The following is a 57,671-nucleotide window of genomic DNA, read 5'->3' on the forward strand; positions in this document are numbered from 1 at the left end:
AGATGTGTATAAGAGACAGTCCATAGGTATAAAGACCTGTTTTGTTATTATTATAAAGAAAATTCAGCAAAATTCCCATTATTTTTTGAAGATTGTTCACATGCAAAAATCTAGGTACGTGAAGTGACCTAGATTTTACGTTTATTTAGTATGATGGCAGAAAAAAATTCGACAAGTCCATATACTTGTCGAATTTAGCAGGTGGGGAATTAAAGTCCACCTTCGTATTTTCCATCGTTTTTAGACGCCTTTTCTTTCTTTGCTTTTTTCTTGTGTGCTTTGTTTGCTGCTGCACTACCTAACTCTTTCCCAAATTCGGTATCGGTTACAGCCGAATCGAACCCTTTTTTGTTCTTTTGTTCGGGATCATTCTTTTTATTTCGTTTTGCCATAAGAACGTGCACCCCCTTAGAGATTATCATCCTTATTTTCTTCTCTAAGGGTTTTTCTATACAAGAATCGAACGCTTTATTCCCAAAGCTTGAAGATGGCTTGTGTACCGCTGTTTTCTTCCCCTTTTTCAGCTAATTCGTCGTACATTTGTTTAGCAAGCTCTAGACCTGGTGTTTCCATTCCCATTGCTTTTGCCTCTTCAAGAGCGATTCCCATGTCTTTAATAAAATGCTTAATGAAGAAACCAGGTTCAAAATTACCAGCAATCATGCGAGGAGCAAGGTTGCTCAGGGACCAACTTCCAGCGGCACCTGTTGAAATACTTTTTAATACGGTTTCAGGATCAAGTCCAGATTTTTTCGCATAGACCATTGCTTCTGCAACACCAATCATATTTGATGCAATCGCAATTTGATTACACATCTTCGTATGTTGACCAGAACCAGCTTGTCCTTGGTACACAATGTTTTGTCCCATTATTTCTAGAAGTGGCTTGCATGCTTCAAAAACATCGTGATCGCCACCGACCATAATGGCTAGTCTTGCTTCTTTTGCACCGACATCTCCACCTGAGACGGGGGCATCTAAGGAATACATGCCTTTTTGTTTTGCAGTTTCATAAATTTTGATGGCTAAAGAAGGAGTCGAAGTTGTCATATCAATAAAATAAGTTCCCTCATTTGCATGTGCCAAAATCCCGTTTTCACCTAGGTAGACCTCCTCCACATCATATGGATATCCTACCATTGTAATAACGATATTTGCTTCTTGAGCGACTTCTGCTACTGACTGTTTCCAAACGGCGCCTTGTTCAACGAGCTTAAGTGCTTTTTCCTTCGTACGTGTATAAACGAGAACTTTATGTCCTTTTGAGAGGATATGACCAGCCATGCTTTTCCCCATGACACCTATTCCAACAAATCCAATTACCGCGTTTTGATGTAAGACATTATTATGTACCATTCATGTAACTCCCTCATTTTTTTATTTTCATCATATCATATTTTAAAATAGAGCATGACTAAAAAAATCTAGGAAAATTGGGGATTTGTACCTTACATACTCTGTGCATTTACCATAGGATATAACAAACAGATACATGGAGGTGTTCTAAATGAGTGGTGGAGTAGGATATGGAACAGGTTTTGCTTTGCTTGTCGTATTGTTCATTTTATTGATTATTGTAGGGTCTGCTTATGTAGGATGGTAATTCTTTAAGTAAATTAAAGGTTGATTATAAAATAGAAAGGGAGATGTGTTATGGGATTTGGATACGGATACCCAGGTTTTGGTTACGGTGGATGTGGATACGGATATGGTGGCTACGGATTCCGCGGAGGCTTTGCGTTGATTGTTGTACTATTCATCCTTCTAATCATCGTTGGAGCTGCTTGGTGCTAAGATCACCATTACTAATAAGAAAGCCAGCAACTATTAATGGTTGCTGGCTTTCTTCATGTTATTTCTCTTTAAGTATCTCCTGAAACTTTTTCATTTCATTATCAACTTTTGGTTTTATATGATAAGGATTTTTGGATTGGGCCATGTTTTCGGGGCTCACGTCAGACCTAATCCCGATTTTATTACTAGTCATATCATCATTAATAATCCCCTCATATTTCCCATCAAAATGTGGGTCGCGTGCGTGATAATCTCGATCATTGTCTGGCATAACTAATACCTCCTCATCATTAAATTGGCGTATTTTATCAAAAATATGTACTTTTAATTCAATAATAAGAAACAATAAGAACATCATGAAAGTTTGGAGGCGAGATGATAATGGGTGCAATTGATCGTGAAGGCTATCGGTTTGAAACAGAATTTAGTGTGATTAGTCAAAAAGGTGCTGTTCATGTATATCGTAATGGTGAATTTATCAAGGAATTGACTTTCGCTTTTACAGGAGAACAGCCCGAGCCTACCTTAATTGAAGAAGTAGTAGATGAGTTTTTTGAAACAAACCAAAAATGCGAATAGTTTTCCTTCTCATTACACGATTTGTAACGTACAATGTGTTTTGAGGTGAATAGCATGTTTCGAAAAGAAATGTATGTGTTTGATAAAAACCAACCGAAAAAGTGCGTGATCCGTAATTATCGTGAAACAGATTTTGATACCTTAATTCAAGTTCAACAGGAAAGCTTTCCCCCACCATTCCCTTCTGAATTATGGTGGAATAAAGAACAATTATATAATCATGTCACCTTATTTCCTGAAGGTGCTCTTTGCGTTGAAATCGATGGAACAATTTGCGGGTCTATGACTGGCTTACTAGTTCCATTTGACCCTAGCCATCCTAAGCATACATGGGAAGAGATCACGGATAATGGATATATACGAAATCATAACCCCGGTGGCAACACATTATACATTGTAGATATTTGTGTGAGTCCAGCATACCGAAAATATGGACTAGGTAAATGGCTCATGCAATCGATGTATGAGGTTGTTGTTCATTTAAATCTAGAACGATTATTAGGCGGGGGCCGAATTTCCGGGTACTCAAAGCACGCCACAGAAATGAGTGCGGACAAATACATTGAAAAAGTAATGAGAGGCGAACTAAAAGACCCAGTGATCACCTTTCTCCTCCGTTGTGGACGCACGCCTTTACAGCTAATTGATAACTATCTTGAAGACGAAGAATCCTGTAATTATGGATTATTAATGGAATGGAAAAACCCATTTCATGCAAAAAAACGAGTCTAAGCTAGACTCGTTTCTTCATTAGTTCATATAGTTTGCTTTAATAAACTCAACCACTTCTTCAGTTGTGCTCATAGATAGAATCTTTTCTTTATTACTTGCAATTTCAGCTTTTGAAAGCTTTTTAATTTGAGTACGTGCTGGTAGTATGGATGTTGCACTCATACTAAATTCATCTAATCCAAGGCCTAGAAGGATTGGAATCGCAATGGTGTCACCGGCCATTTCTCCACACATTCCTGCCCACTTGCCTTCTTTATGTGCTGCTTCAATAACCATCGAAACAAGGCGTAGGATTGAAGGTGAATATGGCTGATAAAGGTAAGACACACGCTCATTCATTCGGTCTGCAGCCATTGTGTATTGAATCAAATCATTTGTTCCAATACTAAAGAAATCAACTTCTTTTGCAAACTGATCAGCTAATACTGCAGTAGACGGAATTTCAACCATGATACCAATTTCAATGGAATCAGAAACAGCTGTTCCGCTCGCCACAAGCTTTTCTTTTTCTTCCATTAAAATAGCTTTTGCTTGTCTAAATTCATCAAGTGTAGCGATCATTGGAAACATAATCTTTAGGTTACCAAATGTACTTGCACGAAGCAATGCACGCAGCTGTGTACGGAAAATATCCTGTTCCTCTAAGCAAAGACGAATCGCTCTAAAGCCAAGAAATGGATTAAGTTCTTTTGGTAAATTTAAATATGGAAGTTCTTTGTCTCCGCCAATGTCTAGTGTACGAACGACAACAGGCTTGCCTTCCATTTTTTCAAGAACGGTTTTATACGCATCGAATTGCTCTTCTTCAGTAGGAAGCTGGTCACGACCCATGTATAAGAATTCTGTACGATAAAGTCCGATTGCTTCTCCACCGTTTTCAAGAACACCTTTTACATCTTCTGGAGTTCCAATATTAGCAGCAAGTTCAACATGCTCGCCATCACTTGTAACGGTTTTTTCATTTTTTAATTTTGCCCATTCAGCCTTTTGAGCTTCATATTGTTCTTTCTTTTGACGGTACTGGGCTAAAACCTCTTCAGAAGGATCAACGATAACATCACCATCAAGCCCATCGACAATCACCATAACCCCATTTTGAATAGTTGAGGTAACAGCCTTTGTTCCAACAACAGCTGGAATTTCCATCGATCTTGCCATGATGGCAGAATGAGAGGTACGACCTCCAATATCAGTTGTGAATCCTTTTACATATTTACGATTTAATTGAGCCGTATCTGATGGAGTTAAGTCTTCCGCGATAATGATTACTTCTTCTGAAATCATACTTGGATTCGAGATGGTAACTCCTAACAAATGCGCTAGTACACGTTTTGTGACATCGCGAATATCAGCAGCACGTTCTGCCATATATTCATTATCCATGCCTTCAAACATGGTAATGAACATGTTTGCAACTTCTTGCAAGGCAAATTCAGCATTTACACTTTCAGAACTGATTTTATCTTTAATCGGATTAAGTAGCTCTGGATCACTTAATACGAGAAGGTGAGCAGAAAAGATGGCTGCTTTGTCTTCACCAAGTTCTTCATTTGCACGATTTTTAATTACTTCTAATTCATCTTTTGATTGATTGATTGCTTCCTCAAATCGCTTTATTTCAGCATCTTTATCACTGATTGTTTGTTTTTCAACTGTTAAATCAGGATGCTCCAGACGAAAGCTTTTTGCAATCGCAATTCCAGCAGAAGCAGCAATCCCTTTTATCATACTAGACATTATTCACCAAGTCCTTCATTCGCCATGATTTCTGTTAAAGTAGCGATTGCTTCTGTCTCGTCAGAACCTTCAGCAACGATTTTCACTTCAGCACCTTGACCGATTCCTAGAGACATAACACCCATAATGGATTTTAGGTTAACAGACTTTCCGTTATATTCTAATTGAATATCTGAATTATATTTACTAGCTGCCTGTACTAATACTGTCGCTGGGCGTGCATGAATTCCTGATTCACTTGTTACTTTAAATGTTTTTTCTGCCATGGATTATTTCCCCTTTTCAATTATTTAAGAATCAAAATGATTACTTGTAGTATTTGTTCGTTTTCGATAGATATGTAAAGAAAGAGTCGCATGTATGTGTCCGTTCAAAAAAATAAAAAGGCACGAGAAAGACAATAAAACACTAGAGAGAAGATTTAACCCTTTCCTCCTAGCAATTTCTATTTCTTTACTCATGCCTGATCGAATCAGTAACACGTAAATGCGAAATGTATGTAAAATGTAAATTGAAAATTTGAGTCATTGCACTTTGCTTTACAATCTAACCACTTACAAAAGAAGTATAGCATAGACAATAAATTTTTTTCAACAATTTGCCTCATAATCCGACAACAAGAAAAATTGAGAATCTTTTTCATTTACAAAATATATGATTACTTGTATGATTTTTTACAAAATCAAAATCTTAGGGATACCAGTCCTTAACGATTATCATGTATAATAAGCAAATATTGTATTTTATTTACATACGAAAGTTGGAGGTGTTTTCATTGATCAAACTAATTGTGAGTGACTTAGACGGAACACTATTACAGGAAAATAATACAGTTACATCTGAGGACGCCGAAGCCTTAAAACAGGCATTACAAGAAGGACTTCAAATCAGTATTGCGACTGGAAGAATGGATACTGAAATAAAAGAAGTATTAAAATCGATTGGGCAGAAATTTCATCGAATTAGTCAAAATGGTGCTTTTGCATCGACGATCGATGAGAAATCTATTTTTTCTCGTACTTTTACAACAGAAATAGCTGAACGAATTTATAAAAGAGTATTGGACCCTAAATTCGTTACGATTGTTTGTAGTTTTGATACAAATTTCACACATGAAAGTAATGAGTATGTGAACGATATTCAAAAAAGAATGTTCCACCCCATCATCATTGACCCAGAAATCGGTTCAAAATTTAGCGACGTCAAACCATCAAAGATTACATTAATCGGCTTTGAAAATGAAATTTTCGACATGTATGAAAAGCTTGCAAATGAATTTAAGGAAGAGATTGATTTATTCATTTCGGAAAAACATGTTCTGGATATCATGCCTAAGGAAATCAGTAAAGGTAATGCGATTAAAAAGCTACTAGATGAGATTTCGTTAAAACCTGAAGAAATAGCCTGCATCGGAGATTCTTTTAATGATATCCCCATGTTTCGTTTAACGCCTTATAGCTTTGTAATATCTACAGCACATGATGATGTAAAAAAAGAAGCGACATTCGAGGTTGAATCCGTTGCTGAAGCAGTTGAGATGATTTTAAAAGAAAATAGTAAACAATTTGTTTGACCGAAAAAAGAACCTGAATGGAATGTCAGGTTCCGTTTTGAGGTGCAAACAGACCAATTATCTTATTAAAAACGCGTATGGTCTCTGAGGGCAAATCACAGTAAAAATCAGAGTCAAACGTGTGTCTGAAGTCGTGGCATCTTCGGACAAAGGAAAGCTAAAACAACGCGGTTGTGTCCGAAGTCGAGGCATCTTCGGACAAGGGAAAGCTAAAACAACGCGGTTGTGTCCGAAGTTGAGTAACTCATTTATTATTAGAATCTACTTTATTCAGCAAACACGCTGTTGCATCCTCAACTTTGAACCAAAAAGCAATTCACCGACAATAACACACCTATTTTCAATTGTACCTTCTCACTGTAAACAAGTATTGTCACACCCCCAAAAACAGATGTGAGTTTTAATTATATTTTTTTTATAAAAACTGCATTAAACGTTACAATAACTAGAAAATTAAAGCGTGAATTCGTGTGTGAATTCACGCTAAAAACGTTATTGTGATTTACTGTTTTGCACCCTGAATCGGAACCTTTTAAAATGGAATGTCAGGTTCTTTTTCATTTTTGCTTTTTTACGTCTTTTATTTTTGCTTTTATTTTCTTCGCCATTTCCTCGCAAGATGCGTTTTCATCATCATTCAGTTCTTCATCGCCATACCTTACTCTTTCATAGAGTTCAACTAGGCGTTCATCAAGGAATTTGTTTCGCATTAACCATTCTGTCACACTTTCATGATGATAGCGGCCGAGATTGTTCTGAGCTGAAAGGACCTCTAATTCAAGGATAAGCCTTCTAACCTTTGCCTGTGGGGTTTGTCTTTTCGGCCTTCTCCACTTTGCAGCAGGTACTGAAATCCCTTCAGTTACTGTTGCATATTGATAGGCATCTCCCAAAACAACTGCCTCTTTTACAAATCTCTTTCTAGCTAATAAGAAGAGGATCACCGCTAAAATAAGCACCCCTAAAATCGATAAATAAAACCAAATATCAAAACTACCTAGCATTTCTAAAAACGGATTTTTATTTTCCGTTTCGTCCCAGTTTAAGGAACCAACACTCTCACCACGTGAGCCTCTAAATGATTCAATATCTTCTACCGCATTAAAAAGTGGCTTTGAGACCCAATACAAGCCTGTCCCAATAATCGTGGATACAAAGGACAAGCTCTTCACAAAAAGAATTGGAAAAATGACCGCAACACCAATTGCACCTGCAAACAGACCACTAAATAAACCGACTACAGACCATGAGCCTTTTTTCGTTGCCATGTCTTTCATTACAAGTGAACTCGTACCCACACTGTTTAAAATTTTACCAATCATGAAGAACACCAATTGAGTCACAAGCAAATACAACACAAGATCACTATGGATATACCCTTGAACTTTTGCGGCAAAATACGTAAGTCCACTAAAAAGCAAGCTACCATTTAAGATAAATCCTTCAGTCAGCTTCGGAGTTTTATGAAAATGAACAATCATTCGGTAACAAACGATAGCCGCAAGAACTAGACTCTGACCAAAAGACATTCCGATTTCACTGCTTACAAGAGCGAACAATGGTACAACCGCCATAATAAATACATACGGAGTGTTTGATTTCATCAGTGATAACAAGAACGCAATTACCATTGCTCCAACACCTGTAATAAACAGAAATGGTAGAATGGGTGGCAGCTGCTCCGTGTGAATATATAACAACATGATTAAAATATAGAGAAGGATTACTTCCATTACGTATTGGTAGGATTTAAGTAAAGCTTGACTAAATCGCAAATGAATCCCCCCTCTTCACTGAAGAGGAAGCTTTCTGTAAATAAATCGCATCCTCATTTTCGATAACCTTAAAACAATCGACACCCTTTCTAGCAAAGCTTCGTAAAATCAATGGCTCATTTTCTTCCATTTCTCCTAACACGATCATATAAGGTGATAGTTGCTGTTGTCTTGTAATCGTATGAATCATGTAATGAAACGGAATTGTCACACTATGCTTACTCAGCCTCGCAATCAATTCGAGTGCTTTTGCTAAATGTTCCTTCCCAACTCCAAGTGGGAGATGGATATATGGTGTTTTACCGGCTTTTCTTACATTGACAAAAACCTCAAAAGGGATATTTTTTACGGTTGCTGTTTCGAGCAAATACGTTAACCCACTTAAATATTGCTCCAGTTTTCGTTCCCGAACGTTGATAATAATGGTCCATGAAAACTGAGCCGTTTGATCAAATAGTTTTGTTTGTAATTGATTTGTACGGGCGCTCGCCTTCCAGTGAACTCTATTAAATGGATCAGTAGGTACATAACTCCTCGTCCCGACAATCGCTGTCATGTCTTCAAAAAACGAAGTCCGGATTGGGTACTCCCCTTGATTTTTTGGAACGATTTTTTCAATTCCCCCTACTGTTTCAGGTGAAGAATAAATGATCGTTTCAAAGCTAACCGGCTTCAAAAAGCGAAGATACGCTTCACCAAAGCCAAATAAATGAGGAATTCTCACCTCAAGTGTACGGATTTTCGCAACTCCCCTTTGCCTCCCTTCAAATGGAAGTCTTGTCGTAAACGCCTGTCGTCCGAAAAGAGTAAGGGGTAGAGTTAGTTCAATCTGTTCCGTTTCTAGTACCTTTCTTTCATTCTTAAAACCGACAACATGGTCGATCGTCATCCGGATGTGACCATTAAAGATTGGTAATCGTCCCTCTTGACTTAATGTAAGAGAAAAATCACTTTCTTCACCTTTAAAGAGTTTGACAGTTTCTTTATCAACAGAAACAGTTATTTTATTTCCAACATGCTTTAAATAATATTTGTTTAGAAAGACAAATAAAAGGAATAGTACCCCAACAAACACAAGTAAAAAAACCTGAGAAAGGATCCCCACTACTATAAATATGGAAGAAAGAAACATCATGTACGACATTTCATTTCCAATCGATATTTGCCGTTGCCAGTTCATTACTTAACAGCCCCAGCTTCTACCGGAACAGAAACTGTTGAAAGCAACTCCTGAACGATTTGGCGATTCGTCTTTTTCAATGATCCCTCCATCGTAAGTACAAGACGGTGTGATATCACATACGGAGCCATAAACTTAATATCCTCTGGAGTCACAAACAAACGTCCTTCTAAATACGCCTTACCTTGGGCAGCTTTCATCAACGCTAGAGTGCCCCTCGGGCTTACTCCAACTTCGATATCAGCATGCTTCCTAGTGGCATGAACGATTCGTACTAAATAATCCTCAACTTCATCAGCAAGTCTTACTTGCCCGACTTCAGCTTGCATGGATTGAATCTCTTCTTTTGTAAGAACCTCTAAAATGTCCTCGATCGGGTTGCTTTGCCGATACGTTCTCATGATTTGCCTTTCCTCTTCAAAGCTTGGATAGCCAAGATCAATTTGAACAAAAAAACGGTCCATTTGGGCCTCTGGGAGTGGAAAAGTTCCCTGTTGTGACTCAATTGGGTTTTGTGTAGCAATTACGATAAATGGTGAAGGCAGTTTTAATGTTTCACCATCAATGGTTACCTGGCGTTCTTCCATGACCTCTAGCAAACTAGATTGCGTCCTTGGAGTCGCACGGTTAATCTCATCGGCTAACAGGATATTGGTCATCACCGGACCAGGACGAAGCTGAAATTCTTGCTCCTTCGGGTTAAAAAATTGGATCCCGGTAATATCACTTGGCAGCACATCTGGAGTAAATTGAATGCGCTTAAAATTTCCGCTAATCGATTTTGCAAAACTTTTCGCAAGCATTGTCTTGCCTGTACCAGGAACACTCTCTAGTAAAATATGACCTTTATTAATAAGAGAGTTTAGGACTAACTCAATCACATCATCCTTTCCGATGATCACTTTCCCAATATTCTCTTTGATTTTTAGCACATTCTCTTGTATAGACATAAGCGCCCCCCGTATTTACTAAAATATGTAATTCTATGATAATTTAAATTTATCAAAAATATAGATATATTCCAACATAATTATTCTGCAATGCTTGGAATTAATTAATTCTATTAAAAAAAGAGAGTCATGAACTCTCCTTCATAGAAACGATAAATAAAAACAGACAGACCCACAAAATTGCCTATGGTCTGTCTGTTTATTTTCGTTATCCTTTTGTAATCTCGATGATATTTTCTTCAGAGAGATTAATAGTTCCTTGCTTTTTATAAACGATCTTTTCTCCTTCTGCAAGGTTTGTAAATACAATCGGAGTCATAATTGAGGTTGCATTTTCCTTAATATAATCTAAATCCACTTTTAAAAGCGGTTGGCCTTTTTCGACCTTATCATTTTCACTCACAAATAGTTCAAAACCTTGTCCTTTTAGATTAACTGTATCAATCCCAACATGAATTAGAATTTCACGACCTGAATCAGAAAGAATACCAATCGCATGCTTGGTTGGAAACACGTTGATAATTTTCCCATTTACAGGTGAAGCAATTACACCTTCTGATGGAATAATTGCAAAGCCGTCACCCATCATTTTTCCAGAAAATACAGCATCAGGAACTTCAGTAATTGGTTTTAATTCACCTTTAATTGGTGATACAAAATCATCATCAGCCTGTTGTCCATTTGCCAATATATCTGGTTTTATTTCTTCATTCCGGCTTTTTTCTACTTCACGGGGCTTTTTCCCGGTCATTACATCTTGCATTTGACTTTTAATGATTTCAGATCGTGGGCCAAAGATTGCCTGAATATTATTTCCAACTTCAAGCACACCAGCGGCTCCTAATTTTTTTAACTCATCCTTATCTACATTTTTAATATCATTTACAGAAACACGAAGTCGAGTAATGCACGCATCAAGATGGGCAATATTTTCTTGTCCGCCCATTGCATCTAGGATGTTAAAAGCGAGATCTCCAGCCTTTTCTTCCTTATCCTCTTCCCCTTTTGCTACTTCACGTCCAGGTGTCATGAGATTAAATTTACTAATGGCAAAACGGAAGATCACATAGTAGATAACGGCAAACACAAGACCTACTAATATTGCAATCCACCAAGGCTCTCTACCAGGCAAAATACCAAATAAGAAAAAGTCAATTCCTCCACCTGAGAAGGTATAGCCTATATTAACACTCAAAGCCGTCATTAAAACAAAAGATAATCCATCCAAGATTGCGTGGATTAAGAATAGAATTGGAGACACAAACATAAATGAAAATTCAAGTGGCTCTGTGATACCTGTTAAAAACGATGTTAGGGCACCTGAACCCAATAATCCGGCTACAAGTTTTTTATTTTCTGGACGTGCAGCATGATACATCGCAAGTGCAGCAGCCGGTAGACCAAACATCATAATCGGAAATTCACCAGCCATAAAGTTACCAGACGTAATATCTACTCCATCTCTCAATTGGGCAAAGAAGATTGTCATATCTCCCCTAACAACTTGGCCAGCTTGTGTTGTATAAGAACCGAATTCGTACCAAAACGGCGCATGGAAAATATGATGTAATCCAAACGGAATCAGTAATCTTTTGATTAATCCGAAGAAAAATACAGCAAAATACGAACCTTCTTCGATTAGCCATAGAGAAGCACTATTCATTGCTTCTTGCACTGGTGGCCAAATGATTAATAATAACAGACCTGCTATAAACGAAAATGCGGCTGTTGCAATCGGAACAAATCGTTTACCTGCAAAGAAACCAAGAAATGAAGGCATTTCTATATCATGAAAGCGATTGTAGGCAAAAGCAGCGATGAGACCGACAATGATTCCTCCAAATACACCTGTTTGCAATGTTGGAATTCCTAAAACGGACGCAAATGCGGGGTTGTCAGCAAGCATTTCTGGAGTTACTCCCCGCCATGAACTCATTACCTGATTTAGCACTAAATAACCCACTAAAGCGGCAAGTGCTGCTGCGCCATCACCGGCTAAGCCAATCGCTACCCCAACCGCAAAGATAAGGGCCAAATTACTAAAGACAATTCCACCAGCATCCTCCATCACTGATGCGGCGAGTTGAATCCAATCAGCATCCAGGAACGGAAGATATTGCAGCATTGTTTCTTGTTGCATTGCATTTCCTATCCCCAGTAAAAGACCTGCTGCTGGTAATAGCGCTACAGGTAGCATCAGCGCTTTACCAATCTTTTGCAGGACGCCAAAAAACTGTTTAAACATGTAAAATCCCCCTATATTTTTTCATTCTCATTAAGAGTTTCCAGAAAAATAAAAAAAGACATGAGTAAGGAAGATAATTAAAAGAAGCTGCACGGATCCTATCTCCGAAAAAAGGAAAGTATATCCTGTTACACTTCATTTAATCATTCTCTTTACTCATGCCTGATCGAATCAGTGACACGTTAAAAACAATGTATGCTATTTCATTTTCTTCTGAAGCCTTTGCAGATGCATCGTAATATAGACAGCTTCAGCATCAAAAACGGGCTTCTTTAATGTTTGTTGCATGATCTTAATGAGTTTCCATGAGAGATTATAACATAATGGATATTCTTCTTTCAAGAGAGCCGTGATTATTTCAGGTTCCTCTACCTTCTCACCAGCTTTTACCCGTTCAATTGCAAACCTTAAATGCCGTACAAGTCTCATATAATCAATGCTGTTTTTATCAATCACTATTTTTAACTGTTCTTCCACCGTCTGCACCAATTTTGTCACAAGTTGAGAATGCAGATTTACTTCCGATAATTCTTTATTGGTTATTGCACTGTGGATGTGGAGGGCTATGAACCCTGCTTCTCCCTCAGGTAAGTGTATATTACTTTCCTTGCTAAATAGATGCATTACTTCTTTGGCTATTCCGTATTCCCTAGGATACAATGCTTGCGTTTCTATTAAGAAAGGATTACGGATTTCCATCCCCTGTGAAACCCGTGCGACAGTAAACATCAAGTGGTCGGTCAAGGCCACATGGATATGCTCATTCAATGACGATTCCGTTCTGCTTTTAATTAACTCTATAGCTGAAATAATTACTCTTTGTAAATCATCCTCTAAATATGGTAGGAGCTTAATATAGTTTTTTTGTTCTTTTTCATTCTTTAGGACAAATAGCTTTTCCACATTCGCATCATATAGTACATCATGTTTCTTTCGGTTAAAGCCAATACCCTTCCCGATTATAACGACCTCCCCATAGTCGGAGTGATCTGCAATAATAACATTATTATTTAGAGCTTTAGATATGATAATATCAGACATCATAATTCCCCACTTTTTAGCTTTACATACCCTTCATATCCTATCTGAGCGAGGAGTAGAAATCAATTATTTAAGCTCCATAAGCTCTCCTTTTACGGATGTCTGATGGGTAATTTAATCATTACTTTCGTTCCAAATCCAACCTTACTTTTAATGTGGAATGTCCCCTTATGGTCTTGAATAATCTTATTGCTCATCGTGAGACCAAGTCCCATTCCTTTTTCTTTTAATGTAAAAAATGGCTCTCCTATTTTTTTAAGTCGTTTTTTTGGAATTCCAACGCCAGTGTCGATGACTTCAATTTTTACTTTATCGTTATTGACCTTCGTACGAATTCTTATTTTCCCTCCAGCCGGCATGGCATCAATTGAATTTTTAATGACATTGACAAATACTTGAATAAGTTCGTTTTTATCTCCATAAAGAATCGCTTTAGCAGCATCATTTTCAACTCTTACTTCTACATTATGTAGAATTGCTTCGTGTGAGGTAAGCTTGATCACATAATCAATGAGGTCGCTTACTTTAAATTCTTTTAGAATTTTACTTTGCGGCTTGGAAAAAACAAGTAACTCACTAACAATTTGATTAATCCTGTCAAGCTCCGAAAGGATAATATCTGATATTTGAGTGTTAGACTCGTCTTTTTCCTTTTGCAATTGGACGAAGCCTTTGATTGTCGTAAGAGGATTTCGTATTTCATGAGCAATTCCAGCAGCCAATTCACCTACGACAGAGAGTTTCTCCCTTCTGCGAGCAAGCTCTTCAGCAGCCTTCTCATTTGATACATCCCTTCCTATAGTAACAAGACCCGCTCTCTTTCCCTCTTCAAATAAAGGGACACGAATAACATCGAAGGTTTTAAGTTCTTCACTTGGGATCATGATGGTTTGCTCATAACGAGTCTCCATCCCCTTCATCCATGTTTCTTCATCTAATTGGATATTTTGAAGCAAGTATTCCGCAAAATCTGGATACATCTGTGCAATTTCTAGATCCGTTTTATTTTTATACATTTCTGTTTGGAGGTTGTAGAGATCTTTTGCATACCGATTGACACGAATCCACCGTCCTTGTCCATCTTTAAAACAGACGAAATCGGGCATCGCATTAATTAGTGTCGTCAGTTCTTTTTGCTCTTCCAAAGCCTTTACATAAGCATCATGCTTTTTGATGAAAAGATGCAAGAGAACCGTTGTAATAATAACAAAGACGAGCCCTTTTCCAATTTGAAAATAATTCACATTGACAGATGGAAATTTATCTAGGAGATATTCGGAAAACGTAATCCAAAACAGGCTTGCCAAAAAATAGATGAGCCACAATCGCTTTTTAAAAACTTCTTTAAACATGACAAGCACCTCGTAACCATTTGACAATAAATTCAATTTGCTGTATAGTAGTTATTTGCTCCCTTAAAACTTATAACATAATTATTTATATAAATAAAGATAGTTCGTTTTATCTTTTACTTTTGAGAAAGACTTATTCACACTGGACCGGCTTCGGAGCCGAAAGGACGAAAGAGAGGTAGGGCTTTCGTTGTTTAAGATTTTCAAATCTACCGCGGCAATAAATAATATGATAAAAAGTGTATCTCGCCCAAGACAAGAACCAACCGTAACGTGCGGTTGGTTCTTTTTCATAATTTATAGGTTGCACCGTGTAACTGAATTGTTTTCCCCTTGCTCGGTTCAATTCCAATCCTGTATGGCCGTTCCCCTCTTGGATGATCTTCATTACAAAAATAGACTTCGATTGAATCAAAGTGTACTTTAAAAGCGTACTGTTCAGTACCAGGCAGAACCGTGTCTGAGATAGTCCCTTTGAATAAATCGGACCATTGCTTTGCTGTTATTTCGGGTTCCTTCACCGAGTAGCCAATATACGAAATGCGTTTGCCGTCCGGAATATACAACCCTTTCGTAACAAGGTCTTTTACCCTTACTTCATTCTCTTCTCCCCACTCAATAAAAAAAGGCATAGGATGGGATTCCTCTATAAACAGCATCGACCATTTAAGCAAAGTGCCGTCTGGTCGCTTTCGTGATCCAGGATATGGACCGAGAGTTTTAACACCTTTTTCAGCTAGATGTAGTTGTACCTTTTTAATTGAAGATGTTCGAAACGCAATTTGAGATAGTCCTTCTCCTAGCTGATAGTCTTTGTAAAGATGGCTGCTAAACGGATGATTCCCTTCTCTTGTTACATCTAAGTTGTGGATTCCAATCCATTCAATATAAGCTACCTTTTTAAAATAACATAATGTATTATAAGTCCCCCAATTATCATGGTTTCCTCCTTTAACAGGATGAAAACCCAGCAACTGAAAAGCTGCCATAGGGGCATGTGGGTCTTTCACATAATGAACAACATGGTCAAAACGAATCTCCAACATATCCACTCCAAACCCGGTTTTTATATCATTTTACCATAAAGTGAAACTTCAACAGTGGTGGTTCTACGGTCTGTTCATGCAAAAAAAATAAGACCCTATAAAGGATCTTACTTTTCTTGACATTATGCACCCAGTGATTGAGTAGGGCTTGAATATGTTTCCTTATCAAGTTCATTAGTCATTCTACTTGTAAGGACACCAGCTGTCATACTGCCGCTTACGTTAAGAGCTGTACGCCCCATGTCAATTAATGGTTCAACAGAAATCAATAAACCTGCTAATGCTACAGGCAAATCGAGAGCTGATAAGACAAGGATGGCAGCAAATGTTGCGCCTCCCCCAACACCCGCAACGCCAAATGAGCTAATTGCAACAATCACGACTACTGTTAAAATAAAGGATGGGTCCAATGGATTTATTCCAACCGTTGGAGCAATCATCACAGCAAGCATTGCTGGATATACGCCGGCACAACCATTCTGTCCGATGGAAAGCCCAAACGAACCAGCAAAGTTGGCAATACCTTCGGAAACACCTAAATCATTTGTTTGTGCTTTGATGTTGAGTGGCAATGTCCCTGCACTAGAGCGTGATGAAAACGCAAATGCTAAAACTGGGAATGCCTTTTTCAGATAAGTGATCGGATTTAAACCAGCAAATGTTAGCAACAATAAATGGATTGCGAACACAATCAATAATGCAACATAAGAGGCAACTACAAATTTTCCAAGCTTATAAATCGCCCCATAATCACTGGTAGCTGTCACACGAGTCATAATCGCAAGAACACCATAAGGAGTTAAGCGTAAAATAATCGTTACAACACGCATGATAACGGAGTATAGCGCATCGATCATCTTCGCAAACAGATTTGCATTTTCTGGATCTTTACGACGAACACCAAGGTAAGCCATACCGATAAACGCCGCAAAAATAACAACCGCGATGGTTGAAGTTGGACGAGCGCCTGTAAAATCTAGAAATGGATTGGCTGGTAATAAATCGACAATTTGTTCGGGAAACGTCTTATCTTGAATATCAGCATAACGCTGGTCGAGGGCCTCTCCTCTTGCTGTCTCAGCATCTCCAGCTTCAATTTGGATCGCTTCCAAATCAAATGCAACAGTTGTACCAACCCCAACAAGTGCTGAAAGTGCAGTTGTACCTACTAAAATCGCAAGGATTAGGAAACTAATTTTTCCGATATTATTTGCCAATTTCATTTTCGTAAATGCGGATACGATTGAAATGAAAACAAGAGGCATGACAATCATTTGTAAAAATTTCACATATCCATTCCCAACGATGTTAAACCAACTAATCGACTCAGAAATGATTTCTGATTCCGCCCCATAAATGAGTTGCAGGATGAGACCAAACACAATTCCTAAGCCAAGTGCTGTAAATACTCGTTTTGAAAATGTGACATGCTTTTTTTGCATATAAACTAATAATAATAGCAATAAGACCATAAACACGATATTTACAATACCAAGTAAACTCATACGATTTCCTCCTTTTTATTTATCAACGTATTAAAGCATAATGCAGATAATACGAATCCGTCAAGTATGAAATACGCTTATAAAATCAAATTTATTATAGAAAAAACCGTCTAGAACGACATTGTTCCAGACGGTTTGTCCATGTTATGCCACTTTTATTGCTTTTCCAAATGGAACTTTCGGTAGATAATCATCTGGAATAAGCCAGAATACTTCAGCTTTTACATCCAACTCATCGTAAAAATAGCCTGTCACATCCGTTATATAAAATAAGGTATCAATTTTCTCCTGATCTGCCCACTCCAGCACTTCCGTATAGGAGGACTTACCATGCGTATAATATTTAATAGTAGGATTTTGTATGGAAGTGATGCTTCTTATTTTAAAATCAGCTTGGACAAGCTGTGTTTCCGGAACCATTTCTCCAAAAAACTTTATGATATTGTTTATTAAAATAGATCGCACTTGATTGGTCGAAGTATCTATGGCAAGTGCAATCTTCTTGTCTTTTCGACTTTTAAGTAAATCCATCAGTGATCTTTGCCATCTCACAACAGCACCCACTCCTCATGCTTAATCACCAAAGGAAGAATACCCTGGCTACTCTATTTTGTCTCGTTTTTTAACCAAATATGAACGGTTCAACTAACAATACTTGGATAGCTTATTTGTAACGTCGGTAGGCAAACTATCAAATATTGGGGGAATGAAAATGAATATTTCAAAGCAAGAAATACTCGAAAAACTAGCAGAAAATAATGGAAGTGGGTATGTGGAACTGAGTGGGCTTCTACACGAAATCAAACTTCTAAATGGAAATCAAATTGCTTTTACAGGAGCATGTTGGAAATGGACGCAAACGGAGATGCCTTCCGCCCATGGTGACTACAGTGTGTTGACCGATGTTCTTGTTGAAGAAGACCTGATGATCCCAAGATTTCCTACACAGGATTATTATGAGTTTTACGAATCAGTTCATGATTTTTCATAAGCAACTTAGTGGTATGATTTTCCTTAATCATTTATAGTAAATGCAGGTAATCAATTTTGAGGAGGCATACATAATGACAAACTTAAAGCCATGGTTTGAAAAAGGCATGAACCAATACGACTACATTAACAGCATGAAAGTTCATAAAGAAAATTTACTAAAGGTGTATAATCAGTTTCGTTTAGACGAATCTGATAAAGACCTACTCCAAGCGCTTCAGGAAAAAGAATTAAAAGCCATCATTCTGGCCGCTGATTGGTGTGGGGATGCAATGGTCAACCTTCCTATCCTCATGAGAATTGCAGATGAGGCTTTGCTCGAAACTCGATATTTGATTCGCGATGAAAATTTAGAGCTAATGGATCAATACTTGACAAACGGAAAGTCTCGTTCCATTCCAATTATTATTTTCGTGAATAAGGACTTTGAAGAGGTTGGTAAATGGGGACCAAGAGCACCTGAAGCTCAAGTGATTGCAGATGAATTAAAGGCACAGGTTCCTGATAAGGAGTCACCTGAATATGATGCTGCATTTAAGGCATTTATTAAATCGTTTACTGAACGAATTACAACAGATGAAGCGCTTTGGAATAACATTAAAAATAGCATTATTTCCACTTTGAAGGACGCATAATACTCTGACCTCAAAACATATACTAAACGTAAGACCGTCCACTACTTCCAACATCGCTTGTTGCGGGACTAACCAGAACGGAAATGTGGGCGGTCTTTTTCTATTATATAGGAAGAAAAAGGTGTGTCAGGAATACAAAGGTGAAAATAAAAGCAGTTGTGTAATGGAATTTTCGCCGAATTCCCGAAGATTTTTTATGGCGTAGGTACCCTGCAAACATCGTCAGTGCTAGACATAGAATGGCAATCATTCCGCTTATGATCTTAGGACTTGCATATCCCACGATTTCTCCAAGTTTGACAAGCATGATTCCCCCATGAAACACAATTAACATCGTTCCAATGATAGCAAGTTTGATATGAGATTTCATCATATAGCGTGACATCTTTGCAAGTGTAATTTTCAGCTTTCGAACTTTTGTCCTGCGGATGACCAGAAAGATAAAATACATATTTACATTGATGATAAAAAGGATAAGTGCGATTTGGGCGAAAGCTTGCCCTAATGTGAGGATTTGAGAGTCATGTGTTCTAAAAATCCATATGTAAATAAATGTGCTAATCACGAGCAGCGCATTTATGGAAATCCAAATATAATAGGCCATCCTCAACCCTCCCCTTCTATTTTTCCCCATTTTACCAGATGGTTATAAAATATGTAGTGTGGGATATCACTTGGGATGAATGAGTCGTAATTTCTTCTACCATATTCATCCTCCTCCAAACATGCTAGAATTGAAGGTAAGATCAAGAATGGAGGTTAAGGAAATGTCCACATGTAATATCAATCACACAAAAGAAGATGTAATCAAAAAACTTCAAAGCCAAGAAAGCTTTTTGCCTATTGAACTTTATTGCAGTGCGGTCCAATTCTTAGAAACTGAACGCACTCAGTTAACACTAAACGAATTATTTCACCTCTTAAAAAAGTATGATTTAGCTTCTGAAGAAGAACAACAAAATCGCAATCTTGCGATGGAAGAACTCTTTAAAGCATAAGGGAAGGCACCACAAATGTGGTGCCTTTAGTTAGCTGTACTTTTTTCCTCGACATAGTCCCGTATCGCAGTTAAGAAATCTTCACCGTAGCGCTCTAGTTTCATCTGCGCAACCCCTTTTATTTCAAGAAGTTCTTTCTCATCTACAGGTGCCACTTCACTCATTTCTCGTAATGTACTATCTGAGAATACGATATACGGCGGAACCCCGTCACGTGTAGAAATGCTTTTACGTACCTCGCGGAGAATTTCAAATAATGTATTGTCGGTGACAACTTGCTTTTTCTTCACCTGTTCTTTCTTGAAAATTTTGATTTCCCCTTTTAGAACAGGTAATGCTTTTGCATCAAGGATGAGCACTGGGTATTGAGAGTTTGTTAGTTTGACATACCCTTCTGCAGCCAAAAAGTCAATTAGGCCGACGATTTGTTTTTCTGAATACTGTTTCAATAACCCATAGGTCGACAAGGAAGTAAAACCAAAATCTTGAATTTTTTTATTCCTTGAACCCTTTAACACCTGCGCAACTAAGGTCTTTCCATAACGTTCCTTCATCCGTTTGATACATGAAAACACCATAAGCGCCTCGGTTGTCACGTCGATTTTTTCACGGTCATCTTTACAATTCACACAGCGACCGCATTCCACGCTCTCCTTCTCCCCGAAATATTCCAAAATATAGCTTTGTAAGCATTTCTCAGTGTGACAGTAGTCAATCATTTGCTGGAGCTTGTGATACTCCTGCTCTTTTTTCACTTCATCCACCGTAGATTGCTCGATTAGGAATTTTTGGAGTTGGATATCCTGTGATGCAAATAATAGATAACAATCACTTTTTTCACCATCACGCCCTGCTCGTCCCGCTTCTTGGTAGTAGGCTTCAATGTTTTTCGGTAGATTGTAGTGAATGACATATCTTACATTACTTTTATCAATACCCATACCGAATGCATTTGTGGCTACCATAACATTCACAGTGTCAAATAGGAAATCTTCCTGCGCTTGTTTTCGCTCTTCATCCGATAGTCCTGCATGATATTTCCCTACAGAAAAACCTTCTCTTTCTAGAAATGAATGAAGTTCATTAACCTCCCGACGAGTTGCTGCATAGACAATTCCCGATTGGTTCTTATTTTCTAATAAAAAGCTTTTCACAAAATCTCGCTTGTTTTCACCTTTTAAGACATTGAAGGTTAAATTATCTCTCGCAAACCCTGTGATGAATACAGCATAAGGGTCAATTTGAAGTTGGCTGCAAATATCTTCTTTTACTTCTACCGTTGCGGTTGCGGTTAATGCTGAAACAACCGGTTTTGATGGTAGTTCCGCAATCATATCGTGGATATTTCGGTAGCTTGGTCTGAAATCATGTCCCCATTGTGAAATACAATGCGCTTCATCAACAGCAATCATTGAAATGGGAATGGAAGATAAAAGAGATCGAAATTGAGAGGATTCGAGTCGTTCAGGAGCAATATATATGATTTTATAGCGACCAGCGCGTGCATCCTGCAGTCTTTCCTGAATTTCTTGCATGGAAATACTACTATTAATATAAGTAGCCGATATACCCACACCAAGCAACGTGTCTACCTGGTCCTTCATTAACGAAATTAATGGTGAAATGACAATCGTTATTCCCTCAAAAATCAGAGCAGGGATTTGATAACATAACGACTTTCCACCCCCAGTAGGCATAATGGCGAGTGTATCGTATCCTTGTAAAATGTTCTCGATAATGGATTCCTGCCCCGGTCTAAAAGACGGATAGCCGAAATACGACTGTAAAACTTGCTTTGCTTGTTCAATCATAGAAAACACCTTTTTAAATTATTTTACTTAAATTGTTAAAAATGTGCGTTTGACGCAGTGTACTACCCCACATGTCCGTGTACCTTCGTGCATACTATACAGTGTGGTGTTAGCTCCTTATTCTTTATCTGTTCGTGTATGGAAGTGAGAAATCACTTCCTCTTTTTTTTATCCACACGAAATGGATCAAAAAAGTGTGGCCACTCTGACGTGGCGTTTTTAATCTTTAATCTATAGTTAAGTTCATTATAAAGGAAGAAGATAAAGGTGGGAAGGGTATCTTCCGTGTGGTAATATAAAACTAAAAAACTATGTTGAGGATGAAGCACGTGAGAAATGCAGATTTACAAGTATCACAACCTTATGAAAAAAAATCTTTTTTATTCGATTATACACTCTCACTTCGAAATAAGCTGCCTGGTATCGCGCTTGTTTTTATTATCGGTGTACTGGCTAACTCTTTAGGGAAAGATTTCCCATTAATCGGTGGTGCCGTGATTGCCATCATCATCGGGATCTTAGTCCGTAACTTTTTACACATTCCTGCTGTCTATACGGAAGGTATCTCCTATACATTAAAAACACTACTGAAAACGGCCATTGTACTGCTTGGTTTCGGTCTTAGTTATGCTAGTATTTTCCAACTGGGATATGAGGCAGTTCTTTTAGTCATAATCGCGGTTTTATCTGGAATTGTATTTACTTTTATTTTGGCCAAGCTGTTTAAACTTGAAGGAAATATCCCGATTCTCGTTTCACTTGGAACCGCCATTTGTGGAGCTACCGCCATTGTCACATCAAGCCCGATTATTCGCGCCAAAGAGGAAGAAACGGCATATGCGATTAATACAATCTTTGCTTATAATGTATTAGCCGTATTATTCTATCCTCTATTAGGACAACTTTTTTCGATGCCCGACAATATTTTTGGAATGTGGGCAGGTGTCGCGATTCATGATACTTCGTCAGTAGTTGCTGCGGGGTATAGTTATAGCAGTGCAGCCGGAGATACGTCTGTTGTGATTAAATTAATTCGAACACTCATGCTAGTTCCTGTGATGTTGATTCTGTCAATCTTTATTTCTATGAAATCTAAAGAGAGCAAGACAAACAAGGTGAAAATTAGCAAGATATTTCCAACCTTTATCTTATTTTTCGCCGGAGCTGTTGCGATTAATACGATTTTCTCACTTCCCACATCTTTTACCAGTGTAACAGATGGAGTCGCGAAATTCTTAATCCTCATGGTGATGGCAAGCGTTGGTCTTGGGACAGATTTTAAAAAGATTAAGTCCGTTGGTTTACGCCCTTTATTTGTAGGGTTGATTTCATCCATTATGATGGGGATTTTAACCTTAACCATTATTCTTATGCTGTATTAAAAAGAAGTTGGGAATTCATTTCCCAACTTTTTTTCGTTCCTCCAAAATATCGCAAATCATTTGAATATGAAATGATGCCCACGCTTTTTCACGAAAGTGTAGAATGACGGTAAAAAAGAGGAGAAAAAAATAAATAATCGTGAAGAGAATTAAATAAAGATATCCTCTTCCAAACAAAAACTTTTGTATTTGGGTTGAAAAAAGAAATAAAAACCACGGGATGGCTGTGATTAAAATGGGAATGATGCCGGAGCCATTTTGTTCTTTTAACATGCGGTAATAAATAATTTTTAAGGTTTGCGAGTCAATTCCTTCATAAAAGGACTGGATGGAACGCACTTCCTCCATTTCCTTCAAATGTGTAAAAGTTCGGTCTTTTCGCGCGTTCTTTTTTAGCTTTAAAAAGATTTTATGTGCATCTCCACGAAACGAAATCAATTGTAACACCTCAGAAAAAGTAACATTATTGTTATCAATTCCCTGTTTCAAGCATAAAAATGCCCCCAACTTTTAGTTTTGGAGGCATATCTTTTATGCTGGAGGATTAATGTCTAGATCATCCTCAATTTCCTTTTCTTGATATTGTGTATCTTTTCGTGCATTGAAACGCTCTGCTTTCTCAACGTATACGGCAATGTTATAATCAGGGATTCCTGCAAATTTTTCATAGCGGCCTTTTGGAAGGAGGAAGTTACCTTCTGGGAAGAACACGCCAAGATTTTTTCTTGCGATATCCGCAAATTTTGCTTTTCCTTGGAAAACTCCAAAGCCATTGTGAACAACGATTGCTTCACCTTCTGCAACACGAAGGTCTTTAGCATCCTGAGGATTGATTAACACATCATAACGACCTGCTCCATTAAATGGGTCGACCTCTTTATAAATCATCGAGTTAAATTGCTTCCCACGGCGAGTGGTTAACACGAATTGCTCTTCTTTTTTACCGAAATCAGGAATTTCAACTTGAATTAAGTTCCCTCTGCCATCAGGCGTCGGACACACTCCGCCTTCACAAAGCCATGCTCCTCCCCATTGGAACACATCCCCTTTTTTCTTGAGATGTTGGATTCCGTTGTAATTCGGATTGGCAATTGCAATTTCGTCGCGAATTTCCTGTCCACTCTTAAAATCAATTAAATGCGCACTTTCAGGTTTAACTCGCTTGGCAAGATCGACATAGATCTTCCATTCTGCGCGAGCTTCTTTTATCTCATTTTTGTTCCCTTCAATTTCAGGTGAAAAATACACCATTCGTTCAGTCGAAGTCGAAGTTCCCCCACCCTCTTGTTCATAACGGGTTTTGGCAGGCAACACAATCACGGCTTCCTTTGCATCCAATAGGGTTGATGTATTTAAAATGATATCTTGATGAACACGGATCTCAAGCTCAGATAGGGCCTTTTCAACAAAACCAGGGTCTGGCATCGTTTCAAGGAAATTACCTCCGGACATATAATAGAGCTTTACTTTTCTTTCGTGGTCGTCTGGAAGCACAATATTCTCTAAGGTGACTCCAACAATATCGCCTTGCCATTTTTCAATCTCAAAGCCCCACACCTTTTCCATTCGCTCAATATTTTTTTCATCAAATTCGCCACCAGGCAGAACAAATGGATCTGCTCCCATTTCACCTGACCCTTGTACAGAGGAATGACCACGGAACGGCATTAATCCGTTGTGCTTACGACCAAGGTGACCACGAAGTAAGGCAAGGTTTGCTACCTGTGAAATATTATCGGTCGCAAAGGAATGCATCGTCAACCCCATCGCCCATGTATACACCACATTTTTACTCTTTGCTAGAAGCTTTGCTAACTCCATCATTCGTTCCATCGAGACGCCTGAAGATTTCTCAATCTCATCCCAGCTTTGCGCTATAGCATGAGCTTTTAATTCTTCAAAGCCGTTAACATGTTCGTTCACGAATTGATGGTTGATTGCAGAACCGTGTTGATTTTCCTCCATTTCAAACCAATGCTTCATAATTCCGAACATGAAGGCAATATCTCCACCAATGTTCACTTGATAGAAATCATCTGCAAGCTTCGTTCCAAATAATGCAGATTCCATATTAGACGGAATCCAATATTTATCCATCGCCGGTTCTCTATGTGGATTAATAACGATAATCTTTGTACCGCGCTTTTTCGCTTCAAGCATGTATTTCGTCGAAACAGGTGAGCTGTTCGATGCCACACTTCCCCAGAATAGTAACACGTCTGCACCAATCCAATCCTGATAGTTGGCGGTCGATGCCCCAACACCCACGGAACGCTTCATGGCTGTTTTACTAGGAGAATGACAAATTCGTGAAGCGTTATCAATATGGTTCGTACCCAAGTAACGAGCAACCTTTGCGGCTACATAATAGGATTCATTCGTAATTCCACGAGAAGTTAAATAAAAAGCATATTGCTTCGGATTCAACTTCTTCATCTTTTCCGCAATCATATCCATTGCTTCATCCCAGGAGATTTTGGAAAACTTTCTTTCTCCCTTTCTACGAATCATTGGATACGGTATTCTTCCAAGTTTTCTTAGTTCGGTACTATTATACTTACGCAATTCATCAATATCAGCGTGAAGAATTTCTGAATCAATGGCTGGCATTGTACTTAGACGTAGCACATTCAGGCGAGTTGTGCACATATGTGGACCTTTTAGCGTTTGGTCATAAAGACCGGAAACACCAAGAGCGCAGCCATCACATACCCCCTGTGTTATAATGCGGGTTGCATATCCGAGATTGTCCTTATTTTCCCATGCGACTTTCATCGTGTCACGAATGTGCTTTGGCTTTACCTTTCCTAAACCAAAGGGAATCGGACTGACCCAGTGCTTTGGTTGTGGCATTTTCGTAGACTTAATTGGTCCCTGATGCTTAGTTTCTCCCATGATTAATCCCCCTCTTCCTACTCGTTATTACTATGTGTATGGTAAAAGTTAACTTATATTAACTAAGCTTTCGGCATTCATACTGCTTATTCCTTTTAAAAAGTCTTTTATTATAGAAAAAACCACCGAAACATGATTCTAGGATGTTAGAAAGATGCAACGGTGGTTAGTCTTTAGCAGGGTCGCTACCAAGTGCCAACACATGATGTTGTGATTTATTTAGTTGAAAACTTCTTCTCTAAATCTTGATCAAATACAAAGACGGACATTCCGAAATCTCGGTCAATATCAATATCTACAAATAAATCAACTAGGTTTGAACCTAAAAATTCTTCCATTTCAACGGGTCTATTTTTTCGATACATTTCTTTTACCATTTCAGTTCTTGCCGCACGAAGCATTTGTTTTCCTTCATCTGCGGCCGCAATAAACTTTTCCACTGGAGATAGGTTTCCTTCCATTTCACATATGGCCCAATTTTTACAAAAGGTTGTTGTGATTTTACTCGGTCCTTTGCCCATGTGTTTTTTCCGGAAAGACCTTACTAGATTGCTAAACTCGGCTTCGTACTTATTCATTTTAGTTCTACCCTCTTATCAGTAACTTCATTAACCTTAGTTAATCAAGATTACCAATGAATGTCAACTAGCAAGCTCAGCACCTTTTCCAGCTTGTTGATTTCGTAGTTTCTTAATATCTAAACGGATTAAAAGGGAAATCGCCAATGCGACCGCAAATAATGCCGTAAACACCGTTAAGCTTTGTGTGTAGCTTCCTGTGGTATCACGAATCCATGAAGCAAACATTGGACCTGCAAGTCCTGCAGCTGCCCAAGCCGTTAAAATATAACCATGGATCGCCCCAAGTTGTTTTGTTCCAAACAAATCGCCGATGTATGCAGGGATTGCTGAGAATCCTCCACCATAACACGTGTAGATAAGGGCGAGTAAAATTTGGAATAATACTGGATTTGACACATGTGGCAGTAACGGGAAGGCAATTACTTGAATGGCAAAGAATACTGTATATGTATTCGGTCTTCCTAAATAATCAGACACTGATGCCCAACCAATACGTCCAAGGCCGTTAAATGCGCCTAAAACTCCTACTAATGCTGCAGCCGCAACTGGAGTTAATCCTACACTTTCCTGTGCTAGTGGTGAGGCAGCAGAGATAATGGCAATACCGCACGTCACGTTGATAAAGAGCATAAGCCATAAATAATAAAACCTTTTTGTTTTTACAGCTTGGTTTGCCGTTAATTGTGATAAATCCTGCTTTAATTTAGTCGTACCAGATGATACTTTTTCTTTAAATCCAGCTGGCAACCAACCTGCTTGAGGTGGAGCAAGGTATAAAGATGATAAGATCATAATGATAAAATAAGAAATACCTAGAATATAAAATGTATTTGCTATTCCTACTGAAACAATAAGCTTTTGCATGATTGGGCTACTAATGAGGGATGCAAATCCAAAGCCCATTATCGCAAGTCCTGTAGCCATACCACGTCGATCTGGGAACCATTTTACTAATGTGGACACAGGTGCAATATATCCAACGCCTAGACCAATTCCACCTAAAGCACCATAGAATAAATATAATAATGGCAGTGATTCTAAGTTGATTGCAAGACCAGAACCTGTGATTCCGACACCAAAGAAAATAGCAGCTAGTATTCCAGATGCACGCGGGCCATATTTTTCAACGAAATGCCCAAGAAAAGCTGCGGATAATCCTAAGAAAAGAATCGCGATACTAAAGGTCATGCTGATGTCGGTTAAATCCCATCCAAATTCTGTCTGAAGTGGCTTTGTAAATACACTCCAGGCGTAAACAGAACCAATCGATAAATGAATTCCAACTGCCGAGGCTGCAATCAGCCAACGATTTTTTGTCTTTTCCATTTCTTCTCTCCTTTATTTTGAAATAGTGGTGTTCATGTTCATTTTGTAGGAACCCATTCTAGAACATAAAAAACCGCCAGCAGCCCTATGCTTGAATAAGCATAAAAAGGATGATGACGGTTAATTTCCCTAGCAGGATCGCTACTACAAAATTAACAGTAATCGTTTCCAATATTCCACCTTTTGCACGAGAGACAGGTTCGCTATCCTGTGACAAAAGTGTGTCTATATTGTGAACTATTTGTTACGATATTATCAAACCTAGCAGAATATTACAATAGCTTTTTATTAAATTATTTTGAGTTGTAAAAAAACTTTATAGTTGTTTTACCAAAAAAAGTATGATTATATAGTAATAATCAAATAGGGATTAGCATGATGGTCCAGTTTACATGGAAAGCGTGGTGTAAAAATGGTAGAGTCTATTACCATTCGAAAAGGTATTATCAAATTTGAAGATGGTCAATTAATTGACGAAGAAGATCAAATCGTGACTGAATTTCCATTAACCATTCTTTTGAACCAACAGGAATTTGCGACGATGGTTTGTACCCCTTCCGAGCTCGATGAACTTGTCATTGGCTTTTTGGCTTCAGAGGGTGTCATCCGCTTCAAAGATGAAATTAAGAGCCTTCATATCGACGAAGGTCAGGGCTATGCATATGTGGAAACAACAACCGAAGTGACAACAAGTCAGGAATATTATTCAAAGCGCTTTATCGGTTCCTGCTGCGGAAAAGGCAGACAATTTTACTTTGTGAATGATGCAAAAACAGCTAAGACTTCAACATCAACCATTACCCTTACACCGGAAGAATGCATCCATTTAATGAATGAAATGCAGCAAAGTAGTATTGTTTTTAAAGACACAGGGGGTGTGCATAATGCTGCACTTTGTACACCTACTGACATGATTGTGAACCGAACCGATATTGGCAGACATAATGCCCTTGATAAAATATACGGTTATTGCTTAATGAATAAAGTTCCAGTTCGAGATAAAGTAATTGTGTTTAGCGGAAGAATTTCTTCAGAAGTTTTATTAAAGGCCGCAAAAATCGGAGTCGGAATTGTGTTATCAAAATCAGCACCTACCGATTTAGCGATCAAAATGGCAGAAGAACTCAATATCACGGCTGTTGGCTTTATACGTGGTGGCAAACTTAATGTTTACTCACATCCAGAACGAATTGTCCAGGAGTCTTTTGAAAGTACTTTCTAAAATAAAAGAGATTAGCAGAATTTTTTCTACTAATCTCTTTGATATTGCTTGGTTGTATCAGCCATAAAAACCCTTTTTACGTATGCGCGAACAGCTCTTGTACGTTTTTCATGAACTCCTCGGATTGTTTATTGCTTGACCCTTTCATTAGAACCTCACCAACCTTGGCTAATTTTCCCGTCATTTCAAAATCCATTTCATATTCAACTAGTGTTTTATCCTGCTCAATTGTCTTTAGGTTTGCTGTAAGTCTATTTGTAAAGGAGCCCGCTAGTGATACGGGTTTCCCCTTCATTTCCACAACAATTTTTTTATTTTCAATGGTCTCTTTCAGTTCCCCTACTCCCTGAATTTTAATGGGGACAAATTGAACCTTCACCTCAACTAATGTTTCATATTTTGTTGGGCTTAATTGTTTAACCTCTTTACAGCCTGGAAAGCATCGGCCTAACTTCATTGGGTCCATAAAAACGGAATAGACCTTTGCTCTGTCTGCATGTACGATAAATTGATCAGCCTTTTTCAAAATCCCACTCCTATCGAATTTTTCTTAGACGATGTTAAAAGTTTATTAGGATATTTTGAATGTAGAACAACAAGTTGGCATAAAACATGCAAACTGCTTTGATTAGTTTCTTTTCATATGCTAAAGTTTCTCCGTGTAATCCTTTTCGAAAATATATTGGCATATCGCTTTCGCTACCCCGTCTTTTTCATTCGAGGATGTAATAACATCCGCAGCGTTTTTAACTTCAGGTGACGCGTTATCCATTGCAACCCCTAACCCAACAGAAGTTAATAGCTTGAAGTCATTAAAACTGTCCCCAATTGCCATTACGTTGTCTAATCCAAAATCTAACAAACTGCAGACCTTTCGAATTCCATACTCCTTTGTTATCCCTTTTGTTGAAATTTCAATATTATTATCTGCTGACTGAGTAATTTCGAGGTGGCTCCAACCTTCTAATTCAACCTTCAGTTCTTTAATTAAAGATAAATTATCATTTAACAGGCCAAATTTCATCCATTTTCCATTTACAAGTTCATCCTGCCAATCAGGTTTTCTAATAAGACGGTCTTCAGTAAATCCCCAAAACCAGGAGTTTGTCTGCGTAGCAAGTTGGTGAAGCCTAAGGATGTCGTGAGTCATTAAATGATGTCTTTCAAGTAAATCGTCTGGCGTTTTCCATATTTCTGCTCCATTTAAAAACACCATCGGTGAAGTAAGTCCTAATTCCTTTCTAAACGTCTCTGCAGATTGTCGACCTCTACCTGTAGCGATGGATACAATAACTCCATTCTGAACCGCTTTTTTAACCCAGTATTTAGTCGATTGTGTAATTTCCTTGTTATCATTTAAGGTTGTACCGTCTAAATCTAAAGCGAGTAAACGATATGGAAGCATTTTTTAAAAAACTCCTCACATGTAAAATTAGCTGATTATTAAAATGTACGAAAAAATTATATACCTCATGTCTAGTCTTTTTTGTAAGTTATTGCCCCTACGACCCTTGGCCAGTCTAATTCAATTCCTTCAGAGACTAATAATTGTTGAAACTCTTTTAACAATTTGTGATTATTTCGAACCTCACGAGGTTTTATTTCTCTTTCAAATCAGCCTTTGTTCCAACTTCACTGCATTCACTCCCCAAAAGGTTAAATTGCATATCAAACCCAACTTCAAACATGCGCTTCCATGGGGAATAGACATGAAGTAAGATGATTTTCCCCTCAGAAAGATCGGATAGGTTTTTCTCTATAAAAATAGTCAGCTGTTCTTTTATAAGGTTTTGGATTTCTTCTAATTGGTCTGAAATATCAAAATAAGTTCCGCCAAGACAGGTTACATCATTTATTGATATATGTTTTCTAGCAATTGTTTGATAGCCCCAATCCTCTATTAGCCTAGAATAATAGAACTCTCTACTTTTGCTTTTCCTACCTTCATTTTCTGGGCTTTGCTTTTTATAATATGATTCAATAATTGTATGTGAAATGACGGTTCCTAATGTATTTCCTGATGTATTCCATCCCGCATAGGCATGGACTTGTTCCAGTAAACCTACTTTTTTTATAAGATTCATCAGGGTTTGGTCACTTCCATTACAGGTTGCAACATCTGCTAATCCAATAACTTTTCCTTTTTGCACATAATATCGTAAAGCTTGAACAAATTCGCGATAGTTAATCTCAGAGAAATACGATTTATGCCTTTCATGAAATGCTTGATTTGGTTCAGCGACCCCCGATTGACTTACAGAAGGTGAATGTGTAAATAAAATGGCATCGGCCTCTATCGAATTGTCAGCTACAATACCACCCATAACGGTTATATGAGACTTTATACTTTCATGTAAGCTTCGATCCTCATATTTTGGAATAATAAACGGTCCATTAGTGGAGGAATATCTGATGAAAATAGATGGTGTATAATGATGTATATCACAAAAAACCTTTGTAAACAAAGTACAGCCTATTTCATCTGCACCAGGATAGATCGCTATTTTATCAAATAAATTCAATTGTTCAACTTTAGATACAAGTTCATTTTGCTCAATCGAACTAAAACCAAATTCAGCATTATCGTCGAGGGGAATAATTAATGAGTCAATCAACCCTTCTTCAACAAGTTCAATTGAAGCGTTATTAATAAAGGAATTAATCTTTCTTCTCCCGATAAAATCGTTTAATACATCAAGAGGAATTTCAGCTTTTAGTTCAGTAAGCTTTTGTACTTCAATTTCGGTAAGTTGACCTCTTATTTCTTTATCTACTAACTTTCCATAGTTTGAGATTTTTTCACCGAAAAGCTCATAATAGTCTGGTTCTTCATCGCTACTATTATAATTTGGAACTCTCATAATTAAGTTAAACGCAAAAATAGTGAGATTTTTATTTTGTTTTTTTACCTCTTTTATCAGTTCAAGCCTATTTTGACATTCTTCCACGGATAATTTATGTAATCTCGAAGGCACAATGCCGCCATAAACAAGCATATCCAAGGAAATGATTAAGTAATTGGCATCCTTTGTTTCTTGGACTAGCCAATTTCGAATATCACTATATGTTGCAGGTGTTTTCTTGTTTCCTAATATTTCCCTACTAGGTACATGTAGGTTAACATCTGTTGCAGCGGCTAATTGTTGTGGATATACAAGATTGCATGGTCTCTCATCAAGCGGTAAATACACTATTTTCATATGCAAACTCCTTTATTCAATAGCAATTTTTTAGAAATGGTTCTTTTACAAGTGTAGTAATTTACAAGCCCTAATAGACTAAATGTACATAAAATGGGTAGAAATGGAATAAATGTACAAGTAAAAATAATGATACTTATAAAAAGGAACATGATGATTGGAGTAGCAGGTCGGGTTGTACATAAATAAAACGAATTTTTAATTAATTCCTTGTAAGACATATCAAAGTCCACTAATAATGGATATATATAGAAGGACATAAATAAAAAAATCATAGTTAATAAGCCAAATAAAGGAAACATGATATAACGAATAACCCCCTCCAAATTCCACATTACGAGAAGATCAGCCACTAATATAACCCCAATGAGAAATTGAAGTAGTCCAATTACACTAGACTTTTTAAAATATTTCTTAAAATAACGATAAAATGCTTTTGTTAAAGACGGCTCATTTCCTTCTGATAAATCTTTTATGACTCCAAGCATAGCAGCCGTTGAAACTGGGATTGTGATGATAGGAAGCGAGGAAATCAGCCATAATACGTTTAAGAAACAGATGTTTCCAATTACCTCCATAACTTTGAATAACCTTCCATCATGCGAAAACACGATACCACCTCTTTCTCGCGTAATTATGTTTGATTTCATCATGATGAACCACCCCAAACCCATATCTTTAATACAAGTAATTTTGAGTGGCTCGTTATTTATTCTTGTATGTAAATCTCTAATTTTGTGAGTTTAACGGTTACATAGCTTGTAATATTTGTTTTAGATTATCAACAGACTTCCCTGCTCCTACCTTTGGATCGTCGGTTCCTTCATATTCTACAGAAAGCCATCCCTGGTAATTGACACTTTTTAGTTCATGAATAACATGATGCAAATCCACTTTTCCTTCCCCTGCGATTGTTCCTAAAAATTTATCTCCGGATAATGAGAGGAAAAAATGACCCTCGTTATCCTTTCCTACATTAACAAAATCCTTAAAATGCACATGTGCAACATACTTTTTTAGTGCCGTTGCGGCATGACTAGCCTCTTCATCTACTAAAAGGAAATTACCTGTATCAAGAGTACATCTTACATGGTTAGAACCAACAGCTTCAATTAATTCAATAACTTGTTCACTTCTACCAGCGAAATAACCGTGATTTTCAATAGCAAGAATCACCCCTTGTTCTTCAGCATAAGTAGCACATTCTTTTAAGCATTCGATAATCCAAGATTTCCCTTGTACAAAAGAAACGCTTTCACATAAGTCACCACTAAAAATTCGAACGACATTGGTGTTCAACTTTTTAGCAATATCTATCCCGTTGTATACTTTTTGAATTTCCATTTTTCTTTCATCTTCACTGGTCCTGACAAAATTATTAGAAATATCGTAGGCACTTACCATGAGATTTCTTTCTGCCAATAAACTCTTCACCTTTGGCAATTCTTGCTCCACATCTTTCCAGTACATGTCTAAAAGTTCTACCCCCTCCAAACCAATAGAAGAAGCATAATCAATAAATCCAAACACATCCAGATTTTCATTTACTGTATATTTATGTAAACTATACATACTAACACTGGTTTTCATTTTCGTCACCCCAACCTTTATTCGTATAAAAGAAGATGCAGCAAAAACAACTGCATCTATTGCAAAGCAAAAATTAGTACATTTTATCTAAAACCGCTTTTGCTGTCTGTTCAATAGATTTGAAAGTTTGGTCCTTATCCTTTAAGGCAATCACAGTTGTTAAAATATCGAGTAAATGAAGTTGTGCAATCTTTGAAGCAAATGCACCACCTTGAAGTGGAGATTCCTTGGACGCCGCTAATAAGATAACGTCAGCATACCTTGTAATGGGTGATCGTGCATGATTGGTTAAACAAATGACAAAGGCCTTATTTTCCTTAGCAATTCGAATTGCGTCAACTACATCTTTTGTACTTCCTGAGGTGGATATGCCGAAGACAACATCATCCCTTGTTACGAGGGCAGCATTCATTGCCATGACATGTGAATCAGCAGAATGGATAACGTTATATCCAAAACGCATGAACCGGTGATTTGCATCCAATGCTGTTATACCGGATGAACCAATGCCGAAGCAAAACAATCGATTAGCCGAGACAATCGCATTGGCAGCCTTCTCAAGTGTTTGTGTTTGTAATAAGTTAAGCGTATTTTCAAGTGCATGTGTGTTTTGGGTTGTAATTTTTCGAGAAACCACTTCAAGCGTGTCATTCTCTTCAATTTTTCCATGAACATGCTCTTCAGGACTAACAAGGTTTTGTGCAACAGCTAACTTAAACTCCTGATACCCACGAAATCCAAGCTTCCGACAAAATCGAATAACAGTTGTCTCTCCTACTCCTGATTTTTCTGCAAGATCTGTTACCGACGAGTAGACAGCTTCTTCCGTGTCCATCATTACGACATCTGCTACTTTTTGTTCAGCCTTTGTGAGTGATTTATAGATACTTGTAATCATTAATATGGGGTTTGATTTCGTCAAAGTATTCAATTTCTACACCTTCTTTTCAGCTTAGTGGCAAAGTATACCATCATTCTATTATTCAATTAGGCTGTCAATTGGTACATTAAAAGTAAATTTCAGTCCCCTTCTTACTAGATTCATATATTCCACATAAAATTTTCATCATCTCCACTCCATCTTCCACGGGACTAATGGTTTCATTTCCAGTACGACAGCATTCAATAAAATAATCGATTTCGGATTGAAACGCCTTCACAAAATCAAATGACAAATTGTCAATTTGTGGATTCAGATTAACAATTGTATCGTACTTTTCTGAAAAAATTAGGAGTTCGGGTTCAATTTCTGCCCCACCCTTTTCTCCAAATAATTTAACAGATATTTCGTCCTTCTTCGCATGAAGTGAAAAACTTACATCAACAAATAATGATGCTCCGTTCTCAAAACGGATAAGAGCATTTGCAAGGTCCTCTACTGTATTTTTGGTTGCATCGAAATCTGATGCTTTATAGTAAGATAAGTTTTTAATATTTGATCTGTTTCCAAGTTTATGATATGTATTACCACTAATTGTTTTTACTTTTGGCCGCCCCATTAAATACCAGCATATATCAATCATATGAACACCTAAATCAATTAATGGCCCCCCACCGGACCGTTCTATGTCAGAGAACCAACCTCCTGGATTACCTAATCTACGGATACAAGAGGCTTTCGCATAATAGATATCACCTAATTCATCATTCTGAATAAATTTTTGAAGAATCTGAGTGTTGCTTGCGTACCGTCGAACAAAACCAACCTGGAGGAGCTTACCAGTTTCCTTTAAAGCTCTTTCAATGGCCAATGCCTCTTCTACCGTTTTACATAATGGCTTTTCTACAAGTACGTTCTTGCCAGCTTTAAGTGCAGCAATACTTATTTCAGCATGACTATTGTTCCATGTACATATACTGACTGCGTCAATTTCGGGATTAGCTAAAAGCTCATGGTAATCCGTGTATACATGCTCTACACCATATGTCTTTGCTTGTTGTTCTGCCCTTTCAATATTGAGATCACAAACTGCAACTATTTTGGCATTTTCATTCTTGGCATAAGAACCAAAATGAAGGTCTGAAATACTTCCCGCACCAATAACTCCAATCTTTATAGGTTTCATTGTCGATCCTCCTCAAATTGTATATGAGCTTACTGTTTATCCACGTCTTATTTAACCCCTACATCTACTCCATACACCCATGGTTGAATGGCCGCGCCTATTAATCCAGCATCATTACCGAGTTGAGTACCTTTTATCTCAACTGGATCAACAAGGGAACGGATACCCAATTCACCTACTCTCTTTCGAACCTTTTGAATAAACCATTCACCCTCGTGTAATACACCTCCACCAAGGATGATTAGTGAAGGATTGAAGGTATGGATCATGCTAACTATCGCAAATGAAAGGGCATTAATAGCTGTGTTCACCACTTTTTCTGCTACTACATTCCCTGCACTCATTAATTCAAATACAAGTCTACTTGTTACTTCTTCTGGATGTTTTTGATAATATAAGAGTTCACTGTTCCCTTCACTTTCAGGATAAGATTTTATTTCTTCCCTCATCATTCTTGCGATTCCCGTTCCTGACGAATAAGTCTCAACACACCCCTGAAATCCACAATTACATAAAGGTCCATTCATATCAACTGTAATGTGACCTAATTCCGCACCACCACCCCATGCACCTCGAAGTAAATGACCTCCTGTGATTACACCACCACCAACGCCTGTGCCTAGAGCGAGGCAGATAAGATTTTCAACATTCCTACCTACACCAAGTTGTTGTTCAGCGAGGGCAAGAACATTTACATCATTTTCTATAAAAATAGGCAAATCGGTTTTCTTTGAAAGAATATCTCTTAATGGAACATCATTCCAATCCTTGATATTTGCTGTTCCAGACAGAACTTTGCCTTTTTCAAAATCGATTTGTCCAGCAGTACCAATTCCTATGCCAACCAGCTTTTTCCCTTCCATTTTCGCTGTCTCAGATAGGGAAAAAATGATATTTTCGAGTAACTGAACAATCGCATCCTTTTTATCTTTAGGTGTGGAAAATGTTTTCTTTATTAAGACACTGCCTTCTCTATTCATAATACCCGCCGCTATCTTTGTACCGCCGATATCAATTCCAAGTGAATATTCCATTGTTACTCACCTCCACCCACAACTATTTAGAAAGCTAATGAAAGAACCTCAAGAATATCGTCACATGAATATGCAGCTGTTAAACCGTTAATACGTTTACTTCGCCTACCATCAAAATACCTCTGATCTACTTGGTCTGTGCTTAAAAATTTCATTACTAGTTCGTATGGTCCATCTAATGTTACAGGCAACACATTTTCTCGATTATCAATTGATTCTTTTATCATTTCTTTTAATTCCCTATATACTAGCTTAGGTGGTTTAACCAATGCTGCATGTCTTCCCAACCCCTCTTTTGTTTCGTAAGTTCGGACGTTAGGAATTTCCTTACTTGCCTCTCCACACGTCTTATTATCCCCCGTCACGAAAAGGACGGGTACATTATGTAAGCCAAATATCAGGCTATCAATTCCTATCTCACCAATAGGCCTCCCATTGAGGTGTATAGATTGCCATCCAAGAGATGTCATTGTATGGTCCCTAACTGCAAATTCAGTTCCACCCATTGCGTGATATCCAATCAACATAGCACCATCAAACGATGAATCCAACCCAGGAAAGCGATTGGCTACATTTGTTGCCCCCATACAATATCTCGCCCCTTGATGTAATTCTGAAGCGATAAAGTTGTACCCTGTACCATGAGCATCCTTCACGTAAATGTCATCAGCACCAGCCTCAATTAGCGCCTCAATCACTACATTTACCTCAGCAGTTAAGAGTTTCCTAGCCTCTTCATAGGCCCGTTCTCCTTTTTTTAACTGTTCAGGTAGTAAAACACCTGCGATTCCCTCCATATCAACACTCACATAGATTTTCATAACTAAGCCTACCTTACAAGTAAACTTCTTTTTGGGTTTTAGAAGATTTGTAGATTGACAGGATTAAGTCAACAGCTTTCCTTGCTTCCTCACCAGGCACGATAGGGTCTCGGTCTTCGATAATTGCTTTAGCCATATCTTCAATAAAATAATAATGGCCAATTGACCTTACGCCTTCAATATTTTCCTGGTCAATGTTTATCTCTTTCGTAATATCTCCTTTTTCCATGGTAATCCACTCTTGGATGCCATTATCGTTAAAGATAATTGTGCCTTTTTCTCCATAAAGCTCAATTTGAGTATTCCTCTCAGGAAAAACGGAGGTGGTACCTTCAATAACTCCAAAAGCTCCGTTCTTGCATTCTAGAACAGACACGGCAGTATCCTCGACCTCAATATTTCTTGATAAAGCAGCCGTTCTTGCAAAGACTTTCGAGACCCCACCTGTTAACCAAACAAATAGGTCAATCCCGTGGACACCTTGATTCATTAGTGCCCCTCCACCGTCCATTTCCCATGTACCCCGCCAACCAGCACTATCATAATAGGCTTGGTCTCGATAATATTTTAAGTAGGCATCACATAGTATCAATTTACCAATCTCATTGTTTAAGATGGCCTTTTTAACTCTTTTGACAATGGCCGTGGCTCTTCGCTGGTATACACACCCTAACTTTACCCCTTGTTCCCTACATGTCTCTATCATTTCCGTCATCCGTTCAGACTGTATGTCGAGTGGTTTCTCACAAAGTATATGTTTTTTAGCTATTGCTGCATCAATGGCAATTTGACCATGTGTCCCGCTAGGTGTACAGATTGAAACGACATCAATATCTTCCATCGCGAGAAGTTCTTTATAATCAGATAAATAGGTAGGGACACTAAAAGTTTCGGCAAACCTCCTTGCTGCTTCCAATCTCAAATCAGAAACTGCAACAAGTTCAGTAAATGGACATGCTTTAATCGCCTCAGCATGTAAAGGAGAAATCACACCACAACCAATGATTCCAAATCTGATTTTTCGAGCCATTTTATCCTCCTGCTATACTTGAGTTTTATACGTTTCAAGCTTATTAAAATCTACTACGCACCCGATACCATATCCTGAAGGTAGTAAGATTGATCCCATCTCAATATCTCCTTTGTTCTGAATCGGATCATCCGTTAGGAAAAACGGTCCATTCAAATCCGAAGGAAGAGTGATTCCTAAATAATTGAACAAGTGTGCACTACTTGTGAGTCCTAAAGACGATTCTGTTAAACCACCGCCAAGTAAACCAAGGTTTGCTTCTTTTGAAATTTCTCCTGCTAATTTTGCACCAGTAATGCCTCCCATTTTGGTGAGTTTAATCACAGCATAATCACATGCTTCTAAACGAATAGCTTGTAACACGTCACTTGGACTCCAAATACTCTCGTCTAAAGCAATAGGTACTGACGTTTTTCTTCTCAATTCTCGATGACCTAGCAAATCATTTGCTTTTAAGGGCTGTTCAAAAACGTCCACACCGATTATTTCCATTTTTTTTGCTGCTTTTATTGCTTCGGGTAGAGTATAACCTTGATTAGCGTCAACCCTTAAAAAGAGATTGGGGGCTTCTGCTCTCACTGTTTCTAACACTTCCATATCAAAATCAACATTGAATCCGATTTTCACATCAACCGCTTTAAAACCATTCTCACTTGCATATTTGGCTTTACCTGCAGCCTCATTAATGTTACTTGTACTAATGAGATAAGACAGGTCAATTTTTTCACTTGACCTACCAAGCAATATTTCAGCCAATGATTTCTTGGAACTTTTCCCCATCAGGTCATAAAGCGCCATATCAACAGCTGCTTTGCAAATGGGCTGTCCCTTGGAGATTCCAGAAGAAATTTCCTTGTCAATTATTTCATGTAAAGTAGTGAGGTCATCACCCCTCTTTCCAATAATTGCAGGTTTAATATATTTTTGAAGGGTTGAAACAACAGACTCCATCGTTTCATAGCTCCATCTATGGCTAGGTCTAGCCTCGCCCCATCCCTCGATGCCGTCCTCAGAAATAATCTTCACATAAACATGTGGTGCACCTTGATTACCGTCTCCTACTGTCCCTCCTGAAATTTGAAAACTTTGTTTCATCGGTAATAATAAAGGAAAGACTTCGAGGTCCTTAATAATCATTTTTATCACCTCATAAATTCTTTAATTCTGCTTTTTTAATTCCATCTACAAATTTCTTCGTTATTTCCTGCGGCCTCGTAATTGCAGATCCTACAACTATTGAATGGGCACCATTTTCAAAGGCCATAAGTGCCTCTTCCGGGGTAGAGATTCTACCCTCAGCAATAATTGGCACTTTACAACTAGAAGTAAGCTCCTTGATGAGTTCAAAATCAGGTCCTTCAATTTGGGGACTATATGGCGTATATCCTGAGAGTGTAGTAGAAATGAGATCACACCCTGCTTCAACTGCAGCAATACCTTCTGCAGCAGTTGATACATCAGCCATGATTAAACTAGTACTATGATTTCTTATATACCAAACCAAATCGTTGAAAGTAACTCCGTTTGGTCGCTCCCGAAACGTTGCATCAAGGGTGATCACATCCGTTTCAGACTCTATTAGCTCCTTAACTTCCTTTAAAGTAGGTGTTATAAACACACCGCTTTCCGGATAATTTCTTTTTATGATCCCAATCGTAGGTAACCCTGTCGCTTTTCGAATGGCAATGATATCTTCTTTTCCATTTGCACGTATCGCTACAGCTCCACCCATTTTCGCGGCAACACCCATTTTAGCCATGTACATCGCCCCATGTAATGGCTCATTCTCTAAAGCCTGACACGATACGATTAATTGTTTATATATTAAGTTCAAAAACTCTTGTTTCTTCATCATTTCCCCCTTTTATTCGAATCGGTCCAATTCATTGAAAGAATAATCCACCTTCAAAATACCAAAAAGGATTATTTCTTCACTCTTAACCAAAAAAAGTACATGAATTACTTAAATATAGTTTGTTAAGTAATTGGATACGAATAGAATTTTTGCTGGGTAAATTTTACCCTTTAACTGCACTGCTATAGGCGCCTTTAATAAAGTAATTTTGAAAAGCTACAAAAACTATTAATATTGGTATAAGGGCAATTATTGCACCAGCAGATACCAAGCGAGTATTCGTTACAAAGGCTCCTTTTAAGTCATATAAGCCCACTGTTAACGGATATGTGTTTGGATCCTGTAAAACAAGGAGCGGCCATAAGAAATTATTCCATGAACCTATGAAACTCAAAATGGCTAGAGTCGCAAGCATTGGCTTTACCATTGGAATCATGATATACCACCATATTTGCCAAGGTTTTGCACCATCGATAATGGCAGATTCGTCTATTTCCTTAGGGATACCCATAAATGCTTGCCTCATCAAAAAGATACCAAATGCGGAAACAGCCCCTGGTAAGATAACACCAGAAAACGAACCGATTAAGTGAAGTTTCTCTAGGATTAAATAAATCGGTATCATTGTTACTTCTCCTGGAATCATCATTGTGGATAGAATGACTAAAAACACTATGTTTTTTCCTTTAAAATTCATTCGGGCTAACGGAAAAGCGGCTAGCGAACAGAATATTAATGGTAAAAGAACTCCCCAAAAAGCTAATATTGTACTATTCCATAAATAAAGAGGAATTGGGAGTGTATTCCATACTGTAATAAAATTATCTAAGGTGATATTTTCAGGAATAAACTGAGGAGGAAATGAAAAGATCGCTTCATTTTGTCCCTTTAATGCAGTCGATACTGACCATAGAAAAGGAACAATCATAGCAACCATTATGACGCTCAAAAAGAAATAGGAGATAATTAGGCGACTAATCTTCCGTTTACTCGGTAGATTCCGAAACTGCCTTTTTGGTTTAATGTCCGGTCCTGTACTGGTGTTTGTTTGTGTAGGGTGCATATACTACTCTACCTCCTTAAGACGGGTTATCCAATGTCCGTTTATTTAACAAAGTCAAAATGAGTATAATAATAAATAGAATAAAAGAAATCGCACTCGCATATCCCATTTCCAATTGCCTAAATGCTTTTTCAAAAACGATGAACACCACTGTTTTGGATGCACCTATTGGTCCGCCATCCGTCATTGTTAACATTAAGGTAAATTCCTTGAACGCTGACATTGTTGATATGACGGCCGTAAAAAATATAATAGGCTTCAACATAGGAAACGTAATGTGAATATGTTTCTTCCAAAACCCTGCCCCATCTAATTCAGCTGCCTCGTACAAATCTGTGGGCACCGATTGAAGTCCTGCTAGATAAAAAAGCATATAGTAACCCAAGCCTTGCCATATCGTTACAATCGCTAGACTAATCATTACGAATTTCCTACTTGTTAACCAATCAATCGGATTTATTCCAATAAGGCTTAATAAATAATTGAAGATTCCGTCACTTGCAAATAACCAATTCCATAAAATTGCTGTAATGACAACAGAAACAAGTGCTGGGAAGTAATACGTTAATCGAAATAACTTAATACCAATTAATTGTTGATTAACGAGAATGGCCAGAAAAACGGGTAGAACGACTAATGCAGGTGTAACTAAAATCCAATAATACGCCGTATTTTTTAAGGCATTCCAAAACTCTTCATCTTTAAAGGCTCGAATGAAATTTTCAAGCCCAACCCAATCTACCGTCCCCATGAATACATTGTAGTCAGTAAAACTAAGTCCTAACGCTGCTAGCGCTGGAAGTAAGGTAAACGTCGTTAACAATATACCGGTTGGCAAAAGAAACATCCAAGCGTGTCTTGCTTTATACATACAATCACTCCTACCATAGTCCGAATGCTAGTCGGTTTTAACCAAGCTACTAATTTCAGCCTAATTTAGTAACTAGTTAATCCTTAGAAAAGAAGGCATTCACTATGCCTAAGCAATCATGAATGCCATAGATAATTACTATTGTTCTATTAATTAAATGATGCTAGGTTTTTGATGTATGTTATTTCGTCTTAAGAAGCTCATTAATTTTTGCTTCAGCGTCTTCAATCGCTTTCTGTGGATCTTTATCTTCTAATAAGACCTTATGGAATTCTTCATTGACAGCCTTATTAATTTCTGAAATATTCTCAACAGGAGCAAACATATCCTTTGCAATATCTAACTGTTTTGCAGCATAAAATTTACCTTTTTCTGCAGGATCATCCGAATTTTCACCTTGGGTAAAGAATTCATCAGCTGCAGCTTCTTTTACCGATGGAAGAATTGCCACAATCTTACTGAATGCTAACTGGCTTTCAGCGTTTGTAACAAACTTAGCAAATTTAACTGCCTCATCAGGAGCCTTTGATTTTGCAGAAACCGCAATGTTCATAATCGAAACATGTCTAAAACCTGACGAACCAACGATGGCTGGTGCCGCATCAGATTTTTCATATACTTCTGGGGATAAATCTTTAACCTGGCGATAAAGTTGCGGTCCAGTGCCCCACCATGCCATTTTCTCTTGTGCATACCACTCGTTTGGTTTTGCTTGAGCTAACAAGATTTCTTTAGGAATCAAGCCTTTATCAAAACGCTCTTTAAAAGTCTTAAATACTTCAACCGCCTCAGGCGTATTAATGGCAGCACTCTTCAAGTCTTCTGAAACTAATGGAATACCATTCTGTGGTAAGAATAAATGAATGTCAATTGGTGTATTTCCATATACCCCCAACTTGTCATAAAGAATCTCCGACATTTCCCAAGCTTCTTCTTCACTTGCAGGCGGATGGTCAATACCTGCTTTTTCTAATAATTCCTTATTGTATAAAAGACCACCAGTTGATAGATACCAAGGAAGAGCATATGTTTTGTCACCTAAATTTCCTGCTTCCCATACACCTTCAAAGAAATCATCTTTAACATCTGCTGCTTTTTCTGTAAGATCTAGAACAGCACCAACAGCTGCAAGCTTCTTAAGATAGTCTGTGTTTAAATTCATAACATCAGCAAGCTGTCCAGAAGCTGCAGCAGTTAATGTCTTTTGTTCAACAGTATCGTATGGAATATCTTCCCACACAACCGTTACTCCAGGATTTTCACCTTCGAACTGGTCAATTAAACCGTTTATGTAATCATCAAATGTAGGGCTTAGCGAAATCGTCCAAAACTTAATTTCAACATTCTTTTCCTCATCTTTGTTACCTTCGTTATCTTTCCCTGTACTTTCATTTTTCGAACAGGCAGTTGCAACAAAAAGCATTAAAACGATCAACAACATTGAAAGCCTTTTCATTCTTTTCAATTCGATTTCCCCCTTTTTTAATTGAAGATGATTTCACAACCTGTGAAACTTTGCTCCAAAATAACATGTTGAAAGTGAAATTATTCTTCACAATTTATTTTATTTCAAGAAGATTACCATGTCAATACAATTATTTCAATTTTTAGAATTTTAAATCTAAACAGAATATGAGTACTAATTTTATGGTTCATTGCCTCTCCATTCTCTCTAAAATCTATAAATTTTCTTTAACATAAGCAATGGTTTCATCGATATGTGATATGATTCCTGGGGCATCGTGTCCTGAAAAAGGATATGCAATCATTGATTTTTCTGCAACAATGTGACTGTATACGCCGTAAATGGATTGAGGCGGGCAAATTAAATCTCTAAAGGCTACCGAAACTCTGGTCTTACTCTTAATCTTTGGAGCTAAATTAAGATTGTCAAAATATGAAAGTGTTTCAAATACCTGTTTACTCTTTTCGGGATATCTGTGCATAAAATTTTCGATACTAACGAGAGACCCTTCGAATTTTTGCTGGACAGCAAGTTCGATATTGCACATATTCGGAACATCCGCAACAACTAAAGTAGGACGATTGTCTAGTGCTGCAACCGCTAGTGAAATTCCTCCCCCCAGGCTCGCACCAAGTAAACAGATTCTGGATTTATCGATTTCCTCTCTAGCAAAAACAACATCGACCGCACGTTTGCAATCCATATATATCTTTCTATAATAATATTCATATTTATCAAGGATTCCTTGTGTGGCCCATGTTCCAGTAGCACCAACGGAATAGTGTGTATCCTCGGCACTTTCCCCATGCCCTCGACAGTCTACTGCTAAAACTGCATATCCTTGAATAATCCATTTCATATAATTAGAAATTGAACCTTTGTTGCCACCATAACCATGAAATGTAATGATACAAGGTAATCTATCAGTTTGATTTTCAGGTAAAATATAAAAGGCATTTATAGGCGTTCCTGCAAATCCTTTGTATACCAAGCTATAGGCTTGAATTTGACTAATTGGGTAATCAATCTTTTTCATTTCAATTTGAAGTGGAGTTTCAGTCGATTCCTTCAAGGTTTCTTCCCAAAATTGGTCAAAGTCCATTGCTTTAGTTAGTTCCGGTTTATAATTCTCAAATTCTTTGATTTGTTCTTCATAAAATATCATTTGTTCCCTCGTCCTTATGTTTTTTAGCATAATTTTTAGTCCTCATTTTCCTCTTGCTGACTCTTTAGAACTTTAAACATGAAGTACTATTCCATCGTAGGCAACCTTAATGCCACTGGAAGCAAAGATTTCCTCTAGGTCCTCATGCATTAGACCTATATTATGAGAAAAATGAGTCGCAATCATTTGACTTTTGTTCGTCATAATCCCTTTTTCAAGAAAAACGTTCTGGATGTCCTTCACTGCCTCTATATTAAGATGATTTCTTCGCTCCGGTAGTTGTCCATGTGTACAATCCAAAATTGCTACGTCGATCTTTTTCGTGGATAACCATTCCCATGTTTGTTCAGGAAACCACCCTGTGTCATGACCATGAAATATCCTATTACCATCCTTCTCTATGTAGAAGAGTAAACATGTTTCTAATGGGTTATGGTCTGCAGGCAAGGGAGTTACCTTTGCTGTACCGACCTGATACGTAGTAAAAGGGTGCATTAAAGTAAATGTAAAATATTGATCAGTGTGCCATAATACTTCTTTAGATTTATAGATAGCTGCGTCATTTCCGTAAATATGTAGCGGATATGAAAAATCATGAGCAAATCCTGGTGTTCTCATTCCAAGATCTTTTGGATTAAAATGGTCCATATGTGTATGTGTAAATAACAAATGTTCTATCTTTGAAAGATCGAGATTATGTGTTAAGACATGATGATAGGAGTCTGGTGGAAAATCAATTTTAATAGAATCATCAATAATTGTTGAGGAACGTGTTCTGATGTTCTTACCTCCTAATTCTCTTGCTTTCTTACAATGTTTACAATTGCAAAATAGTCCCGGAAATCCTTCTGCCGCTGCAGTACCTAGAATTTGTATTTTCATATAATAATTATCCTTTCTCTTTATAAAAGTAGAATTTACCCATTTTCCCTTGCGATTGAGTAATTTGGGTTTTCAAGTTTATTTATTCAATTAAAACTATTACGACACGACAAGAAAGAGCAGGTTTATTAAACCCACTCCTCCTTGTCTATTACGTATCACTTCGAACCATTTTAAGGAATCCAGGTATATGATGCGGAGCTGTACTAGGCTTTGCAAATTCCTCTTCAACAATATGCCACCAGTCAAACAATTCTAGATATACTAAATCAAAGATCATAACACCATGTGTCAATTCTATATCCTTGCGAAGCGCCTTACGGAACTGCTCAGGATTATTAATATATTGATTGAGATATAAACTTCCATAAACAAATGTAGATTCATTAATAACATCCATTGCTAACTCAGCAGAACCCTCAACACTATGCTCAGCAATTCTACCATTTGCAATTGCTTCATCTTTTGTAACATGTTCAAAGTACGTACCTGTCATGATGAAATCGAGTGTTTCAGCATAACCAGTTTTGTGATAATCCGGTGAAGTCCAGCTGTAATCTGGTTGATAGGTTTTACTTGCCCAGTTTACACCCTCACTATAATAATCAGAATACCATGCACCTACATACGTACTAAAATATACCTCGTCTTTTATATCATGGATTGTTTTCTCAGCCTTTTTAAAGAAAGACTGGATATTCCCTGCACGCCATTCAATCCATTTTTGGTATAGAGGACCTTCTACCATATTTTGCTGGCCGTTCTCAGCAAACTTGATTTCAAAAATATCTTGTGGGAAATTATCAACTTCATAACCAATATACTCTTCAAATTTTTCACGGCTTAATTCACTAAAGTCAGCGTAAATATTATTGTATCTCGCGCGATCTAAAACAATTCCATCCACATCATAATTTGTAACTAATTCTTCAATAATACCTAATTCATAATTTTGAACATCTTCACGAATTGGGTTTACAAATGTTGAATGCCCTGCTGCTTGTGAAGATGGTACAAGTTTTATTTCAGTTGATGCGACATCAATCGTATCTCCAACCTTCACATTATCAAGTAACCAAGTTCTAGCTGTACCATGACCAGACAAAACGTAACCGCTTTCAGGAATTTCTAACGCTGGTGTTCCAAATGTGTTCCGGTCAGAAACCTGTGTTACAACTCCATCTGTGACTTGAACCTCAGCCCCCCAACGGTTTGCAGGAGAGACATCATACTTATCTGGCGTATACAATACAAGATAGTTTGTATTTCTTGTAGTATTTGAACCATCAATTTTTCTTGTTTCTCTGTTAGCAGCTGTAGCTACCCTTGAACCCTCATAAATGACGGATTGCCATTCTGGATTCTCATATGCAGGCCCTTCTTGGTAAGTAGTGCTTCCCTCTGAGAAAACATTAATAGCCGCATGGACCTTTATCCCGTATTTATGTGCCTCTTCTACTACATTTTGTAATAAATCATAATTCTCGGGGTAACCTTGAAATTTATCAATCTTCTTAGATGTACTTGCATGAGGAGCTAAATTACTATTGTAGGCAACAAAACCTGTTGAATTTTTTATATCTAGAATAATTGTATCAATATTTGCTTTAGCCGTTTTGCCAACAATCTCTTTCACTTTTTCTTTCGTATTTAAATATTCGATATTCGCTGACAAGTCATACCAGAGAATTCTAGCCTTTTTATCCGGATCTTTTACTATATTTTGTAATACATTCTTCCTAGCAGTATCATTCCCGCCTTTAGCTGAAACCGGAATTACCAAAAAAGTTAACAATAAGAAAGCAGTAACAACAGCAATTAATTTTTTCATATCTCGCTCCTTTTTTACACCTTTTCTTTTCTGTTACCTTTATGTATTTCAACGATGCAAGAATGTCCGCCCTCCTTTTTTTGAATTATCTAAATAATAGCATATTTATAATAAAAGAAGAATATTTTCTTCTTTTTTATAAAGTAAACAGGATAAATTATCTACCAGTTATTAAAACATTACAATTTACAACAAAATACGCTATGACTTAGGACCTATATTCAGATGATGGATTTGCTCTCATGTTACACATGCTCACCCATTCTAATTGACTTTCTTTATTTTTGATATAATAAGACTAAGAATTTTGGAGTAAATGGACATTACTTCCATAAGAAGACGTTTGAGCATTTAGCAAGGTGAAAACAATCAAAAAATCTGACTTTCGTCATTTTGAAAGTTTAGTGTATGAGGTGAAACTTTATGGCTTTTGGTATTAAACGAAAGGAACTTGTGGAGTGGAAGAAAAAGGTATCACAAGGGGAAGTTGCGTTTTTGACGCATTATTGGATAGACGACCGTTTCCCTGGAATGACGACCGTCACAAAGGTTGGCTGCGCCGACCTTGAAAAGCTTAAAAGATGGGGCAATAAATATGGGATTCCTTCAAAGTACATTCATAACCGGACAGGCTTTCCCCATTTTGACTTATTAGGTGAACGACAGATTGAAATTTTACGAAATGAAAACATGCTACATCAATTAGAGAAGTTCAAAGGATAAGCCATTTGAACTATTTTCTTTTTCACGATATTGGATAGAATAAAAAGGGTTATGAAAGGAGGGGTCAATATGCTTAATGAATTTAAAAAATTTGCTTTAAAGGGTAATGTGATTGACCTTGCAGTCGGGGTTATTATTGGTGGAGCTTTCGGAAAAATTGTTACATCATTGGTAAATGATATTATCATGCCGTTAATCGGATTTTTGCTCGGTGGGGTAAACATATCAGAGGCTTCTATCCCCTTTAACGGTGAGGAAATCATGTATGGTGCTTTTCTACAAACCGTTTTGGACTTTTTAATTATTTCTTTCTCTATTTTTCTTTTTATCCGCTTCTTCCAACGCTTTAAGAAAAAAGAAGAAGAAAAACCTACTGCAGAACCAACGCCAACAAAAGAGGAACAATTACTTGCTGAAATCCGTGATTTGTTAAAAGAACAAAAAAGGATGTCCTAGTCGTAAATGACCAGGACATCCTTTTTTATACTTCCCAAGGTAAGGCAATGCTAAATTTGGATGCCATTTTTTCATTTTCTTTTTTACGTCTTTTTCGATTTTCCGCGCGTTCTTTGCCAGATTCATGAAGCATCTTTTCTTCCTCAGACTTTGGAATAACTTTTGGAACAGGCTTTGGTTTTCCGTTCTCATCTAATGCAACAAACGTTAAAAACGATAATGCGCAAATATGCCGTTCGCCTGTATATAAATTCTCTGCAATCACTTTAACAAAAACCTCCATCGAGGACCGCCCCGTATATGTGACAAACGCTTCTAAACAAACAGAACTTCCTTCCTGAATCGGATGAAGGAAATCAACAGAATCAGTCGATGCTGTTACTACTGGAGAGCGTGAATGACGAACTGCTGCAATGGATGCAACATCATCAATATAGGCCATGAGTTTTCCGCCAAACATGGTACCATGATAATTCGTATCAGGCGGAAATACATTACTTGTCTTTACAACAAAAGATTCCTTGCAATACTTTGCTTCTACCATATGTAAATCCCCCTTATTATGTCTTATAGTATTCTTCTCGTAAATTTTATTTGTAATTCACAGCACAATAAACATCGTATGTCTTTGCACTACGAATTTCAATCATTTTTTAAAAGAAAAACGCTAGCCATTTCGGCTAACGCTGGTTATGCAGAGAATTTTCTTTCAAGGCTTTCGAATGAATATACACGATCAATGAATAACGCGTAAATAGAAGCTAATATCTGTTGGAAGAGCATCCCCACTACGACTGGAACAGCGACTTCAGCTGGGAAGAATGTAATGGCAATGACGGCTCCGGCACTAATATTGCGCATGCCCCCCGTGAAGATAAGAGCAATTATCACATCGGAGTCTAATTTCATGAAACGCCCGATTCCCCATGCGATTAAATATCCACAAAAGGCAATGAAGAAAACGACCGCTCCAATCAGGATCAGTTTCAGGTTTACATTTTTCAAATAGGGTGCTATATCAGCACTATTGATCATCACCACTACTCCAAGGCCAATCTTTGAAAATGGCGCTAGGTTTGGGCTAAGCGTTTTTGTGCACTTTCCTTTAGTAACATGGTTAACGAGCATCCCAAGAACAGAAGGCAGCACGACCATGAAAAAGAGACCCTGCATAATACTTAAAATATCCATTTCAACATTACTGCCGACAAATAACGTTAAACTATATGGAACCACAAATGGCGAAATCAATGTATCAATTAAGATAATAGAAAGTGTAAGTGCAATATTTCCGTGCTTCATCGCAACCCAGATAAAGCTTGAAATACCAGTTGGAATGACCACTGCCAAAATCAACCCAGTAATTGTAAAGCTGTCACCCGGAAAAGTTAAATGCCCCACAATCCAAGCCCATGCAGGCATGATTAAATGTAATGTAAAAAGAGCAATCAAGATTGGGAATGGATGTGTGATTGCTCGTTTTAATGAACTAAAACTGGAACTTAATGCTCCTGAAAACGTGATAAATGCAAAAATCCATGGTACTAAATACGAAAAAGGGGCCAAGTATGCAGTTAATAAGACACCCAATACGACACTTGTAGGTGTAATGAGTGGCATCAGTTTCTCTAATTTTTTGTTGAGCTTCTGTAACATCATCATTCTCCTAGTTTAAAAATCTACCACTATAAGTCCATTTTTTTAGTATACTACAATTTTAGCATTTTAGAGGTTGTCTCTTAAAGAAAATCAGCAAACTTGGGTATGATGACCGAAAAAAGCATCATCACAAAGTGACAATGCTTTTCTCGTGATTAGCTCGGATCATTTTCGTCATATGAAAGGGTTGTAACTTGTGTGTAATCCCCTTTTTCAATTTCATTCATTGACGCATCTTCTCTTAATTCCTCTTCTGTGTCCATTCCAACTGCAATTGTTGGCTCTTCCTGCTTTTGACGTTTTTTCATAGGTAACCACTCCTTTCTTTTAGTATTCCCTTTAGTTGGGTATGATACAAAAAACAACCGTGTTTTCAGAATAGTATTTTTATGCGATTGGAAGCATTTTTATAAAAATAACCCTCGCATTTTAATGCAATTTGTTATAAAGTAGGATTTGTGACTTTTTAATGAGGTGAAACAACTATGGCAATTCAAAAACAACAAGAAAAACCAGCAGCGACTGATTATTTAAAATTTATTATTCCATCCTTACTTGGAATTATTTTATTTATTGTACCCTTTCAGTACCAAGATACATTCACAATCCCTGTTGCCATTTTGGCAGGCATTGTTCAAGATTTGTTAGGGGATTCAATTCCTTATATCATGACCGGTTTAATCGCGATTACTGGGATTATTTCGATTTTTACAGTATTCGTTAAACCTGCATTTATTACGAAATCTCCGTTTTTATCGGGACTCTTTTATGTGTCTCCAGTGTGGGTTGTAACAAGAATTTTAGGGATGATTTTTTCAATTATGACCCTCTTCAAGCTTGGTCCTTCCGCTATTTGGTCAGATGCAACAGGTGGTACTTTGCTATTTGATTTAATCCCTGTTCTATTTTCGGTCTTTTTATTTGCAGGACTGTTTTTACCATTATTGCTTGATTTTGGTCTACTAGAGCTATTTGGTGCATTGCTGACAAAGGTGATGCGTCCCCTTTTCAGATTACCCGGACGTTCCTCTGTTGACGCCATCGCTTCTTGGTTAGGAGATGGAACCGTTGGTGTGCTTCTAACGAATAAGCAATATGAGGAAGGCTATTATACAAAAAGGGAAGCAGCCATTATTGGAACAACGTTCTCCGTTGTTTCCATCACATTTACAGTGGTGATATTAGCTCAAATGGGATTAGAGAATATGTTTGCGCAGTTCTATTTTACAATCCTACTTGCAGGTTTTGTTGCGGCGATTATTACACCCAGAATCCCGCCATTATCAAGAAAATCGGATACGTATTATGAAGGTACGACACAAAAGGCGGACGAAACCATTCCAAGCAATGTAAGTCGTTTCCAGTGGGGAATGGAACAAGCCGTCGTCCAAGCAAAAAAAAGCGAAGGTGTTTCGAAAGTAGTTAAAGGTGGCATGCAAAACGTTTTAGATATGTGGTTGGGTGTTGTACCAGTCGTTATGGCAATCGGAACAATCGCCCTTCTGATTGCGGAATACACTCCGACCTTCAAATATCTTGGTGCACCATTCGTACCGATTCTAGCCTTACTTCAGGTGCCAGAGGCGGTTGCCGCATCTGAAACGATGGTAATCGGATTTGCAGACATGTTCCTCCCTACCATTATTGGGGCCGATATCGAGAATGATCTTACACGATTTGTAATTGCAGGAGTATCCATTACACAGTTAATCTACATGTCAGAGGTTGGTGGATTATTGCTCGGTTCAAAATTACCAGTGTCGTTCCTAGACTTAGTCATTATCTTTTTACAGCGGACGCTGATTACCCTGCCAATTATTGTTGGAATGGCGTATTTGTTTTTCTAAATGGTAAAGCCCCGAAAGGTGATTTTCGGGGCTTTTTTGTTAGTGACAGTATTTCTGAATTAGTGATAGTATTTAGAATATAGTGACAGTATTTCTGAATTAGTGACAGTATTTAAGATTTCATAGACCAACTTGGAAATCCTTTTTCTACACTTTCACTGGAACTTCTTCCTTCGTAAAGCCTTCTTGGTAAATTCGACTGATAATCGACTCAATTTCAGGCTCTTCTACCGTCAAATCCGTAATATTATGGGTTTGCGTAATTTGGGAAATCACATCTGATGCAGAGTAATCATCACGATTGAAACGAATCCATTTTCGGTTTCCTTCTTCCTTGCAAATCTCCCCATTTGAAACTTGTAGGTCGATTCCATTTTCCTCAACATCGACAATCAATGTCCGCATTTTTCCATAACGCGATTTAACCGATGCAATCTCGCCATCATACACCTTTTGACCATGATCAATCAGAACCATTCGCGTACATAGCTTTTCAATGTCTTCCATATCGTGGGTAGTTAAAATAACCGTCACATTTCGAAGCTTATTGATTTCTTGAATAAATTCGCGCATTTTTTCTTTCGCCACAACATCAAGACCAATCGTTGGCTCATCCAAAAACAAGATGTCTGGGTCATGCAGCAGGGATGCTGCAATGTCTGCTCTCATCCGCTGACCTAGTGAAAGCTGACGAACAGGTGTGTTCAAAAACTCACCCAGGCCTAAAATGTCTGTAAAAGTATCCATATTTTCTTTATAACGGACATCTGGAACCCGGTAAATTTCCTTTAGTAATTCAAAAGATTCGATTGTTGGCAGGTCCCACCAAAGCTGGGTCCGTTGGCCAAACACCACGCCAATGTTTTTCGCATTTTCCTTCCGATTTTCATAAGGGATAATCCCGTTAACACGGATTGACCCGCTTGTAGGAACTAGAATGCCGGTAAGCATTTTAATCGTTGTTGATTTCCCAGCACCATTTGGTCCAATGTATCCCACCATTTCCCCTTTTTCAATCGAAAATGAAATATCTTTAACTGCTTCTTTCATTACAAATTGCCGGTTCACTACACTTTTTAAAGCGCCCATGAACCCGGTCTCTCTTTTTGCAATCTTAAATTCTTTTCGTACATTTTCGACCTCTATAATAGCCAAGATGGAACCCCCTTTTTTTACGATCCAGCACTCTTATAGCGACTTAAACCAAGCATCCACACATGATACGCAACGATAAAAAACACGATTCCCACTAGTGGTGTAAAATACCCAATAGAGGAAGGAAAATAAGGTGTTTCCTTCTCTAAAATCACCGCTGCCGGGAAGTAGTTCACAAACCCAAATGGAACAACAAACGCCGTTACCCATTGGACCACTTTTGGATAAATCACAAGAGGATAGTTTGTTAAATTTCGAGCTGGATACATCACGACCCAATAAAAACGCTCTGATTTTGTTGTCCAGAAGGCAATTGCCGATATAAACACGAGGAGTCCCCCTTGAACCAAAATCCCTCCGATAACGGCTCCAAGTAAAAAGAGAATTTTTCCAAACTGCCAATGAATATCAAGGGCAGTGCTCACCCAAATAAAGACCAAGATACTAAAAATAAACTGCCCCGCTGCCCCGATATCGAATTTCATCGCCATAAAATGAAAGAATGGATTGATGGGGCGAACGAGGAACCGATCAAAGGTGCCATTCACAATATACGTATCCAAGCTTCTAAAATGGAAAAAGAGAATGATACAAAATCCCCATGACAATACGGCCAGTGCAAATAAAAAGAGCAACTCATAGAAATTCCATTTTCCTAGTTCTTTAAATTGATAGAGCATAACCCACATCGTGATAGCAGTACCTGTATAGGCTGCGACCATCCCGACAATGCGCATGATAAATGCAAAGCGATACTGCATTTGGGCACGGACACCTGCTCCGACGAGGCGAAAATATAATTTTATGTAATCGACTATTTTTTTCATGCTTCACCCTCCCTGAACGATCACTTTGTTTGATGCCTTACTCCAAACAAATCGGAGGATTCCATACGAAACTGCTACCCAAAATAACTGAATCCCAATTGATAGAAAGACCTCGTTACCTGAAATCTCTTCTATGAAAATAGCATTCGGAATAAAATAGATTCCTTGAAATGGCAAATAGGATGCGAGCGTTTGCAACCAACCAGGGAAAAACCACAACGGGATGACCGATCCGGATAGAAGTGAAACCGAAAAATAAAAAACGTCCTCGATTCCCCCTGTTTCAATGAGCCAGAATGTAAATAAACCAAATGTCAGTTCAATACAATATCGAATGAGAAAGCCTAAAAAACCTGAAATAATAAATAAAATCCACGTCTGCCATGAGGTTGGCAAGCTCAGATCAACAAAGAAAAACAACAGAAAATATAACGGGACCAACGCGGTTAACATATAAAATGCGACACTGCCAAAATCGGCAAATAAATAGCGTAACGGAACATCAAAAGGTCTCATTAATTCAAGTGCAATGTCACCTGTTCGAACCTTTTCCTGCAGTTCCCACAATGGCGTCCCAGCACCATTCACTGCCGTTAAAAATTGACTGACGACTACATAGGTAAGCATGGCTGTTAAAGAAATTCCACTTGCTTCTTCTTTGCCAGCATATAGTGCATACCAAATGGACATCCACATTAATAGAAAGATAATATTTGAAACCAGCCTTGTCCACACATCAAATCGATAGGCGGCTGACCTCATAAAGGCTTTTCTCGTAAAAGCATTATACATTTTTACCGTATCCATCAAGTCACCTACTAGACATTTTGCTTTTAACAAATTTTTCTTTATAGTAGCATAATTGCCTGCCTTCCGACTAGGCTCTTTCTTTCTTTTTGGAGCCTAGTCGTGTAACAGTTTGTTCAATTAAGATGGCGACAATTGTTCCCAGAACAAGTCCATTATTTAATATAGACGTTAAAATAGGGGGCACATCTTTGAAAGCATCTGAAGGTACGAACATCGACCCAACCCCAACAAATAAAGAAAACACAATAATCATTCGGGAACGACTTTTATTCAACAAGTTTTCAAATGCAGCTAACGCAGGCAGCATGAGATTGGCAAAAATGATAAATACCGTTGCATACCCGATTGGTGCCGGCAACCCAGAAACAAAATTCATGATTTTAGGAAAAAAACTAATGCCGACTAAAATAAAACTACCGACTATAAAAGGGAGTTTTGTATTAATTTTCGTGGTTGCAATGAAACCTGCCGCTCCTGAGATGGGTACGGGTGCAACCGCTGAAAAAATCCCTGCGAAAATTTGGTTAACCCCTGCCATAAATCCAGCCGGACGATATCTCGTTTTTTCCGTTTTAATCTGTTGGGAATGCAGCACCTGCTCAACAACTCGTATGCTTGCGATTAAATTTGTTAACAGCAATAACGTCACAAGAATCGCTGTGGCAATCATTCCACTATCAAAGACTGGATTCCCGAAGGCAAATAGACGAGGAAATTCCACCCATTTATTCGATGTCACTTTGATTGGGTCAGTAAGGCCGAAAATAGCAAAAATGATCCAACCAAGAGCTAAGCTAATAAGAACGGAGTATTGCCTCAATGCTCGAGGTCCCTTTTCTGCAAAAACAAACGTAAAAACAATAATAAACAGACAAATCACTAAGATTTTTAAATATACCGTTTCTTGTCCCCGGTACCCCACTCCAAAGATTCCATTTAAAAATGAACCACTTAGTTGAAGGGAAAGTAAAATCAAATACGTCCCGGTTACAACCGGTGTAAATAGCTTTGAAATTCGATCAATAATTCCATATACACTTAAAAGCATAAATAAAATTCCACTAAATAAAATACCCGCTTCTATGGCTCGGAGTGTATCTTCCCCTGAGCCGTACAAGGTGGGCCCTAGACCTGCATAAATGATAAATACGCCCCACCATAAACCGGCCGGCCCTTCATTAATCGGCAGACGATGCCCCAAATACACTTGGACTAAGCTTGATAATCCAAGTACTAGGAACGTCCGCGCAACAAAGCTTGCCGTTTCCGCTGGGTCCATTCCATAAAGAGCTGCTATCGCGATTGGTGCGACAATCGAACTCGCAATGATAAACGCAAGCCATTGTAATGAACTAAAAAACACTTTCACTATTATCATCCCTATTCCATAATCAAATGCGCCTTGGCGTATTTGCGCCCGATTTTTTCGAGCAAGCTCGAAAATTTCCTCTGAAAAATCGTGGCATCCGCCGGAGGCTTAACTTTATTCAGTCTAGGTTCGAACCCACATCGAAATTGGATACTTTTTTACATTCATTACCTCACTAATAAATGTAGTGGATTTCTACTTAATAAAGTTGTGCTTTCCCATTTTATCATTTTTTTCAATTTGTGTATGTCTGATATAATTAAGTATATGCACTAATTTTTGTTTATGGAGGAAAATAGATGATTCGTTTTGGAGTAATCGGAACTAACTGGATAACAGATGCATTTTTAGAAGCAACAAAGGCAATCGAGGATTTTTCATTAACCGCTGTTTACTCGCGTACAGAGGAACGTGCAAAGAAGTTTGCTGAAAAATATCAAGCACCCTATATCTTTACATCGATTGAGGAAATGGCACAATCTAATGTCTTTGATGCTGTATATATCGCAAGCCCGACTTCCTTTCACGCCTCACAAGCGATTATTCTATTGAATCATGGCAAGCATGTTCTTTGTGAGAAACCGATTGCCTCAAATACGAGAG

General features: G+C 37.9%; 58 protein-coding genes and 1 pseudogene (1 of these 59 running past the window's edge). 14 read left to right on the plus strand and 45 right to left on the minus strand.

Features of this window, described 5'->3' with window-relative positions; genetic code table 11:
- Window positions 1–209: 209 nt before the first annotated feature.
- On the minus strand, window positions 210–392 hold the full coding sequence (locus E1I69_RS13520) for a hypothetical protein (RefSeq protein ID WP_136380113.1): 183 nt from the start codon (window positions 390–392) through the stop codon (window positions 210–212).
- A gap of 76 nt (window positions 393–468) precedes the next feature.
- Entirely contained in the window at window positions 469–1,356 is an 888-nt protein-coding gene (locus E1I69_RS13525; RefSeq protein ID WP_136380114.1) for an NAD(P)-dependent oxidoreductase, read from the minus strand.
- A gap of 151 nt (window positions 1,357–1,507) precedes the next feature.
- Between E1I69_RS13525 and E1I69_RS13530 the strand changes: the two genes are divergently transcribed.
- Window positions 1,508–1,603 carry a YjcZ family sporulation protein gene (locus E1I69_RS13530; RefSeq protein WP_136380115.1) on the plus strand — a complete coding sequence of 32 codons (96 nt, stop codon included), beginning with the start codon at window positions 1,508–1,510 and terminating at the stop codon, window positions 1,601–1,603.
- 107 nt (window positions 1,604–1,710) lie between these two features.
- Window positions 1,711–1,794 (plus strand): annotated as a pseudogene (locus E1I69_RS25505) (YjcZ family sporulation protein); the annotation flags it as partial.
- A 58-nt stretch (window positions 1,795–1,852) separates the two neighbouring features.
- Here the strand turns inward: E1I69_RS25505 and E1I69_RS13540 are convergent.
- On the minus strand, window positions 1,853–2,065 hold the full coding sequence (locus tag E1I69_RS13540) for a hypothetical protein (RefSeq protein WP_136380116.1): 213 nt from the start codon (window positions 2,063–2,065) through the stop codon (window positions 1,853–1,855).
- Window positions 2,066–2,175: 110 nt separating this feature from the next.
- On the opposite strand from E1I69_RS13540, the gene E1I69_RS13545 reads away from it, so the two are divergent.
- On the plus strand, window positions 2,176–2,373 hold the full coding sequence (locus E1I69_RS13545) for a DUF5370 family protein (RefSeq protein WP_136380117.1): 198 nt from the start codon (window positions 2,176–2,178) through the stop codon (window positions 2,371–2,373).
- A 54-nt stretch (window positions 2,374–2,427) separates the two neighbouring features.
- Window positions 2,428–3,105, plus strand: coding sequence for a GNAT family N-acetyltransferase (locus tag E1I69_RS13550; RefSeq protein ID WP_136380118.1), 678 nt, complete (start codon window positions 2,428–2,430; stop codon window positions 3,103–3,105).
- Between the two features lie 18 nt (window positions 3,106–3,123).
- On the opposite strand, the gene ptsP is transcribed toward E1I69_RS13550, so the two are convergent.
- Both ptsP and E1I69_RS13560 read right to left on the minus strand, forming a co-directional pair.
- The gene (gene ptsP, locus E1I69_RS13555; RefSeq protein WP_136380119.1) at window positions 3,124–4,842 is read right to left on the minus strand and encodes a phosphoenolpyruvate--protein phosphotransferase; all 1,719 of its coding nucleotides are present in this window, start codon (window positions 4,840–4,842) and stop codon (window positions 3,124–3,126) included.
- On the minus strand, window positions 4,842–5,108 hold the full coding sequence (locus E1I69_RS13560) for a phosphocarrier protein HPr (RefSeq protein ID WP_136380120.1): 267 nt from the start codon (window positions 5,106–5,108) through the stop codon (window positions 4,842–4,844). Before E1I69_RS13560 ends, ptsP begins: the two co-directional genes overlap by 1 nt.
- Window positions 5,109–5,617: 509 nt before the next feature.
- On the opposite strand from E1I69_RS13560, the gene E1I69_RS13565 reads away from it, so the two are divergent.
- Entirely contained in the window at window positions 5,618–6,415 is a 798-nt protein-coding gene (locus E1I69_RS13565; RefSeq protein WP_161974902.1) for an HAD family hydrolase, read from the plus strand.
- Between the two features lie 557 nt (window positions 6,416–6,972).
- Here the strand turns inward: E1I69_RS13565 and E1I69_RS13570 are convergent.
- The 9 genes from E1I69_RS13570 to E1I69_RS13610 all read right to left on the minus strand — a co-directional run bounded on the left by E1I69_RS13570 (window position 6,973) and on the right by E1I69_RS13610 (window position 18,061).
- Window positions 6,973–8,190, minus strand: coding sequence for a hypothetical protein (locus E1I69_RS13570; protein ID WP_136380122.1), 1,218 nt, complete (start codon window positions 8,188–8,190; stop codon window positions 6,973–6,975).
- Window positions 8,180–9,370 carry a DUF58 domain-containing protein gene (locus tag E1I69_RS13575; protein WP_136380123.1) on the minus strand — a complete coding sequence of 397 codons (1,191 nt, stop codon included), beginning with the start codon at window positions 9,368–9,370 and terminating at the stop codon, window positions 8,180–8,182. The genes E1I69_RS13570 and E1I69_RS13575 overlap by 11 nt, the downstream gene beginning before the upstream one ends.
- Entirely contained in the window at window positions 9,370–10,320 is a 951-nt protein-coding gene (locus E1I69_RS13580; protein ID WP_136380124.1) for an AAA family ATPase, read from the minus strand. Before E1I69_RS13580 ends, E1I69_RS13575 begins: the two co-directional genes overlap by 1 nt.
- Window positions 10,321–10,528: 208 nt before the next feature.
- Window positions 10,529–12,565, minus strand: a complete 2,037-nt coding sequence (gene ptsG, locus E1I69_RS13585) for a glucose-specific PTS transporter subunit IIBC (RefSeq protein WP_136380125.1) — start codon at window positions 12,563–12,565, stop codon at window positions 10,529–10,531.
- A 198-nt stretch (window positions 12,566–12,763) separates the two neighbouring features.
- Window positions 12,764–13,606 (minus strand): glucose PTS transporter transcription antiterminator GlcT, encoded by an 843-nt coding sequence (gene glcT / locus E1I69_RS13590; RefSeq protein WP_136380126.1) that lies wholly within the window; start codon window positions 13,604–13,606, stop codon window positions 12,764–12,766.
- A gap of 92 nt (window positions 13,607–13,698) precedes the next feature.
- Entirely contained in the window at window positions 13,699–14,958 is a 1,260-nt protein-coding gene (locus E1I69_RS13595) for an ATP-binding protein (protein WP_136380127.1), read from the minus strand.
- A gap of 290 nt (window positions 14,959–15,248) precedes the next feature.
- Window positions 15,249–16,004 (minus strand): VOC family protein, encoded by a 756-nt coding sequence (locus tag E1I69_RS13600; RefSeq protein WP_136380128.1) that lies wholly within the window; start codon window positions 16,002–16,004, stop codon window positions 15,249–15,251.
- Window positions 16,005–16,126: 122 nt separating this feature from the next.
- Entirely contained in the window at window positions 16,127–17,509 is a 1,383-nt protein-coding gene (locus tag E1I69_RS13605) for an L-cystine transporter (RefSeq protein ID WP_136380129.1), read from the minus strand.
- Window positions 17,510–17,653: 144 nt separating this feature from the next.
- Complete coding sequence (locus E1I69_RS13610) at window positions 17,654–18,061, minus strand: VWA-like domain-containing protein (RefSeq protein WP_136380130.1); 408 nt, start codon at window positions 18,059–18,061, stop codon at window positions 17,654–17,656.
- A 160-nt stretch (window positions 18,062–18,221) separates the two neighbouring features.
- Here E1I69_RS13610 and E1I69_RS13615 point away from each other — a divergent pair, with 160 nt between their 5' ends.
- Both E1I69_RS13615 and E1I69_RS13620 read left to right on the plus strand, forming a co-directional pair.
- Entirely contained in the window at window positions 18,222–18,500 is a 279-nt protein-coding gene (locus E1I69_RS13615) for a hypothetical protein (RefSeq protein ID WP_136380131.1), read from the plus strand.
- 73 nt (window positions 18,501–18,573) lie between these two features.
- Window positions 18,574–19,134 carry a thioredoxin family protein gene (locus E1I69_RS13620; RefSeq protein ID WP_136380132.1) on the plus strand — a complete coding sequence of 187 codons (561 nt, stop codon included), beginning with the start codon at window positions 18,574–18,576 and terminating at the stop codon, window positions 19,132–19,134.
- Window positions 19,135–19,237: 103 nt separating this feature from the next.
- Here E1I69_RS13620 and E1I69_RS13625 read toward each other — a convergent pair whose 3' ends face one another.
- On the minus strand, window positions 19,238–19,738 hold the full coding sequence (locus E1I69_RS13625; RefSeq protein WP_136380133.1) for a hypothetical protein: 501 nt from the start codon (window positions 19,736–19,738) through the stop codon (window positions 19,238–19,240).
- Window positions 19,739–19,901: 163 nt separating this feature from the next.
- Between E1I69_RS13625 and E1I69_RS13630 the strand changes: the two genes are divergently transcribed.
- Window positions 19,902–20,132: a group-specific protein gene (locus E1I69_RS13630; RefSeq protein WP_136380134.1), complete on the plus strand. Its 231-nt coding sequence runs from the start codon at window positions 19,902–19,904 to the stop codon at window positions 20,130–20,132.
- 26 nt (window positions 20,133–20,158) lie between these two features.
- Here E1I69_RS13630 and recQ read toward each other — a convergent pair whose 3' ends face one another.
- Window positions 20,159–21,943 (minus strand): DNA helicase RecQ, encoded by a 1,785-nt coding sequence (gene recQ / locus E1I69_RS13635; protein ID WP_136380135.1) that lies wholly within the window; start codon window positions 21,941–21,943, stop codon window positions 20,159–20,161.
- A 329-nt stretch (window positions 21,944–22,272) separates the two neighbouring features.
- Between recQ and E1I69_RS13640 the strand changes: the two genes are divergently transcribed.
- Window positions 22,273–23,325, plus strand: a complete 1,053-nt coding sequence (locus E1I69_RS13640) for a YeiH family protein (protein WP_161974903.1) — start codon at window positions 22,273–22,275, stop codon at window positions 23,323–23,325.
- Between the two features lie 15 nt (window positions 23,326–23,340).
- On the opposite strand, the gene E1I69_RS13645 is transcribed toward E1I69_RS13640, so the two are convergent.
- From E1I69_RS13645 to E1I69_RS13660, 4 genes are all read right to left on the minus strand, one after another.
- Window positions 23,341–23,814 (minus strand): hypothetical protein, encoded by a 474-nt coding sequence (locus E1I69_RS13645; protein WP_347561817.1) that lies wholly within the window; start codon window positions 23,812–23,814, stop codon window positions 23,341–23,343.
- Between the two features lie 42 nt (window positions 23,815–23,856).
- On the minus strand, window positions 23,857–26,220 hold the full coding sequence (locus E1I69_RS13650) for an FdhF/YdeP family oxidoreductase (protein WP_136380137.1): 2,364 nt from the start codon (window positions 26,218–26,220) through the stop codon (window positions 23,857–23,859).
- Window positions 26,221–26,435: 215 nt separating this feature from the next.
- Window positions 26,436–26,798 (minus strand): DUF2294 domain-containing protein, encoded by a 363-nt coding sequence (locus tag E1I69_RS13655; RefSeq protein WP_116350786.1) that lies wholly within the window; start codon window positions 26,796–26,798, stop codon window positions 26,436–26,438.
- A 63-nt stretch (window positions 26,799–26,861) separates the two neighbouring features.
- Window positions 26,862–28,127, minus strand: a complete 1,266-nt coding sequence (locus tag E1I69_RS13660; protein WP_136380138.1) for an L-lactate MFS transporter — start codon at window positions 28,125–28,127, stop codon at window positions 26,862–26,864.
- A 412-nt stretch (window positions 28,128–28,539) separates the two neighbouring features.
- Between E1I69_RS13660 and fdhD the strand changes: the two genes are divergently transcribed.
- On the plus strand, window positions 28,540–29,349 hold the full coding sequence (gene fdhD, locus E1I69_RS13665) for a formate dehydrogenase accessory sulfurtransferase FdhD (protein WP_136380139.1): 810 nt from the start codon (window positions 28,540–28,542) through the stop codon (window positions 29,347–29,349).
- Between the two features lie 76 nt (window positions 29,350–29,425).
- Here fdhD and E1I69_RS13670 read toward each other — a convergent pair whose 3' ends face one another.
- The 18 genes from E1I69_RS13670 to E1I69_RS13755 all read right to left on the minus strand — a co-directional run bounded on the left by E1I69_RS13670 (window position 29,426) and on the right by E1I69_RS13755 (window position 48,222).
- Window positions 29,426–29,875, minus strand: coding sequence for a CoxG family protein (locus E1I69_RS13670; protein ID WP_136380140.1), 450 nt, complete (start codon window positions 29,873–29,875; stop codon window positions 29,426–29,428).
- Between the two features lie 120 nt (window positions 29,876–29,995).
- Entirely contained in the window at window positions 29,996–30,754 is a 759-nt protein-coding gene (locus E1I69_RS13675; protein ID WP_136380141.1) for a Cof-type HAD-IIB family hydrolase, read from the minus strand.
- Between the two features lie 193 nt (window positions 30,755–30,947).
- Window positions 30,948–32,549, minus strand: a complete 1,602-nt coding sequence (locus tag E1I69_RS13680; protein WP_136380142.1) for a DUF4127 family protein — start codon at window positions 32,547–32,549, stop codon at window positions 30,948–30,950.
- The gene (locus E1I69_RS13685) at window positions 32,546–33,202 is read right to left on the minus strand and encodes a YesL family protein (RefSeq protein WP_161974904.1); all 657 of its coding nucleotides are present in this window, start codon (window positions 33,200–33,202) and stop codon (window positions 32,546–32,548) included. Before E1I69_RS13685 ends, E1I69_RS13680 begins: the two co-directional genes overlap by 4 nt.
- A 97-nt stretch (window positions 33,203–33,299) precedes the next feature.
- Window positions 33,300–34,139 (minus strand): sugar phosphate isomerase/epimerase family protein, encoded by an 840-nt coding sequence (locus E1I69_RS13690; RefSeq protein ID WP_136380168.1) that lies wholly within the window; start codon window positions 34,137–34,139, stop codon window positions 33,300–33,302.
- A gap of 73 nt (window positions 34,140–34,212) precedes the next feature.
- Entirely contained in the window at window positions 34,213–35,037 is an 825-nt protein-coding gene (locus tag E1I69_RS13695) for a MurR/RpiR family transcriptional regulator (RefSeq protein ID WP_136380169.1), read from the minus strand.
- Window positions 35,038–35,146: 109 nt separating this feature from the next.
- Entirely contained in the window at window positions 35,147–36,205 is a 1,059-nt protein-coding gene (locus E1I69_RS13700; RefSeq protein WP_136380144.1) for a Gfo/Idh/MocA family protein, read from the minus strand.
- A gap of 47 nt (window positions 36,206–36,252) precedes the next feature.
- Window positions 36,253–37,239, minus strand: a complete 987-nt coding sequence (locus tag E1I69_RS13705; protein WP_136380145.1) for an ROK family protein — start codon at window positions 37,237–37,239, stop codon at window positions 36,253–36,255.
- 26 nt (window positions 37,240–37,265) lie between these two features.
- On the minus strand, window positions 37,266–38,060 hold the full coding sequence (locus tag E1I69_RS13710; protein ID WP_136380146.1) for a M55 family metallopeptidase: 795 nt from the start codon (window positions 38,058–38,060) through the stop codon (window positions 37,266–37,268).
- A gap of 13 nt (window positions 38,061–38,073) precedes the next feature.
- Window positions 38,074–39,090 (minus strand): Gfo/Idh/MocA family protein, encoded by a 1,017-nt coding sequence (locus E1I69_RS13715; RefSeq protein ID WP_136380147.1) that lies wholly within the window; start codon window positions 39,088–39,090, stop codon window positions 38,074–38,076.
- A 12-nt stretch (window positions 39,091–39,102) separates the two neighbouring features.
- Window positions 39,103–40,227: a mandelate racemase/muconate lactonizing enzyme family protein gene (locus E1I69_RS13720; RefSeq protein WP_136380148.1), complete on the minus strand. Its 1,125-nt coding sequence runs from the start codon at window positions 40,225–40,227 to the stop codon at window positions 39,103–39,105.
- Window positions 40,228–40,237: 10 nt separating this feature from the next.
- Complete coding sequence (locus tag E1I69_RS13725; RefSeq protein WP_136380149.1) at window positions 40,238–40,942, minus strand: N-acetylmannosamine-6-phosphate 2-epimerase; 705 nt, start codon at window positions 40,940–40,942, stop codon at window positions 40,238–40,240.
- A 166-nt stretch (window positions 40,943–41,108) separates the two neighbouring features.
- Complete coding sequence (locus E1I69_RS13730) at window positions 41,109–42,008, minus strand: carbohydrate ABC transporter permease (protein WP_136380150.1); 900 nt, start codon at window positions 42,006–42,008, stop codon at window positions 41,109–41,111.
- Between the two features lie 16 nt (window positions 42,009–42,024).
- Window positions 42,025–42,879: a carbohydrate ABC transporter permease gene (locus E1I69_RS13735; RefSeq protein ID WP_136380151.1), complete on the minus strand. Its 855-nt coding sequence runs from the start codon at window positions 42,877–42,879 to the stop codon at window positions 42,025–42,027.
- Between the two features lie 181 nt (window positions 42,880–43,060).
- Window positions 43,061–44,335, minus strand: a complete 1,275-nt coding sequence (locus E1I69_RS13740) for an ABC transporter substrate-binding protein (protein WP_242634599.1) — start codon at window positions 44,333–44,335, stop codon at window positions 43,061–43,063.
- A 223-nt stretch (window positions 44,336–44,558) separates the two neighbouring features.
- Window positions 44,559–45,509, minus strand: a complete 951-nt coding sequence (locus tag E1I69_RS13745) for an acetylxylan esterase (RefSeq protein ID WP_161974905.1) — start codon at window positions 45,507–45,509, stop codon at window positions 44,559–44,561.
- A 72-nt stretch (window positions 45,510–45,581) separates the two neighbouring features.
- A complete protein-coding gene (locus E1I69_RS13750) occupies window positions 45,582–46,391 on the minus strand; it encodes an MBL fold metallo-hydrolase (protein ID WP_136380154.1) in 810 nt (269 codons plus the stop codon).
- 151 nt (window positions 46,392–46,542) lie between these two features.
- On the minus strand, window positions 46,543–48,222 hold the full coding sequence (locus E1I69_RS13755) for an alpha amylase family protein (RefSeq protein WP_136380155.1): 1,680 nt from the start codon (window positions 48,220–48,222) through the stop codon (window positions 46,543–46,545).
- Between the two features lie 423 nt (window positions 48,223–48,645).
- Between E1I69_RS13755 and E1I69_RS13760 the strand changes: the two genes are divergently transcribed.
- Together E1I69_RS13760 and mscL are read left to right on the plus strand one after the other, a co-directional pair.
- Window positions 48,646–48,945, plus strand: coding sequence for a hypothetical protein (locus E1I69_RS13760; protein ID WP_136380156.1), 300 nt, complete (start codon window positions 48,646–48,648; stop codon window positions 48,943–48,945).
- A gap of 69 nt (window positions 48,946–49,014) precedes the next feature.
- Window positions 49,015–49,401 carry a large conductance mechanosensitive channel protein MscL gene (mscL, locus tag E1I69_RS13765; protein WP_136380157.1) on the plus strand — a complete coding sequence of 129 codons (387 nt, stop codon included), beginning with the start codon at window positions 49,015–49,017 and terminating at the stop codon, window positions 49,399–49,401.
- 25 nt (window positions 49,402–49,426) lie between these two features.
- Here mscL and E1I69_RS13770 read toward each other — a convergent pair whose 3' ends face one another.
- The 3 genes from E1I69_RS13770 to E1I69_RS24725 all read right to left on the minus strand — a co-directional run bounded on the left by E1I69_RS13770 (window position 49,427) and on the right by E1I69_RS24725 (window position 51,368).
- Window positions 49,427–49,945, minus strand: a complete 519-nt coding sequence (locus E1I69_RS13770) for an acyl-CoA thioesterase (protein ID WP_136380158.1) — start codon at window positions 49,943–49,945, stop codon at window positions 49,427–49,429.
- Between the two features lie 146 nt (window positions 49,946–50,091).
- Complete coding sequence (locus tag E1I69_RS13775) at window positions 50,092–51,057, minus strand: bile acid:sodium symporter family protein (RefSeq protein WP_136380159.1); 966 nt, start codon at window positions 51,055–51,057, stop codon at window positions 50,092–50,094.
- 158 nt (window positions 51,058–51,215) lie between these two features.
- A complete protein-coding gene (locus tag E1I69_RS24725) occupies window positions 51,216–51,368 on the minus strand; it encodes a hypothetical protein (RefSeq protein ID WP_165439164.1) in 153 nt (50 codons plus the stop codon).
- Between the two features lie 177 nt (window positions 51,369–51,545).
- On the opposite strand from E1I69_RS24725, the gene E1I69_RS13780 reads away from it, so the two are divergent.
- Complete coding sequence (locus E1I69_RS13780) at window positions 51,546–52,907, plus strand: YjiH family protein (RefSeq protein ID WP_136380160.1); 1,362 nt, start codon at window positions 51,546–51,548, stop codon at window positions 52,905–52,907.
- 147 nt (window positions 52,908–53,054) lie between these two features.
- On the opposite strand, the gene E1I69_RS13785 is transcribed toward E1I69_RS13780, so the two are convergent.
- From E1I69_RS13785 to E1I69_RS13800, 4 genes are all read right to left on the minus strand, one after another.
- Window positions 53,055–54,062 (minus strand): ABC transporter ATP-binding protein, encoded by a 1,008-nt coding sequence (locus tag E1I69_RS13785; RefSeq protein WP_136380161.1) that lies wholly within the window; start codon window positions 54,060–54,062, stop codon window positions 53,055–53,057.
- 17 nt (window positions 54,063–54,079) lie between these two features.
- Window positions 54,080–54,889, minus strand: a complete 810-nt coding sequence (locus E1I69_RS13790) for an ABC transporter permease (RefSeq protein ID WP_136380162.1) — start codon at window positions 54,887–54,889, stop codon at window positions 54,080–54,082.
- Between the two features lie 3 nt (window positions 54,890–54,892).
- Window positions 54,893–55,696 (minus strand): ABC transporter permease, encoded by an 804-nt coding sequence (locus E1I69_RS13795; protein ID WP_207308551.1) that lies wholly within the window; start codon window positions 55,694–55,696, stop codon window positions 54,893–54,895.
- Window positions 55,697–55,766: 70 nt separating this feature from the next.
- A complete protein-coding gene (locus E1I69_RS13800) occupies window positions 55,767–57,068 on the minus strand; it encodes a purine/pyrimidine permease (protein ID WP_136380171.1) in 1,302 nt (433 codons plus the stop codon).
- A 299-nt stretch (window positions 57,069–57,367) separates the two neighbouring features.
- Between E1I69_RS13800 and E1I69_RS13805 the strand changes: the two genes are divergently transcribed.
- Window positions 57,368–57,671, plus strand: the 5' end (the start) of a protein-coding gene (locus tag E1I69_RS13805) for a Gfo/Idh/MocA family protein (RefSeq protein ID WP_136380163.1). 680 nt of this gene lie beyond the right edge of the window; the window shows 304 of its 984 coding nt (coding positions 1–304); the start codon lies at window positions 57,368–57,370; its stop codon lies off the right edge, out of view.

The organism is Bacillus timonensis (genome assembly GCF_004799755.1).
In the GTDB taxonomy this organism is placed as follows: Bacteria; Bacillota; Bacilli; order Bacillales; family Bacillaceae_L; genus Ferdinandcohnia; species Ferdinandcohnia timonensis_A.

Coding starts and splice junctions, on each gene's coding strand:
- E1I69_RS13690 (WP_136380168.1), bottom strand. CDS start 34,139: ATGAAAACCAGTGTTAGTATGTATAGTTTACATAAATATACAGTAAAT.
- E1I69_RS13720 (WP_136380148.1), bottom strand. CDS start 40,227: ATGATTATTAAGGACCTCGAAGTCTTTCCTTTATTATTACCGATGAAA.
- E1I69_RS13695 (WP_136380169.1), bottom strand. CDS start 35,037: ATGATTACAAGTATCTATAAATCACTCACAAAGGCTGAACAAAAAGTA.
- E1I69_RS13685 (WP_161974904.1), bottom strand. CDS start 33,202: ATGATGAAATCAAACATAATTACGCGAGAAAGAGGTGGTATCGTGTTT.
- E1I69_RS13710 (WP_136380146.1), bottom strand. CDS start 38,060: ATGAAAATCTATGTGAGTGTTGATATGGAGGGAATCGCAGGTGTTTTA.
- E1I69_RS13545 (WP_136380117.1), top strand. CDS start 2,176: ATGGGTGCAATTGATCGTGAAGGCTATCGGTTTGAAACAGAATTTAGT.
- E1I69_RS13660 (WP_136380138.1), bottom strand. CDS start 28,127: ATGGAAAAGACAAAAAATCGTTGGCTGATTGCAGCCTCGGCAGTTGGA.
- E1I69_RS13550 (WP_136380118.1), top strand. CDS start 2,428: ATGTTTCGAAAAGAAATGTATGTGTTTGATAAAAACCAACCGAAAAAG.
- E1I69_RS13740 (WP_242634599.1), bottom strand. CDS start 44,335: ATGAAAAGGCTTTCAATGTTGTTGATCGTTTTAATGCTTTTTGTTGCA.
- E1I69_RS13680 (WP_136380142.1), bottom strand. CDS start 32,549: ATGAAAATAGTGTATTTACCGCTTGATGAGAGACCATGCAATCTTGTA.
- E1I69_RS13615 (WP_136380131.1), top strand. CDS start 18,222: ATGAATATTTCAAAGCAAGAAATACTCGAAAAACTAGCAGAAAATAAT.
- E1I69_RS13725 (WP_136380149.1), bottom strand. CDS start 40,942: ATGAAGAAACAAGAGTTTTTGAACTTAATATATAAACAATTAATCGTA.
- ptsP (WP_136380119.1), bottom strand. CDS start 4,842: ATGTCTAGTATGATAAAAGGGATTGCTGCTTCTGCTGGAATTGCGATT.
- E1I69_RS13705 (WP_136380145.1), bottom strand. CDS start 37,239: ATGGAATATTCACTTGGAATTGATATCGGCGGTACAAAGATAGCGGCG.
- E1I69_RS13745 (WP_161974905.1), bottom strand. CDS start 45,509: ATGATATTTTATGAAGAACAAATCAAAGAATTTGAGAATTATAAACCG.
- E1I69_RS13575 (WP_136380123.1), bottom strand. CDS start 9,370: ATGAACTGGCAACGGCAAATATCGATTGGAAATGAAATGTCGTACATG.
- mscL (WP_136380157.1), top strand. CDS start 49,015: ATGCTTAATGAATTTAAAAAATTTGCTTTAAAGGGTAATGTGATTGAC.
- E1I69_RS13775 (WP_136380159.1), bottom strand. CDS start 51,057: ATGTTACAGAAGCTCAACAAAAAATTAGAGAAACTGATGCCACTCATT.
- E1I69_RS13520 (WP_136380113.1), bottom strand. CDS start 392: ATGGCAAAACGAAATAAAAAGAATGATCCCGAACAAAAGAACAAAAAA.
- E1I69_RS13760 (WP_136380156.1), top strand. CDS start 48,646: ATGGCTTTTGGTATTAAACGAAAGGAACTTGTGGAGTGGAAGAAAAAG.
- E1I69_RS13620 (WP_136380132.1), top strand. CDS start 18,574: ATGACAAACTTAAAGCCATGGTTTGAAAAAGGCATGAACCAATACGAC.
- E1I69_RS13730 (WP_136380150.1), bottom strand. CDS start 42,008: ATGCACCCTACACAAACAAACACCAGTACAGGACCGGACATTAAACCA.
- E1I69_RS13675 (WP_136380141.1), bottom strand. CDS start 30,754: ATGCTTCCATATCGTTTACTCGCTTTAGATTTAGACGGTACAACCTTA.
- E1I69_RS13700 (WP_136380144.1), bottom strand. CDS start 36,205: ATGAAACCTATAAAGATTGGAGTTATTGGTGCGGGAAGTATTTCAGAC.
- E1I69_RS13525 (WP_136380114.1), bottom strand. CDS start 1,356: ATGGTACATAATAATGTCTTACATCAAAACGCGGTAATTGGATTTGTT.
- E1I69_RS13790 (WP_136380162.1), bottom strand. CDS start 54,889: ATGAAAAAAATAGTCGATTACATAAAATTATATTTTCGCCTCGTCGGA.
- glcT (WP_136380126.1), bottom strand. CDS start 13,606: ATGTCTGATATTATCATATCTAAAGCTCTAAATAATAATGTTATTATT.
- E1I69_RS13755 (WP_136380155.1), bottom strand. CDS start 48,222: ATGAAAAAATTAATTGCTGTTGTTACTGCTTTCTTATTGTTAACTTTT.
- E1I69_RS13600 (WP_136380128.1), bottom strand. CDS start 16,004: ATGTTGGAGATTCGTTTTGACCATGTTGTTCATTATGTGAAAGACCCA.
- E1I69_RS13595 (WP_136380127.1), bottom strand. CDS start 14,958: ATGTTTAAAGAAGTTTTTAAAAAGCGATTGTGGCTCATCTATTTTTTG.
- ptsG (WP_136380125.1), bottom strand. CDS start 12,565: ATGTTTAAACAGTTTTTTGGCGTCCTGCAAAAGATTGGTAAAGCGCTG.
- E1I69_RS13530 (WP_136380115.1), top strand. CDS start 1,508: ATGAGTGGTGGAGTAGGATATGGAACAGGTTTTGCTTTGCTTGTCGTA.
- E1I69_RS13655 (WP_116350786.1), bottom strand. CDS start 26,798: ATGAATAAGTACGAAGCCGAGTTTAGCAATCTAGTAAGGTCTTTCCGG.
- fdhD (WP_136380139.1), top strand. CDS start 28,540: ATGGTAGAGTCTATTACCATTCGAAAAGGTATTATCAAATTTGAAGAT.
- E1I69_RS13580 (WP_136380124.1), bottom strand. CDS start 10,320: ATGTCTATACAAGAGAATGTGCTAAAAATCAAAGAGAATATTGGGAAA.
- E1I69_RS13625 (WP_136380133.1), bottom strand. CDS start 19,738: ATGGCCTATTATATTTGGATTTCCATAAATGCGCTGCTCGTGATTAGC.
- E1I69_RS13750 (WP_136380154.1), bottom strand. CDS start 46,391: ATGAAAATACAAATTCTAGGTACTGCAGCGGCAGAAGGATTTCCGGGA.
- E1I69_RS13795 (WP_207308551.1), bottom strand. CDS start 55,696: ATGGATACGGTAAAAATGTATAATGCTTTTACGAGAAAAGCCTTTATG.
- recQ (WP_136380135.1), bottom strand. CDS start 21,943: ATGATTGAACAAGCAAAGCAAGTTTTACAGTCGTATTTCGGCTATCCG.
- E1I69_RS13735 (WP_136380151.1), bottom strand. CDS start 42,879: ATGTATAAAGCAAGACACGCTTGGATGTTTCTTTTGCCAACCGGTATA.
- E1I69_RS13560 (WP_136380120.1), bottom strand. CDS start 5,108: ATGGCAGAAAAAACATTTAAAGTAACAAGTGAATCAGGAATTCATGCA.
- E1I69_RS13715 (WP_136380147.1), bottom strand. CDS start 39,090: ATGGCTCGAAAAATCAGATTTGGAATCATTGGTTGTGGTGTGATTTCT.
- E1I69_RS13780 (WP_136380160.1), top strand. CDS start 51,546: ATGGCAATTCAAAAACAACAAGAAAAACCAGCAGCGACTGATTATTTA.
- E1I69_RS24725 (WP_165439164.1), bottom strand. CDS start 51,368: ATGAAAAAACGTCAAAAGCAGGAAGAGCCAACAATTGCAGTTGGAATG.
- E1I69_RS13605 (WP_136380129.1), bottom strand. CDS start 17,509: ATGAGTTTACTTGGTATTGTAAATATCGTGTTTATGGTCTTATTGCTA.
- E1I69_RS13630 (WP_136380134.1), top strand. CDS start 19,902: ATGTCCACATGTAATATCAATCACACAAAAGAAGATGTAATCAAAAAA.
- E1I69_RS13650 (WP_136380137.1), bottom strand. CDS start 26,220: ATGGGAGAAACTAAGCATCAGGGACCAATTAAGTCTACGAAAATGCCA.
- E1I69_RS13540 (WP_136380116.1), bottom strand. CDS start 2,065: ATGCCAGACAATGATCGAGATTATCACGCACGCGACCCACATTTTGAT.
- E1I69_RS13770 (WP_136380158.1), bottom strand. CDS start 49,945: ATGGTAGAAGCAAAGTATTGCAAGGAATCTTTTGTTGTAAAGACAAGT.